42 protein-coding genes (1 of these 42 running past the window's edge) are annotated in these 57,671 nt (G+C 70.9%); 25 read left to right on the top strand and 17 right to left on the bottom strand.

What is annotated here, in order from left to right; genetic code table 11:
• The 8 genes from R3E98_14990 to R3E98_14955 form a co-directional block, all read left to right on the top strand.
• On the top strand, positions 1 to 464 hold the final stretch of the coding sequence (locus R3E98_14990; GenBank protein MEZ4424714.1) for an FAD-binding protein. It extends 832 nt beyond the left edge of the window; the window shows 464 of its 1,296 coding nt (coding positions 833–1,296); the start codon falls outside the window, past its left edge; it ends in the stop codon at positions 462 to 464.
• The gene (locus R3E98_14985) at positions 461 to 1,792 is read left to right on the top strand and encodes a (Fe-S)-binding protein (protein ID MEZ4424713.1); all 1,332 of its coding nucleotides are present in this window, start codon (positions 461 to 463) and stop codon (positions 1,790 to 1,792) included. Before R3E98_14990 ends, R3E98_14985 begins: the two co-directional genes overlap by 4 nt.
• The gene (locus R3E98_14980; GenBank protein MEZ4424712.1) at positions 1,789 to 2,907 is read left to right on the top strand and encodes a M20/M25/M40 family metallo-hydrolase; all 1,119 of its coding nucleotides are present in this window, start codon (positions 1,789 to 1,791) and stop codon (positions 2,905 to 2,907) included. The genes R3E98_14985 and R3E98_14980 overlap by 4 nt, the downstream gene beginning before the upstream one ends.
• On the top strand, positions 2,904 to 3,749 hold the full coding sequence (locus tag R3E98_14975; GenBank protein ID MEZ4424711.1) for a hypothetical protein: 846 nt from the start codon (positions 2,904 to 2,906) through the stop codon (positions 3,747 to 3,749). The genes R3E98_14980 and R3E98_14975 overlap by 4 nt, the downstream gene beginning before the upstream one ends.
• Positions 3,746 to 4,939, top strand: coding sequence for an FAD-dependent oxidoreductase (locus tag R3E98_14970; protein ID MEZ4424710.1), 1,194 nt, complete (start codon positions 3,746 to 3,748; stop codon positions 4,937 to 4,939). The genes R3E98_14975 and R3E98_14970 overlap by 4 nt, the downstream gene beginning before the upstream one ends.
• A 28-nt stretch (positions 4,940 to 4,967) precedes the next feature.
• Entirely contained in the window at positions 4,968 to 6,074 is a 1,107-nt protein-coding gene (gene menC / locus R3E98_14965) for an o-succinylbenzoate synthase (GenBank protein ID MEZ4424709.1), read from the top strand.
• Between the two features lie 242 nt (positions 6,075 to 6,316).
• The gene (locus R3E98_14960; GenBank protein ID MEZ4424708.1) at positions 6,317 to 7,036 is read left to right on the top strand and encodes a hypothetical protein; all 720 of its coding nucleotides are present in this window, start codon (positions 6,317 to 6,319) and stop codon (positions 7,034 to 7,036) included.
• On the top strand, positions 7,033 to 7,410 hold the full coding sequence (locus R3E98_14955; GenBank protein ID MEZ4424707.1) for a hypothetical protein: 378 nt from the start codon (positions 7,033 to 7,035) through the stop codon (positions 7,408 to 7,410). The genes R3E98_14960 and R3E98_14955 overlap by 4 nt, the downstream gene beginning before the upstream one ends.
• Before the next feature lie 26 nt (positions 7,411 to 7,436).
• Here R3E98_14955 and R3E98_14950 read toward each other — a convergent pair whose 3' ends face one another.
• Genes R3E98_14950 through R3E98_14940 form a run of 3 tightly spaced genes read right to left on the bottom strand, consistent with a single transcriptional unit; the run spans position 7,437 to position 10,713 of the window.
• A complete protein-coding gene (locus R3E98_14950) occupies positions 7,437 to 9,188 on the bottom strand; it encodes an ATPase, T2SS/T4P/T4SS family (GenBank protein ID MEZ4424706.1) in 1,752 nt (583 codons plus the stop codon).
• A gap of 39 nt (positions 9,189 to 9,227) precedes the next feature.
• A complete protein-coding gene (locus R3E98_14945) occupies positions 9,228 to 10,127 on the bottom strand; it encodes an alkaline phosphatase family protein (protein MEZ4424705.1) in 900 nt (299 codons plus the stop codon).
• 28 nt (positions 10,128 to 10,155) lie between these two features.
• Positions 10,156 to 10,713, bottom strand: coding sequence for a hypothetical protein (locus R3E98_14940; protein ID MEZ4424704.1), 558 nt, complete (start codon positions 10,711 to 10,713; stop codon positions 10,156 to 10,158).
• Between the two features lie 236 nt (positions 10,714 to 10,949).
• On the opposite strand from R3E98_14940, the gene R3E98_14935 reads away from it, so the two are divergent.
• The 6 genes from R3E98_14935 (at position 10,950) to R3E98_14910 (ending at position 18,799) form a co-directional block, all read left to right on the top strand.
• The gene (locus R3E98_14935) at positions 10,950 to 11,798 is read left to right on the top strand and encodes a hypothetical protein (protein ID MEZ4424703.1); all 849 of its coding nucleotides are present in this window, start codon (positions 10,950 to 10,952) and stop codon (positions 11,796 to 11,798) included.
• A complete protein-coding gene (locus R3E98_14930) occupies positions 11,795 to 12,502 on the top strand; it encodes a YIP1 family protein (protein ID MEZ4424702.1) in 708 nt (235 codons plus the stop codon). The genes R3E98_14935 and R3E98_14930 overlap by 4 nt, the downstream gene beginning before the upstream one ends.
• A gap of 8 nt (positions 12,503 to 12,510) precedes the next feature.
• Positions 12,511 to 14,343 carry a TRAP transporter fused permease subunit gene (locus tag R3E98_14925; GenBank protein ID MEZ4424701.1) on the top strand — a complete coding sequence of 611 codons (1,833 nt, stop codon included), beginning with the start codon at positions 12,511 to 12,513 and terminating at the stop codon, positions 14,341 to 14,343.
• Positions 14,343 to 15,530 carry an aminotransferase class V-fold PLP-dependent enzyme gene (locus tag R3E98_14920; protein MEZ4424700.1) on the top strand — a complete coding sequence of 396 codons (1,188 nt, stop codon included), beginning with the start codon at positions 14,343 to 14,345 and terminating at the stop codon, positions 15,528 to 15,530. The genes R3E98_14925 and R3E98_14920 overlap by 1 nt, the downstream gene beginning before the upstream one ends.
• Before the next feature lie 138 nt (positions 15,531 to 15,668).
• Entirely contained in the window at positions 15,669 to 17,945 is a 2,277-nt protein-coding gene (locus R3E98_14915; protein ID MEZ4424699.1) for a M1 family aminopeptidase, read from the top strand.
• Positions 17,946 to 18,043: 98 nt separating this feature from the next.
• Entirely contained in the window at positions 18,044 to 18,799 is a 756-nt protein-coding gene (locus tag R3E98_14910) for a MerR family transcriptional regulator (GenBank protein MEZ4424698.1), read from the top strand.
• A 120-nt stretch (positions 18,800 to 18,919) separates the two neighbouring features.
• Here the strand turns inward: R3E98_14910 and R3E98_14905 are convergent, their stop codons facing one another.
• A complete protein-coding gene (locus R3E98_14905; GenBank protein MEZ4424697.1) occupies positions 18,920 to 20,596 on the bottom strand; it encodes a D-aminoacylase in 1,677 nt (558 codons plus the stop codon).
• A 207-nt stretch (positions 20,597 to 20,803) separates the two neighbouring features.
• On the opposite strand from R3E98_14905, the gene R3E98_14900 reads away from it, so the two are divergent.
• Positions 20,804 to 23,290 (top strand): hypothetical protein, encoded by a 2,487-nt coding sequence (locus R3E98_14900; protein ID MEZ4424696.1) that lies wholly within the window; start codon positions 20,804 to 20,806, stop codon positions 23,288 to 23,290.
• A 58-nt stretch (positions 23,291 to 23,348) separates the two neighbouring features.
• On the opposite strand, the gene R3E98_14895 is transcribed toward R3E98_14900, so the two are convergent.
• Both R3E98_14895 and R3E98_14890 read right to left on the bottom strand, forming a co-directional pair.
• Positions 23,349 to 24,434, bottom strand: coding sequence for a hypothetical protein (locus R3E98_14895; protein MEZ4424695.1), 1,086 nt, complete (start codon positions 24,432 to 24,434; stop codon positions 23,349 to 23,351).
• Between the two features lie 92 nt (positions 24,435 to 24,526).
• Positions 24,527 to 25,198 carry a hypothetical protein gene (locus tag R3E98_14890; protein ID MEZ4424694.1) on the bottom strand — a complete coding sequence of 224 codons (672 nt, stop codon included), beginning with the start codon at positions 25,196 to 25,198 and terminating at the stop codon, positions 24,527 to 24,529.
• A 203-nt stretch (positions 25,199 to 25,401) separates the two neighbouring features.
• Here R3E98_14890 and R3E98_14885 point away from each other — a divergent pair, with 203 nt between their 5' ends.
• From R3E98_14885 to R3E98_14855, 7 genes are all read left to right on the top strand, one after another.
• Positions 25,402 to 28,185 carry a carboxypeptidase regulatory-like domain-containing protein gene (locus R3E98_14885; GenBank protein MEZ4424693.1) on the top strand — a complete coding sequence of 928 codons (2,784 nt, stop codon included), beginning with the start codon at positions 25,402 to 25,404 and terminating at the stop codon, positions 28,183 to 28,185.
• A complete protein-coding gene (locus R3E98_14880) occupies positions 28,175 to 33,001 on the top strand; it encodes a PKD domain-containing protein (protein MEZ4424692.1) in 4,827 nt (1,608 codons plus the stop codon). The genes R3E98_14885 and R3E98_14880 overlap by 11 nt, the downstream gene beginning before the upstream one ends.
• Before the next feature lie 639 nt (positions 33,002 to 33,640).
• A complete protein-coding gene (locus tag R3E98_14875; protein ID MEZ4424691.1) occupies positions 33,641 to 35,389 on the top strand; it encodes a PKD domain-containing protein in 1,749 nt (582 codons plus the stop codon).
• 81 nt (positions 35,390 to 35,470) lie between these two features.
• Complete coding sequence (locus R3E98_14870; GenBank protein ID MEZ4424690.1) at positions 35,471 to 37,735, top strand: hypothetical protein; 2,265 nt, start codon at positions 35,471 to 35,473, stop codon at positions 37,733 to 37,735.
• A 175-nt stretch (positions 37,736 to 37,910) separates the two neighbouring features.
• A complete protein-coding gene (locus R3E98_14865) occupies positions 37,911 to 39,296 on the top strand; it encodes a hypothetical protein (protein ID MEZ4424689.1) in 1,386 nt (461 codons plus the stop codon).
• Positions 39,280 to 40,980, top strand: coding sequence for a hypothetical protein (locus R3E98_14860; protein ID MEZ4424688.1), 1,701 nt, complete (start codon positions 39,280 to 39,282; stop codon positions 40,978 to 40,980). Before R3E98_14865 ends, R3E98_14860 begins: the two co-directional genes overlap by 17 nt.
• Complete coding sequence (locus R3E98_14855) at positions 40,980 to 41,645, top strand: hypothetical protein (GenBank protein ID MEZ4424687.1); 666 nt, start codon at positions 40,980 to 40,982, stop codon at positions 41,643 to 41,645. The genes R3E98_14860 and R3E98_14855 overlap by 1 nt, the downstream gene beginning before the upstream one ends.
• A 50-nt stretch (positions 41,646 to 41,695) precedes the next feature.
• Here the strand turns inward: R3E98_14855 and R3E98_14850 are convergent, their stop codons facing one another.
• Together R3E98_14850 and R3E98_14845 are read right to left on the bottom strand one after the other, a co-directional pair.
• Positions 41,696 to 42,094, bottom strand: a complete 399-nt coding sequence (locus R3E98_14850) for a hypothetical protein (protein MEZ4424686.1) — start codon at positions 42,092 to 42,094, stop codon at positions 41,696 to 41,698.
• 365 nt (positions 42,095 to 42,459) lie between these two features.
• On the bottom strand, positions 42,460 to 44,277 hold the full coding sequence (locus tag R3E98_14845) for a hypothetical protein (protein MEZ4424685.1): 1,818 nt from the start codon (positions 44,275 to 44,277) through the stop codon (positions 42,460 to 42,462).
• A 766-nt stretch (positions 44,278 to 45,043) separates the two neighbouring features.
• Here R3E98_14845 and R3E98_14840 point away from each other — a divergent pair.
• Positions 45,044 to 45,724 (top strand): hypothetical protein, encoded by a 681-nt coding sequence (locus R3E98_14840; GenBank protein ID MEZ4424684.1) that lies wholly within the window; start codon positions 45,044 to 45,046, stop codon positions 45,722 to 45,724.
• Between the two features lie 268 nt (positions 45,725 to 45,992).
• Here R3E98_14840 and R3E98_14835 read toward each other — a convergent pair whose 3' ends face one another.
• From R3E98_14835 to R3E98_14815, 5 genes are all read right to left on the bottom strand, one after another.
• Positions 45,993 to 46,673, bottom strand: a complete 681-nt coding sequence (locus R3E98_14835) for a hypothetical protein (GenBank protein MEZ4424683.1) — start codon at positions 46,671 to 46,673, stop codon at positions 45,993 to 45,995.
• 225 nt (positions 46,674 to 46,898) lie between these two features.
• On the bottom strand, positions 46,899 to 47,399 hold the full coding sequence (locus tag R3E98_14830) for a DUF192 domain-containing protein (protein MEZ4424682.1): 501 nt from the start codon (positions 47,397 to 47,399) through the stop codon (positions 46,899 to 46,901).
• Between the two features lie 131 nt (positions 47,400 to 47,530).
• Complete coding sequence (locus R3E98_14825; protein MEZ4424681.1) at positions 47,531 to 48,046, bottom strand: hypothetical protein; 516 nt, start codon at positions 48,044 to 48,046, stop codon at positions 47,531 to 47,533.
• Positions 48,043 to 48,993, bottom strand: a complete 951-nt coding sequence (locus R3E98_14820) for a PHB depolymerase family esterase (GenBank protein ID MEZ4424680.1) — start codon at positions 48,991 to 48,993, stop codon at positions 48,043 to 48,045. The genes R3E98_14825 and R3E98_14820 overlap by 4 nt, the downstream gene beginning before the upstream one ends.
• Before the next feature lie 82 nt (positions 48,994 to 49,075).
• Entirely contained in the window at positions 49,076 to 50,473 is a 1,398-nt protein-coding gene (locus tag R3E98_14815; protein ID MEZ4424679.1) for a Na+/H+ antiporter NhaC family protein, read from the bottom strand.
• Positions 50,474 to 50,613: 140 nt separating this feature from the next.
• Here R3E98_14815 and R3E98_14810 point away from each other — a divergent pair, with 140 nt between their 5' ends.
• Both R3E98_14810 and R3E98_14805 read left to right on the top strand, forming a co-directional pair.
• On the top strand, positions 50,614 to 50,958 hold the full coding sequence (locus tag R3E98_14810; protein MEZ4424678.1) for a TIGR04076 family protein: 345 nt from the start codon (positions 50,614 to 50,616) through the stop codon (positions 50,956 to 50,958).
• 14 nt (positions 50,959 to 50,972) lie between these two features.
• The gene (locus R3E98_14805) at positions 50,973 to 52,076 is read left to right on the top strand and encodes an aldo/keto reductase (GenBank protein MEZ4424677.1); all 1,104 of its coding nucleotides are present in this window, start codon (positions 50,973 to 50,975) and stop codon (positions 52,074 to 52,076) included.
• A 76-nt stretch (positions 52,077 to 52,152) separates the two neighbouring features.
• On the opposite strand, the gene R3E98_14800 is transcribed toward R3E98_14805, so the two are convergent.
• The 4 genes from R3E98_14800 to R3E98_14785 all read right to left on the bottom strand — a co-directional run.
• Entirely contained in the window at positions 52,153 to 52,968 is an 816-nt protein-coding gene (locus R3E98_14800; protein MEZ4424676.1) for a PhzF family phenazine biosynthesis protein, read from the bottom strand.
• The gene (locus tag R3E98_14795; GenBank protein ID MEZ4424675.1) at positions 52,965 to 54,017 is read right to left on the bottom strand and encodes a 2-oxoacid:ferredoxin oxidoreductase subunit beta; all 1,053 of its coding nucleotides are present in this window, start codon (positions 54,015 to 54,017) and stop codon (positions 52,965 to 52,967) included. The genes R3E98_14800 and R3E98_14795 overlap by 4 nt, the downstream gene beginning before the upstream one ends.
• A gap of 22 nt (positions 54,018 to 54,039) precedes the next feature.
• A complete protein-coding gene (locus R3E98_14790; protein MEZ4424674.1) occupies positions 54,040 to 55,911 on the bottom strand; it encodes a 2-oxoacid:acceptor oxidoreductase subunit alpha in 1,872 nt (623 codons plus the stop codon).
• Positions 55,908 to 57,671 (bottom strand): FAD-dependent oxidoreductase (locus tag R3E98_14785; GenBank protein MEZ4424673.1); only part of this gene is annotated, 1,764 nt, incomplete at its 5' end. The genes R3E98_14785 and R3E98_14790, both read right to left, overlap by 4 nt.

Here is a 57,671-nt window from a genome sequence, read left to right as displayed (position 1 = left end):
TGGCCGCACGCGCGGGCGACCCGCAGCCCGTGCGCGCCCTGCACGGCGCGGAGGCGACGGCGTTCGCGGACACCGCCGCCGAGCGCCCCGTCCCCGGCCTGTCCCTGCGGGCCACCCTGCCACCCGCTGCCCTGGACGTCCTCCTGGGCGAGGTGGCCGCCCTGGCCGATCGGACCGGAGCGGCCGCCGGCGTGCGCATCCTCCCCACGGAAGGCCTCGCCACCCTGGATCTGGGGCCGGACGCGGTGGCCCTGGTGGAGCCCGACCTGCCCGGTGTGCTCGCCACGGCCCGCCACCGGCTCGCCCAGCGCGGGGGCTCCCTCACCCTGACCGCCGCGCCCGCGTCCGTGGTGCGGGCCTTCCCGGTCTTCGCGCCGGATGCCGGGCGTGATGCCCTGCTGGCGCGCGTGATCGCGGGCTTCGACCCGGGCGGCGTGCTGGCCGGGAGCGGAGGGCTGCCATGAGCGTGAGCCCGCCCCGGACGGGACCGGTCCCCACGCACCTCGCGGAGCGGCTGGCCCGGCAGTCGGACCGACTCATGCCGTGCGTGCACTGCGGCTTCTGCCTGCCGGCCTGCCCCACGTACACGCGCCTCGGTGACGAAGCCGATTCCCCGCGCGGTCGCCTGCACCTGATGCGGGCCGTGGTGGAGGGACGGCTGGAGACCGACGATCCGGCCTTCGCCACCCACATCGACCGCTGCCTCGGGTGTCGGGCCTGCGAGACGGTCTGTCCGTCCGGGGTCGAGTACGGCCTCCTGCTGGAGGCGGCGCGCGCGGCCGTGCTCGACGTGCGCCCGCCCTCGGCGCTGACGCGTGCGCTGCTCCTCGGCTTCGGGACCGACCGCATGCGCGGGCTCCTGATGGGCGCGGGTCGACTGCTACGGGGCTCCGGTCTGGCGAGCCTCCTGCTGCGCCTGCTGCCGGACACCGCGCTCTTCGCCAACGCGCGGATGGGGCTGGCCATGCTGGTGGCGTCCGGCCCGGCCCGCGGCGTGATCGCCGGGGGTCGGCTGCCGCGCTCGGCGGGCGACGCCGGCACGGTGGCGCTTCTGGACGGCTGCGTGCAGGAGGGTCTCTTCGCGCGCGTCAACGGAGCGACCGCCCGTACGCTCGCCGCCAACGGCTACGCCGTCCGGACCGCGGCCGGACAGGGCTGCTGCGGCGCGCTGCACGCCCATGCGGGGGCGGTGGAGGACGCACGCGCGCTCGCGCGTCGCAACATCGCCGCGTTCGAGACGAGCGGCGCAGACTGGATCGTGACCAACGCGGCGGGCTGCGGGGCCGCCATGCGCGAGTACGGCCACCTGTTGGCGGACGACGCCGCGTGGGCCGAGCGTGCGGCACGGCTGGCGGCGCGCGTGCGCGACGTGACCGAGCTGCTGGTGGCGCAGGGCCCGCGTCCCGGTGCGGAGCTGCGCCGTCGGGTGACCTACGATGCGCCCTGTCACCTGCATCACGCCCAGAAGGTGACCACCGCTCCGCTCGTGGTGCTCGACGCCATTCCCGGCCTGGAGCGGGTGCCGTTGCGCGGCGCCGAGGAATGCTGCGGCGGGGCCGGCATCTACGCGCTGACCCATCCCGACCTCGGCGGTCGCATCGGCGGAGACAAGGTGCGGGCCGTGCGCGAGACCGGCGCCGAGCTGGTGGCCACGGGCAATCCCGGGTGCATGATGCAGATCGGAGCCGGGCTGGTGCTGGATGGCGCCGGCACGGAGGCCGTGCACCCGGTGGAGCTGCTCGACGCCAGCTACCGGGCCGCGGGCTACTACGACCAGGGAGAGGCGGTGTGACGGGCTTGTTCGAACAGTGGTTGGCCGCGGTGGAGCCGATGGTGCGGGCGGAGAGCCCGAGCGGCGATATCGCGCGTCTCGAGGCGCTCGCCGCACAGATCGCGGAGTCCTTCCGCGCCCGTGGAGCCGAGGTCGCGCTGGAGCCCGCGGGCGGCGCCGGCACCCACCTGCTGGCGCGTCTGGGAGCGCCCCGGTCCACGGGACGCGGGCCGCTCCTGATCCTCGGTCACTTCGACACGGTCCATCCGGTCGGGACCCTCGACCGCCTGCCCTTCCAGGTGGAGGACGACCGGGTGACGGGGCCGGGCGTCTACGACATGAAGGGCGGGATCGCCGCACTCCTGGTGGCGCTGGACCGGCTGACCGAGCGCGGCGAACGGCTGCGCGACCAGGTGCTCGTCTACCTCACCTGCGACGAGGAGAGCGGGTCGGCCACGTCGCGCGCCCGGATCGAGGAGTTGGGCCGGTCCGCGCGCGGGGCCCTGGTGCTGGAGCCCAGCCTGCCGGGCGGGGGCGTCAAGCTCGCCCGCAAAGGCGTGGCCCTCTACCACGTGGCGGTGGAGGGCGTGCCCGCGCATGCGGGCATCGAGCCCGAGGCCGGAGCGAGCGCCATCCACGAGCTCCTGCGGGTGCTGGGGACCGTCCTGGGCCTGGCGGACGCGCGTGTGGAGACCACGTTGAACGCGGGCACCATCCAGGGCGGGACGGCGTCCAACGTGGTGGCCGAGCGCGCGGCGGCGGACGTGGATGTCCGCTTCTGGACACGGGGAGAGGCCGAGCGCGTCCACGCCGCCATGCAGGGGCTCAAGCCGCGCGATCCGCGCTGTACGCTGACGGTGGCGGGCGGCGTGAACCGCTACGCGCTGGAGGAGACCCCGGGCAGTCGGGCGCTCTTCGACGTGGCGGTGGAGCAGGCCCGCGCCCTGGGCTTCCCGCTGTCGGGCGGGGGGACGGGTGGGGCGTCGGACGGCAATCTGCTGGCCGGCGTGGGCTGCCCCACGCTCGACGGCCTGGGGCCGGACGGAGGGGGTGCGCATTCGCTGCACGAGTTCGTGTACCGTGAGCCGCTGCCCGCGCGCATCGAGCTGCTGGCGCGCCTCTTGAGCCGGCTGTGAGCGACCCCGCGTACGAGATCCGCCCCTTCGCGAGCATCGCGGAATACCACGCCTGCATCGCGCTGCAGGAGGAGGTCTGGGGCAGGGGCTTCTCGGAGCGGGTCCCGCTGGCGATCCTCAAGGTCGCGCAACGCCTGGGCGGCCTGGCCGCTGGCGCGTTCGCTGCGGACGGTGGGCTCGTGGGGTTCGTGTTCGGCATGACGGGGGTGGAGCGCGGCCGGCTGGTGCACTGGTCGGACATGCTGGCCGTGCGTCCGGGGCTGCGCGACACCGGTCTGGGCACCCGCTTGAAGGCGTATCAGCGTGACCGCATGCGGGCGTTGGATGTCGGACGTGTCTACTGGACGTTCGATCCGCTCCAATCGCGCAACGCCTACCTCAACTTCAACAAGCTCGGGATCGTCGTGCGCGAATACGCGCGCGACATGTACGGCGACACCGACTCTCCCCTGCACGCGGGCATCGGGACGGACCGCTTCGTGGCGCTCTGGCCCATCGCGACCCGCCGCGTGGCGGATCGCCTGGAAGGACGCGGCGTGCCCCGACCCGACGAGGTGGCGGACGTCCCGCTGGCGCTGGACGCGGCGATGGAGGACGGGCTGCCGGTGCCGGTCGCGCCGCGCACCGACCTCGAGGCCCCGCAGGTGCTGGTGACGATCCCGGGGAACCTCGACGCCCTCAAGAGCCTTTCGCTGGCGAAGGCCGTACGCTGGCGCGAAGCCACGCGCGCGGTCCTGACCCACTATCTGGACCGGGGGTGGGAGGTGCGCGAGTTCTTCCGGGCGGGAGAGGTCTCGCGCTACCTGCTCGCGCCGGTCTCCGTCGACGAGCGCGACCCATGAAGCCTGCTCCCCACATCGCCATCCTGGGTGCCGGCCCGATCGGTCTGGACGCGGCGCTGGCCGCGCGCGAGTCCGGCTGGACCTGCACGGTCTTCGAGGCCGGCCCGGGCGTCGGCAGCCACGTCCGGGCGTGGGGTCACGTGCGCATGTTCTCGCCCTGGGCGCTGGATCTGTCCGAACGGATGCGGCGCGCCCTGGCTGCACCCGCCCCGGCGGACGACCCGGAGGACTGCCCCACCGGCGCCGAGTACGTCGAGCGCGTGCTGGAGCCGCTGGCGGGCGTGCTGGCCGGATGCATCCACACCGGTGCCCGGGTCGTGGCCGTGTCGCGGGACGCGACCCTCAAGGACGACGGGATCGGAAGCGGGGTGCGCGCCCTCCGTCCGTTCCGGATCCTCGTGGCCCACGCGGACGGGCGCGAGTCCGTGCACCGGGCCGACGTGGTCCTGGACTGCACGGGGACGTACGGACAGCCCAACCCGCTCGGGGACGGGGGGATCCCCGCTCCGGGCGAGCGCGCCGCGGAGGCCGACATCGTGCGGTCCATCCCGGACGTCCGGTCCGATGCGTCGGGGTGGAAGGGGCGTCGCGTGCTGCTGGTGGGTGCCGGCCACTCCGCACAGACCGCCGCGCGGGACCTGGCGGGACTCGCGGAGCGGACCGGGACGCAGGTGTTGTGGGCCGTCCGGGAAGACCCGGCCTGCTTCGAGCCGATCCCGGACGATCCGCTTCCCGAGCGGGCGGCCCTGGCACGCTCCGCCGCTGCGCTGGCGGCCGGCCGGCTCCCTGCGGTGCAGGTGAGGGCGGGCCGCGTGGTGGATGCCGTGGCGCGGGAGGGGGACGCGCTCCAGGTGGACCTCCGCAGGAGCGACGGCGCCATCGAGCGCGAGCGCGTGGACCGGATCGTGTCGCTCACGGGCTCCATCGGAGACGCGGGGCTGTACCGGCAGCTCCAGGTCCACGAGTGCTGGGCCACCGCCGGTCTGATGAAGCTCTCCGCCGCCCTGCTCGGTGCGGGCAGCTCCGCGGACTGCCTGGACCAGGGCGGCCACGGCATCGATGCGCTCCGGAGCCCGGAGCCGGATTTCTTCGTGTTGGGATCGAAGTCCTACGGACGCAACAACACCTTCCTGCTCAAGGTCGGCTTCGAACAGGTGGACGACGTCTTCGCCCACCTGCGGGCGCGCTGAGCGGATCAACCCGAAAGGAACGGACGGTATGCGGATCGATCGGCTCGAGCTGCGCGAGATCGGACTCAACCTCAAGGAGCGTTTCGAGATCAGCAGCGGAGGCCGACAGGACCGCCGCGTCCTGCTGCTGCGTGTCGAGGCGGGAGGGCAGACCGTCTGGTCCGAATGCGTTGCGGCCGAGGACCCGTCCTATTCGTACGAGACCACGGACACGGCGTGGCACCTCCTGACGGACTTCGTGCTGCCCGTGGTGGCCGGCACGGACGTGGACGATCCGCGCGAGATGCTCGCACCGGTGGCGTGGATCCGCGGTCACCCGATGGCGCTCGCCGCCGTGGAGATGGCCGGATGGGCGCTCGAGTCCGCCCGGCGCGGCGCCGCGCTCCGCGATGTCGTGGGAGGCACGGCGGAGTCGGTGCCCGTGGGGGTCAGCGTAGGGATCCAGGGAACGGACGATGCGCTGATCGAGCGGGTGCGGGCGTTCGTGGAGCAGGGCTACCGGAAGGTCAAGATCAAGATCAAGCCGGGTCGCGACGTCGCCATGCTGCGCGTGCTGAGGGAGCACTTCCCCGACGTCCCCTTCATGGCGGACGCCAACTCCGCGTACACGCTCGCCGACGTGGATCACCTGAAGCAGTTGGACGAGCTGGACCTGATGATGATCGAGCAGCCGCTCGCCTGGCACGACCTGCGTGATCATGCCCGTCTGCAGGCGGAGCTGGCGACCCCCATCTGCCTGGACGAGTCGATCCGTTCGGTGGAGGACGCCCGCCTGGCGCACGAGCTCGGCAGCGGGCGCATCATCAACATCAAGCCGGGTCGCGTGGGAGGCTTCGCGTCCTCGGTGGCCATCCACGACTTCTGTCGGGCGCACGACATGCCGGTATGGTGCGGAGGCATGCTGGAGTCGGGTGTGGGCCGCGCGTACAACCTGGCGCTCGCGTCCCTGCCGGGCTTCTCCCTGCCCGGGGACATCTCCGCCAGCAGCCGCTACTGGGCCCGCGACGTGGTCACACCCGAGTTCGTGGTGGACGGAGGTCACATGCGCGTGCCCTCCGGGGTGGGGATCGGGGTCGACCTGGATCTCGACTTCATCGACGCGCTCACGGTGCGGCGTCAGGCCTTCGAGGGCTGAGCGGCGCGAGCGGACAGGCAGCCCCTCGCGGCGTCGAGCGGGCGCCTGGCAGCCGCACCTGGCGAGTGCTGCCGCTGCTTCGGGCCGCGCACGGGTGTCCACCGTGAACGACCTCCGACGCGGACACGCGGTGTGAAGCGTCCCGTATCCCCGGCCGAAACTCCGGTGTAGGACCGAGGGACCCCCTGGCCTGTGGTTTGCGGATGCCGGGGGTGGGTCGGACGCTCAGCGGGAGGTGGACCGTGATCCTTCCCACGATTCGCGCGTCGTTCGGACGCCAGGATGCCATGCACCTCGTCGGCCTGCTGGCAGGCGACGACGACATGCTGCGGGCGGCCGCCGAGCAGCGATTGGACGCCGGCGGGATCGACGCCTTGCTCGACGATCCCCGGGTGCGCAACGCGTTGCTGACCGACCGGCGTGCGGCCTCTCCGCCGGAGCTGATCTTCTACGTCCTGGTCCGTCATGCCCTTCTGGAGGGCGGGATCGACGACCGCGTGATGGCCGACTACGTGGCCACGCTGGTGGTGTCGTTCGGGCGGGAGCGGCGGGCCTACCGGCCGAGCGAGCACTCCGACGACGAATACCGCTATCTCGTCGACATCGTGCTGCATCGCACGCGCGTCGGTGCCGATGAGGCCTTCCTGCTCAACCTGCATCTCGGGAACCTGTCGCTGTGGCTGTCGGGCCTGTTCCCGCAGTACCTGCAGCGGCGGGAGCGGCTGCGTGGTGCGCCGTCCGTGCGCTACTACGAGGAGATGGGCACCACGGGCTACCGTCTGGCGGCGGACAGCGGACAGGCGGTACGATTCGGTCTGGGCGACGTCTTCAACGATGTGGCGGACCGCTTCTCCCGGGTCCGCGTGGCCCTGAACCGTCTTTCCGATGGCGTCCTGTGGCCGTCGGGTGGAGATCCCGTCGAACGACTCCTCCGGGAGATGGAGCAGCGCGTCAGGGGATGACCGACATCGGCACTTCCCAGGAGCGGAGCCGGAGCCGCCTGCCGGATCTCCGCGTGCATCCGGCCTCGGCGCCGTCCTCCGAGGGCGAGCACAGCATCTGCCCGCATTGCTGGGGCGTGAACCCCGGCATGTTCCGGTTGTGCGCGCGCTGCGGGGCGGACATGCGCACCATCCTGCAGGAGTCCGGCGGCCTGCGCCGCACCGCCGCCGTGCAGAGCCCGGTCCCTGTGGGCACGGCCCGTCGCCTGGGTCTGGGTCAGCGCGCCGTCCTCTGCCTGTTCGTGGTCATGATGGCGCTGAGCTACCTCGTGCACCTGCTGCCGCAGGGGAACCGGGCGCCGCAGGGCCTGCCCGCACCGGCGACCACGCCGTAGCCTGGCTGGGGGAGCCTCTTCCTCCGCTAGGCTTTCCGGCGACAGGCCGGGCAGAACCGCCACTCCGCCAGCAGGGCGCTCCCACACGCGCAGCGCCGCTCCACCTCCGCACCGCAGTGCGGGCACCCCAGCGATTCGTCCGGGACGTCCCCACCGCAGGCCCGACAGGGTAGCAGGCTACCCGCATCGGCCTGGAGCACCCGGGCCACCTCGTGGGGCGTGGTCACGCCCTCGGCCACCTTGCGTTGCGCGTCCTCGACCAGGCTCCGCGTCCCGGCGCGCCGGGCCAGACGGCGCAGCTCAGCGGTGGACGCCCCCCGCAGCAGGCGATCGCGCAGCGCATCATTGACGGTCAGGACCTGGAAGATCCCGGTTCGACCACGATAGCCGTCCGGGCAGGCGTCACACCCGGACGGACGGCCCCGACAGCGGGGACACACCGTCCGCACCAACCGTTGCGCCACCACGGCCGTGACGCCCGCCGCCACCAGGTAGGCCGGCACGCCCATGTTCATCAGCCGGGTGAGAGCGCCTGCGGCGTCCACCGTGTGGACGGTGGACAGGACCAGGTGGCCGGTCACGGCGGCGCTGATGGCGATCTCCGCCGTCTCTCCGTCGCGGACCTCGCCCACCATGATGACGTCCGGGTCCTGACGCAGCACGGCCCGCAACACGGACGGGAACGTGAGTCCCGCCGCGCGCCGCACCTGGACCTGGTGGGCGCCGTCGAGCCGGTACTCGATGGGATCCTCCAGCGTCACGACGTTGCGGCGGGCGCGGTCCAGCTCCATCAGGGCGGCCTGCAACGTGGTGCTCTTCCCGCTGCCGGTGGGACCCGCCACCAGCAGCAGCCCCTGGTTGGCACCGAGCGCGCGGCGCAGGCGGCGCAGGTCGTCATCCGCGAGCCCGAGCACGTCGAGGCCGGCGGGCGCGTGCAGCGGATCGAGCAAGCGCAGCACCACCTTCTCCCCTCCTTCCACCGGCAGCGTGGACGCCCGCACGGTGAGCACGCCTCCGGCCTGTTCGATCTGGAACCCACCGTCCTGCGGCCGGCGGCGCTCGGCGATGTCCAGACCGGCCATGATCTTCAGGCGCGAGACCACGGCGTCGCGCCCGACGAGCGGCAGCTCGATCAGCGTGCGCAGCACACCGTCCACCCTCAGGCGCACCTTCAGCTCGCTGCCCGCGCCCTCCAGGTGGATGTCGCTGGCGCCGTCCTCCACCGCGCGTCGCAGCAACAGGTCCACGAGCCGCACCACCGGGGCGGAGCTGGCCTCGCGCTCCAGCACGCGCGCGGAGCGATCCTCCTCCGGACGGAGGCTCGGGAGGTCCCGCACCAGCTCGGACAGCTCACCCCCGTAGGCGAGCAGATGCGCGCGCTCGATGGCGCGCGTGGAGGCGACGGCGGGAACGACGCGCCGGCCGCAGTGGAAGCCGACCTGCACCACCGCGTCGTGGTCGAGCGGGTCCGCCATGGCCACGCGCAATGCCCGGCCCTCCAGCGCGAGCGGGACCAGCCCGAGCGTGCGGGCCAGCTCCGGCCGCACCAGCCGTGCAGCCGCGGGGTCCGGCGCGAGCGGCGCGGGCGCGTACGGGAGGGCCACCTGCTGCGCCAACGCGCGCGCGACGGCCTCCGCGTCCGCCAGCCGGTGCTGCACCAGGGTCTCCCCGAGCCGGCCCGTACCGGTGCGCTGGCGCTCGAGCGCCTCCTGGAGCGCGACCGGGGAGAGGGCTCCGGCCTGGACGAGCAGCTCGCCGAGGGGTGCGTGACGGACCATGCGCGAAGATCGGCGCGGGTCCGGGGCGCACCCATGGCGTCAGGCGTCGACGCCGCTCCAGCGCAGCAGGTGCTCCGTCACGTCCAGGATCGAGTCGAGGTGGTCGTCGGCGGGCGGGCGCCGCCCCAGGAGCAGGCCCAGCACCGGGTTGGTGGTATGGCCGGCGTCCAGCTCCTCCAGGTTGCCGTGATCGCTGGCGACGACCACCAGCCCGTCGTCCGGGAGGGCCTGCAGCAGCCCGCCCAGGAATCGGTCCACGCGCTCCAGGGCGGCGTGCGCCGCCTCGCGCGTGCCGGCGTGCCCGGCCTCGTCCGTCCGGTAGTGCGCGTACAGCGTCAGGTCGTGCGCGCGCACGATCCCCGCCAGGTTGGCGCCCGCGGCCTGGGGCGAGACCTCGGGGAGGGCGGAGAAGCCCAGGTGCTTCCGCCACCCGTCGTTGACGATCTCGCTGGCGACCGCCTCGCCCCGGGCCAGGTGGTCCTGGTGCCGGTCCAGGACCCCGGCGGCGTGGGCGGCCAGGGGAGGGGCGGCCATGCGCCGGCTGGGCACGCGCTCCAGGTAGCGCTCGGGATAGGCGTTGGCGAAGGCCACCCGCCGACCCGCGTCCCGGGCGCGCACGAGGACGTTGCGCTCGGCCAGGAGCGGCCGGAGCCCCGTGGGCGTCCAGGGGCCGAAGTGCCGCCCGAACCGCTCGGCGGCGTTCTCGCCCGTGAGGAGGGCGGTCTGCCCGGTCCCGCTCTGCGGCCTCCCCTCCACCCCCAGCCCCGCGTCCAGCGGAAGGGAGCGACCGCCCGGCCCTTCGAGCCGGGGCGAGTCCAGGGTGGGTACGCCACCCAGCGCGCCCCGCACCGTGGGCAGGGAGGCGCTCAGGAAGGGGTTGCGCGCGGGGTCGGCGGAGCCGATGCCCACGCCGTCCAGGAAGACGAGGACGACCCGCACCGGCGCTGGCGTCGGGTCGGAGCCGGTGTCAGCTGGCGGGGCGCAGGTCCATCGTCACCTGGGCGGTGACGTGGCCCAGGTCGGCGCGCTCCCGCACGGCCTCGCGGATGCGCGGCTCGATCTTCTTGTAGGCGTTCATGACGCCTTCGCGCAGCTCCGCCCGCAGGATCCGCAGGCCGTTGACATCCGCGCGGCTCGTCTTGGTGACCTTCTTCTCCTCGACGAAGCGATCGGGCCGGATCTCGAACGGGGACATGGCCACCTCGTCGTGCCGCTCGGCGTCCATGTAGTGGATGGACACCGTGACGTCCCCGCGCGCGTGATGGGTGGGGATGTCGCCGATGGCCTGGAAGCGCTGCGCCAGCTGCCGCAGGTCGCGCGAGCCCGCCACCTGCATGTAGGCGCGCTCGACGAGCTTGAACAGACGGCGTTGCCGCTCGGCCGGCGTGGTGTCCCGATCCGGGACCTCGGAGTCGAGCTCCCGTCCCGAGGCCTGCCGCTGGAACTCCTCACGCGCCTCGGCGGCGCGTTCACGGCCGCGATCGATGTTGGCGAGGATACGATCGGGATTGGTCCGGAAGCTCATCAGATGGTCCCTGCGCGTGGCCCGCCGGGAGCCACCGCTCCCGCGGGACGAGCGTTCATGTCGAATTCCCACGATAATGCGCAGGGGCAGGTACGTCCAACCATGGCGAGGGGTTCCGGCGCGGTGGGCGAAGATTCCAGGGGGGGCGCCCGTAGGGTAGACTGGAAGGCGCGGACCCGCCTGAGGGTCGGCGCCCCGTCCGGAACCCGACCTCGCCTCTCCAGGAGCCGATCCTCATGAGAGTTCGCTTCGCCTCTTTCGCTCTGCTCGCCACCCTCGCCGCATGCGGTGGCGCGTCCGGCCCCGGCGCACCGGCTCCCGGGGGCGCGCTCTCCATCCGGATGCCGCCCGCGGCGGAGGCTTCCTTCGTCAAGAACGACACCGTGGTGGTGGAGGTCGATACCGGTGTGATGGGGACCATCGCCATCAACGGCCACTCGGACGCCACGGTGGGGCTCAGCTTCACGGAGGACCCCGCCGGTTTCCGGGCTACCGCTCGGTACGAGGCCCTCCAGGCCGCGATGGACAACCCCATGGGGGGCACGTCGCAGATCGGGACCTCCGACGTGGAGGGCACGCTGGTCTTCACGGTGGGACCGCGGGGTGAGGCCTCCGTCCACGAGCGCTTCCAGGTGGAGGGTCAGGCGGCCCAGATGGTGGGCAACGTCTCCCTGGCCCACGAGTTCTTCCTGCGCCTCCCCGACCGGTCCGTCGGCGTGGGCGACTCCTGGGTGGACACCCTGACCGTGGACGAGACCATGGAGGGGGTCCGCAACACGAACACCACCGTGACCCGCTACGCGATCACCGGCGACACCACGGTGGCCGGCACCCGGCTGCTGCGCATCACCACGGAGTCCGACGTGGAGATGGTGGCCGAGGGGACCATGCAGGGCATGTCCATGTCCCAGACGCTCTCCGGGACGTCCAGCGGCTGGCTGCTCTGGGACCCGCAGGCCGCCCTGCTGCAGGAGTCCTGGAGCAGCGGTGAGCTGTCCGGCGCCATGGTGGTGGACATGCCGGGCGCTCCCGACATGACCATGTCGTTGACCCAACGCTCCCACACGCGGCGCGCCGAGCCGTGAGCACGGACGGGGACACCTGGAGCGCTCCCGCGACCGGGGAGGCGGCGGCGCCGCCTCCCCTCCCGCCCCTCTGGCGACGCGTGGTGGACGTGATCCTGTCCCCGGGCCGTCTGATGGAGGCGGTGGCCCGGGAGCCCCGCTGGCTGGGGGCGTTCCTGCTCGGCGCCGCGCTGGTGGCCCTGGCGGGTTGGTTGATCCCCGTGGAGGTCTACCGCGAGTCCTTCCGGGCCATGTCGCTGGAGACCGGCAACGAGATCCCCCCGTCGGCCGCGGGGGTCGCGCGGACCCTGGGCCTCGTCTTCAGCCCCATCGTGTGGGCCATCTGGACGTTCCTGACCGCCGGGATGGCCACGGTGGCCTTCGCCTTCGTGTTCGGGGACGAGGGCACCTTCAAGCAGTACCTGGCCGCCACGGCGCACGCGCTGCTCATCCCGGCCCTGGGCGGCCTGGTGACCGTGCCGCTCCGCATCGCGGCCGGGGACTTCCGCATGACGCTGTCCGTCGGGTCGGTCCTGAGCGGGGTCCTGTCGCCCGGCTACCTGCTCAACGTCTTGCGGGGTCTGGACCTCTTCGTCCTCCTGGGGATGGCCGTCCTGGCGGTCGGAGCCACCCGCATCGACCCCCGCCGCGGCTGGGGCAGCGCGTTCAGCGCTCTCCTGCTATTCTCGCTGCTCTTTGCTTCGGTCTTCGCGTTCTTCCAGTGAGATAGCGCATGAGGGCATTCCTGGTGGTGGTCGCCGCGGCCGCCACGCTGTTCCATCTCTACTCGGCCGGCATCTCCCCCTTCACCGCCCTCATCCAGCGTCCTTCCCACCTGGCCTTCATGGCCGCGCTGGGCTTCCTGGGCTTCGGGCAGAAGAACGCGGAGACGAGCGCCGTCCGTCGCGCCATCTCGCTGGTGCTCACGGTGGTGGCCGCGGTCACCAGCCTCTACATCGTCTTCGAGCAGGACACGCTGGTCGCCCGGTCCGGCAATCCCACGACCGTGGACCTGGTGATGGGCGCGCTCGCGCTCATCGCCGTGCTGGAGCTGGCCCGCCGCACCACCGGGACCGGCCTGGTGGTCGTGGCGCTGGGCGCGCTGGCCTACGCGTTCCTGGGTCCCTGGCTGCCCGGCGTGCTGGCCCACCGGGGCTACGGCGTGCGTCGTCTCGTCGAGCACCTGTACCTGTCCACCGAGGGCATCTGGGGCATCCCGCTGGGCGTCTCGGCGGACTTCGTCTTCCTCTTCGTGCTGTTCGGCGCGGTCCTCGAGGTCGCCGGCGGCGGCGCGCTGCTGATCGCGTTGGCCGAACGCGTCGCGGGACGCAGCCGCGGTGGGCCCGCCAAGACGGCGGCGGTGGCCAGCGCGTTCATGGGCTCGCTGTCCGGCAGCGCGGTGGCCAACGTGGTCACGACCGGAACGTTCACCATCCCGCTGATGCAGCGCGCCGGGTTCAAGCCCTTCTTCGCCGCCGGGATCGAAGCAGCAGCCAGCACGGGCGGACAGCTCATGCCGCCCATCATGGGCGCGGGCGCGTTCATCCTGGCCACGTGGACCAACATCCCCTACGCCCAGGTCGCGGCGGCCGCCGTCATCCCGGCGTTGCTCTACTACGTGGCGTTGCTCGCCACCATCCATTTCCGCGCCGGCCGCATGGGCATCGAGCCCGGCCGCGAGATCGACACCGAGCCGGTCCTGAACCGCCTGCACCTGCTGCTCCCGCTCGGGCTGGTGGTGACGCTGCTGGCCATGGGGCGCTCGCCCATGCGGGCGGCCTTCTGGGGGGTCGCCTCGGCCGCGCTGTTCACGTTGCTGAAGAAGGAGACGCGCCTCGACAAGGCGAAGCTCACCTCCGTGCTCGAGCGCGCCGCCCGCGGGGGCGTGCAGGTGGCGGCCGCCTGCGCCGCGGCCGGGGTCGTGGTGGGTGTGGCGTCGCTGACCGGGATCGGGCTGCGCATGTCGGAGCTGATCATCCAGGTCTCGCAGGGCAACCTGTTGGTCGCCCTCCTGCTCACCGCGGCGGGCTCCATCGTGCTGGGCATGGGCCTGCCCACGACGGCCGCCTACGTGGTGCTGGCCGCGTTGGGCGCGCCCGCGCTCACCGACCTGGGCGTGCCCCTGCTCGCCGCGCACATGTTCATCTTCTACTTCGGCTGCATCTCCAACGTCACCCCGCCCGTCTCGCTGGCCGCCTTCGCGGCCGCGGGCATCGCGGAAGCCAGTCCCACCAAGGCGGCGTTCGCGGCCGTGCTGCTGGCCGTGGCCGGCTTCATCGTGCCGTTCATGTTCGTGTATGCGCCTTCCCTGCTGTTGTTGGGGAGCTGGGTGGAGATCCTGCACACCTCCGTGACGGCCACCGCGGGTGTGCTGGCGCTGGCGGCGGCCACCATGGGCTTCGGCCGCCGGCCGCTGCTGGTGTGGGAGCGCCTGGTGCTCGGGGCGGCCGCCTTCGCGCTCATCTTCCCCGGTCTCCTCACGGACCTGTTCGGTGGGACCGTCCTGCTGGCGATGATGCTGTCGGGCAAGCGCAGCCCGGTGCCGGCGCAAGCCGCGCAGGGTTGATGACTTCGCCTCCCATGACCACCGAGACCGCTTCCGCCGCCCTGTCCTGCCAGCGCGCCCAGTTCCGTCTGCCCCGAGACGTGCACTGGCTCAACTGCGCCTATCTCTCTCCGCTCGCCCGCTCCGTGGAAGAGACCGGCGTGCATGCCATCGGGCGCAAGGCCGTCCCCACGGAGATCGGGCCCGAGGACTTCTTCCGCGACTCCACCCGGCTCCGGCAGCGGTTCGCGCGCCTGATCCACGCGCCGGACGCCGAGCGGGTGGCCATCCTGCCCTCGGTCTCGTATGGCGTCGCCACCTGCGCGCGCAACGTGGACCTGGGGTCGGGCCGCAACGTGGTGGTCATGCATGAGCAGTTCCCGGGCAACGTCTACAGCTGGCGGTCCCTCTGCCAGCGGCACGGCGCGGAGCTCCGGGTCGTCCGGCCCGCGGCCACGGGACCGCGCGGGCCGGAGTGGACGGCCCGCTCGCTGGACGCCATCGATGCGAACACCGCCGTGGTGGCCATGGGCACCGTGCACTGGACCGACGGCACCCGCTTCGACCTCGACGCCATCGGTGCCCGCGCCCGCGACGTCGGCGCCGCGTTCATCCTCGATGGCACGCAGTCCATCGGTGCGCTGCCCTTCGATGTGGAGCGCATCCGCCCCGACGCGGTGATCGCGGCCGGGTACAAGTGGCTCATGGGGCCCTACTCCACCGGGCTGGCGTGGTACGGGCCTCGCTTCGACGGCGGACAGCCGCTCGAGGAGACGTGGATCGCGCGCAAAGGCAGCGAGAACTTCTCCGGCCTCGTGGACTACGTGGACGACTACGCGCCCGGGGCCGTCCGCTACGATGTGGGCGAGCGCAGCAACTTCATCCTGGTGCCGATGCTGTCGGCGGCGCTCGACCTGGTCCTGGAGTGGACGCCCGAGCGCATCCAGGACTACTGCGCCTCGCTCACGCGCGAGCTGCTCGCGGTGGCGGAGGAGCGTGGCTGGGCGGTGGAGGACAGGGCCTGGCGGGGCGAGCACCTCTTCGGGCTGCGTGCTCCCGCCGGGGTGGACCTGGACGGAGTGACGTCCACCCTGTCCCGCGCCGGCGTGTACGTCTCGCGTCGGGGCAGCGCGCTGCGCATCTCACCCCACGTCTACAACGACGCCGAGGACGTGGCGGCGCTGACACAGGTGCTGCGGGAAAGCTGAGCGATCTGTGGCGCTGCGGCAGCGGCTCCGTACCGGAGCCGTGACCGTAGCGGGGTTTCCACAGCACCGCAGCCGGGGCATGTTCCCTGCTTGCGGATGGGCTGCGCCCACCTCGCTCCCCTCGCACGAGATCCCCCCGTGTCTCCACCGCACCCACGCCGGGCCGCCGCTGCGTTGGCTCTGGCTGGCCTCCTGGTCGCCCTTCCCGCCGGTCTCGTGGGTCAGGCTCCCGCCAACGAGTACCTGGCCCTCCGGTCCGCCATCGGCTCGTTGAAGCCCGACCCCGGCGCCGTGGCCGACGTGCGGTCCCTGGTGCTGGAGCGCCCGGCGGCGCGGCTGGCGCTCGGTCCGGGGCGTCTGGCCCTCCTGCGGCTGGAGGGTCGCATCATAGGCGCCGTGTACACGGGGCGCGCGCGTTTCGGGTTCCGCGCCAGCCACCCGGTGGAGCGGGATCAGCTGCGCCGCGCCTTCCGCTCCGACTCGCTGGATCTGGCCGTCAAGTCCGTGGTCCTCCTGTTCGGAGACGGAACCGCCGCCGAGCTGGAGGGGCAGCTGACCTTCGCCGCGAGCGCCGTGCCCAACGGCGCCGAGAACGCCGTGCGCGACGCCGTCCGCTACCTGGAGGCGGAGGACGACGATCTGGGCTTCGACATCGGGGTGATGCGCACCTTCCTGAACGGAGACTCCACCGCGCTCTTCCACGCGCACATGGAGCTGGAGGACGGCGACCCCGTCTACTATCGCTACGACGCCTCGCTGGGCGAGAGCGTCTCGCTCGGTCGCAAGGCACGCCGCGGTCGGGTGTACGACGTCGTGGCCAGCTTCGACATCGAGCGGGAGCGTGACCCGACCTGGGTGGACCGCGACCGGCCGGCCGCGGAGGTCCTGCACTACGATGTGGACGTGGTCATCCAGGACAACCTGGACTTCCAGGCCGTCGCGCGCCCGTTCGTGATCGTGAACGGAGCAGGTGAGCAGTGGATCCCCTTCCGACTGTTCCGTGAGCTGAAGGTGGATTCGGTCCGGTGGGCCGGTGTGCGCACGCCGCACGTGCGCGACGACGACGCGTACCAGCTCTGGGTCCGCACCCCGGGCGCGGTGGAGGGCGGGTCGGGCCACGAGGTGGAGTTCTTCTACGGGGGGGACCTCATCCGGCGGGTCGAGGGGTGGGTGTTCATCCGCTCCATGACGGGTTGGTATCCGGTGGCGGGTGACGTGGACGCCACGTTCGATCTCGAGTTCACCTATCCGGCCCGCTATACGTTCGCGGGGACCGGGGTCGAGACCGAACGCCGGCAGGAAGGGGACGTCGTCTACGCGCACTGGGAGGTCACGAAGCCTTCCCCCCACGCCTCGTTCAACCTGGGCGAGTTCACGGAGACGCCGTTCGACAACGGGCGCGTTCCCGCGGTGCGCCTCCAGGTGGCGGAGCGGGCGCACAAGCGCCTCGAAGGGCTGCTCCTGCAGCAGGATATCGCCCAGCAGGTGGGCTCCGATATCGTCAACAGCCTCGCGTTCTTCACGGAGGCTTACGGTCCCGCGCCCGTGGACGCGCTCCTGGTCACCGAGATCCCCTACAGCCACGGACAGGCCTTCCCGGAGATGCTGCAGCTCTCCTGGGTGACGTTCCAGTGGACGGGCTCGAAGGGCCACGACGAGATCTTCCGCGCGCACGAGGTGGCCCACCTGTGGTGGGGCCTCTCCGCGCGGCCCCGCACGTATCGGGACACCTGGCTGTCGGAGGGTCTCGCCGAGTTCAGCGGCCTGTGGTACATGCAGCGCGTGCTGATGAACAACGAGCTGTACTTCGACCGGCTTGACGATGCCAAGCGCCGCATCCTGGAGCGACGCGGCAAGTCCGGACCCATCGGGCTCGGCCCGCGCGTGTTCTCCAGCCGCACGGAGGAGGACTACCAGATCGTCGTGTACGAGAAGGGCGCCTGGGTCATCCAGATGCTGCGCAACCTGATGCTCGACCTGGACACCATGGACGAGAGCATCTTCAAGGGTGTGATGCAGGATCTGTATCAGCTCGGCCAGCGGGGTCCGATCGGCACGGAGGACCTGAAGCGGCTGTCTGAGCAGCACCTGGGCGTGGACATGACCTGGTTCTTCGACCAGTGGGTCTACGGCAATGAGATCCCCACCTGGCGCTTCTCCTGGACGGGGGAGGAGACGGCCGAGGGCTATCAGATCCGCGCCCGCATCCTGCAGGAGGACGTCCCCGACGACTTCCAGATGATCGTGCCGGTGCGGGTCGGGTTCGGCGACGAGGGCTGGGCCCGCTTCCGCGTCCTCGTGAAGGGGCCGGTGACGGAGGTCGACTTCCCGCTGCTCCCCCGTCGACCCGACGAGGTGGTCTTCAACGAGCTGTCGTCGGTGCTCGCCGAGGTCAAGGAGGAGCGCTGGCGGTAGCCGGCGTCACGGGACTCCTGCCGCGGTCACGCCCGGGCCTGACGCCCCCTTGACCCTCACGTATCGTGAGGGTGTAGCGTCCTGCCCGGAGGTGGACCATGAGCTACACCGTGGGGGCCGTGGCGGAGATGGCGGGCATCACCGTCCGCACGCTCCATCACTACGACGAGATCGGCCTGCTGGAGCCGAGCGGCCGCAGCGCGGCCGGGTACCGGCTCTACAGTGACGACGACGTCTCCCGCCTGCAGGAGCTCCTGTTCTACCGGGAGCTGGGCATGGCCCTGGACGAGATCGCCGCGGTGCTGGGCGATCCGACCTATGAGCGCCGGAGCGCCCTGCTGGACCACCGCCGTCTGTTGAACGAGAAGCGTGCGCGGCTGGACCGGCTCATCGGAGCCGTCGACGCCGCGTTGCACGCGGAGACCAGGGGGATCCAGATGGACGCCAAGGACAAGCTGGAGGTGTTCGGGGACTTCGATCCCGCCCAGTACGAGGCGGAGGTGGAGGAGCGCTGGGGCGAGACGGACGCCTACAAGGAGTCGACCCGGCGCGCGAAGCGGTACGGCAAGCAGGAGTGGCTGCGCATCAAGGAGGAAGGCGACCAGACCATGGCGCGCTTCGTGGAGTTGAAGCGAGCGGGCGCGGCGCCCACGGACGAGGCGGCGCTCGCCACCGCCGAGGAGGCACGGCAGCACATCTGCCGCTGGTTCTACGACTGTTCGCCGAAGATGCACGCCAGCCTGGGTGCCATGTACACGGAGGACCCGCGCTTCACGGCCACGTACGATCAGCACGAGCCGGGATTGGCGCAGTTCGTCCGCGAGGCCATCGAAGCCAACGCGGCGCGGCAGTAGGAAGGGAGCCGGGGGACGGAGACGTCCCCCGGCCGCCGCGACGGCGGCGCGCACGCTCGGGGCCTTCTCCCGGTGGGAGCGGGCGGCTCGTCCTGCACCGGCCCGATCGGGATCCCGCGGCTACCGCTCCGCCCGCCGCAGCAACCGACCCGGCCGGGCCTCCGTCAGGCGGCCGTCGTCGATCACCGGCACGCCGTTCACGATCAGGAAGTCCACCCCTTCGGCGTAGCGCATGGGATCCGTGAAGTCCGCGCGGTCGGTGATGCGCTCCGGGTCGAACAGCACCAGGTCGGCCGCCATGCCGGGCGCGATCAGCCCGCGGTCGTAGAGCTGCAGCCGGCGGGCGGCCAGGGACGTCATGCGCCGCACGGCGTCCTCCAGGGTGATCACACCGTCCTCGCGCACGTACTTGGCGATCACGCGCGGGAAGGTCCCGAACGCGCGGGGATGGGCACTCCGCTCGCTGGCCGGGTTCACGGGGGAGGCGTCCGTGTCGATCATCATGTACGGGGCGCGCAGCGCATCCCACTTCTGCTGCTCGTCCATGCTGAGCGGGTTGACGCTCACGCCGCCCGTCTTCACCAGCTCGAAGAACGCGCTCCACGCGTCGGGTGTGCCCAGCACCCGGGCCGCGTCGGCCACGGAACCGCCGATCACCGCGGGGTCGATGCCGTCCGGCGCCTCCACGATCAGCACGTTGTTCCAGTCCGATCCCACGTGGCGGTACCAGTTCTCCCAGTCCGCCGTGCGCTCCACCTCGCGGCGGAGCTCGGCCCGCACGGTCGGGTCGTCCAGGGTGGCCAGGAAGACGTCGCTGCCGCGTGCGTAGTGTCGGGGATGCAGGAAGGACGTCAGCCCGATGCCGTTGCGCACGTAGGGGTACACGTCGGCCGTGACGTCCTGACCGGCGGCACGAGCCGAATCGATGAGCGCCAGCGCCTGCCGCATGAGCGGCCAGTTGGCCCGCCCCGCCGCCTTCAGGTGGTAGATGTGGACGGGAACACCGCCGCGGGATCCGATGGTCAGCGCTTCGCGGATCGCCTCCAGCACCGCGAAGCTCTCGTTGCGCATGTGCGTGAAGTAGACGCCACCGTACTGCCCGGCCACCTCGGCCAAGGCGGCGAGCTCCTCGGTGGAGGCGTAGATGGCCGGCGGATAGATCAGCGACGTGGAGACGCCCACCGCGCCGTCCTCCATGGCCTGCCGGACCAGCGCCTTCATCTGGTCCAGCTGTTCGGCGGTGGGCGCTACGTCTTCATCGCCGAGCACCACACGCCGGACCTGCGTCAGCCCTACGTTGTGCACCACGTTGAGGGGGATGCCTTCGGCCTCGAGCGCCGTGAAGTACTCGGCGAACGTGGTCCAACCCACCATCCCGCTCGGTAGATCGGCGGTGCCGGGGTCGTCCGAGCGCTGGGGTGCCGGCGAGCCGCCCTCGCCGGACAGGTAGGTGGTGATCCCCTGCCGCAGCTTGCTCTCCGCGCTCGGCGGATCCGTCACGAGCACCAGGCTCGACTGGCCCATCATGTCGATGAAGCCGGGCGCCAGCACGCGGTCACGCGCGTCGATGACGCGCTCGGCCTCGACGTCGCCGAGGGCGCCGACCGCGACGATTCGGTCGCCGCGGATCCCGACGTCCCCGCGGAACCAGGGCGTTCCGGCGCCGTCGACGATGCGGGCGTCCGTGATGAGCACGTCCAGCTCACCGCCGTCGATCACCTCCGGCGGCGAGGAGCAGGCACCGAGCAGCGACGCCAGCGCCAGCAAGGCGCGGACGCGGTGGGGCGGGTGGACCACGGGACTCCTCCGGTCGAGGGACCCGCGGAACATGCGGGGAGGCGCGGCCGCGCGCATCCCGCGCCCCGGTCCGCCCGACACCAGTTCTCTACCCGTTCGATACCTGATCGGCCTACCGGCTCCCCGGCGCCGACGGACAGACTCCACCGCGGACCCCGCGCTCTCGCGGGGCGCCGACCAGGAGGACACCGAGAAGGAGGAAGGTGCATGGAGCGGGTCGGGGAACGAGCGCGGCCGCAACGGCCGCGTTGGGGGCTCCTGCTCGCGGGTCTGACGATGGCGGGCTGCGTGGATCGCGGCCCCGTGGCGCTTCCGGCCGGAGCCGAGAGCGACCGGGGGGACGTTGCGGGATACGCCGTCGTGGATCGTGCGAGCAGCGGGCCGGGAGAGCGTTTCACGCTCGCCCTGAACGTGGAGGACGGGCTGGGAGCCGTGCAGGGTTGGCTGCGGTGGGACGTGCGTGAGGCCCGCTACCGGGGACAGATCCCCGAGGCGGGCGTGCTGGCGATGGTGAACGAGGACGGTGCCGACGCGGGTCGCCTGCGGATCGCGGCCGTGGCGCCGAACGGCTTTCCGGGCCGCATGGCGCTGCTGGTGTTCGAGTCGGCGCGTCCGGGCGTTCCGGCCTCGCTGCGCTTCGAGGCCGAGGTTGCGGGATCCCTGGACGCGGAGCCGATGCGGTTGCGGTGGTCCGAACGGGTCGCCGTGGACGCCGCCGTGGCGAGTGCGGCCGAGCCGCGCCGGCTCGATTGGTTGGAGTGGGCCGAATGGCTGGATCCGGACATCGCCGCCGTGGTGGCGTCGGGGCCCGGCCGGGTCCCGGGTGCCGGGCAGATCTGGGGCGATGCGTTCGTCAGCGGGACCATCAACGTGCTCGACGTCTCGCACATCGTGAACATGGTGGTGGGCAACCAGGAGATGGTGCTGGCCTCGGATGCGCCGAACCGGGACGCTGTGGTGGCAGGCAACGTGCGCCCGGCCAACCTGCCGGGGCTGGGCGAGCCGGGTGACGCCTGCCCCCCCGGGCTCGAGGTCTGCGGAGGTCTGCGTCGCGTGCTCAACGTGCTGGACGCGCTCGCGATCGCGCAGGAGTCGCTGGGCCAGAACCAGGTGGTGGTGGGAGATCCCATCCCCCGACCCGCACCGGTCGGCGCCGCGGCGCTGTCCGGCACCCTGACGGGCGTGCGCACGCTCTCCCCGGATACCGTGTACACGCTGCAGGGCGTGGTGCAGGTGGGAGACGAAGCGGGCGCGGCCGGCGAGCTGGTGGTGACCGCCGGCACCCGGATCGAGGCGGGTGCGGGAGCGGCCCTGGTGGTGACGCGGAACGGACGCCTCCACGCGGAGGGGACGCCGGTACAGCCCATCACCTTCACCTGTACGGGCGCGCTCAACGCCGGGTGCTGGGAGGGACTGGTGCTGAACGGAAACGCCCCGGTGAACTCGGGGGCGGGCTCCAGCCCGGCACTGGCCGGTCGCAGTGTCGGCGGCTGTCCGGAGATGTCGGCATCCTCCGGCGCGTTCGGAGGGTGCGAGCCCGCGGACTCGAGCGGGGTGCTGCGCTGGGTGCGTGTGGAAGGTGCGGGCGGAGGCACCCTGGAGGCGCTCGCTCTCCGGGGCGTCGGCACGGGAACGGTGCTGAGCGAGCTGTTCGTGGCGCGCAGCGGTGCCGGTGGGATCGGCTTCGACGGCGGCACGGCCCGCGCGAAACGGATCCGCACCACGGCCTCGGCGGGTCCCGGTCTGGACTGGTCGTACGGCTGGACGGGCGCCGTCCAGTTCCTGGTGGTGCAGGCGGACGGGGGGGCGGCCGTGGCGGTGCAGGGGGCCAACTCGCCCTCCGACCCAGACGCCGCGCCGCGGTCGTGGCCGACGTTGCGCAACGTGAGCCTGGTCGGTGCACCGGCGCCGGTGGGAGCGCAGCCCGGTTCGGCCGCCATCCGCCTCACGGATGGGACGGCGATGACCGTCGTGGGCGCGCTCGTCCACGCGCAGCCGGATTCGGGGACCTTCGTGCTGGACATCGATGGGGTGGAGACGTGGGCGCAGCTCGAGGCGGGCACGATCCGATTCGATACGTCGCTGGTGTCCGGCTTCGGCCGGCTCGGAGACCTGGATGCCGATCCCGCCACCACGTTGCCCTACCTCTCGCCGGACGCCGAGGGCCAGTTCCTGCGTGACCTGGCGCGCGGCAATCGCATCCTGATCAACTACGACTCGGTGGAGGTGGTGCTGCGGGGACCCTGGGCGTCGGTGCCCGACCTGCGCCCCATCGCCACGGCGCCCATGTGGCAGGTGGCGTGCCCGTCCCTGGCGGGCGACCCCTTCTTCGAGCCGGCGGCGTATTGTGGCGCCGTGCAGCCTCCCTCCAGCAGTCTGGGCGAGGTGGCGTGGGTGGAGCCGGCCCCGGTGGTGCCGCTGCCGCAGGTGCCGCTCAGCCCGGAGCGCGCCTACCTGCGGTACCTGGTGGAGTCACCACAACTGGGACCGATGCCCGGTGTCACGCTGTCGGGGCCGGCCTTCGGTGTGACGGGCCTGGACGGGGTGTACCGCAGCTACACCGCCGCGCAGGGTGCCTTCGTGACGTTGGGCAACCTTCCGGCGGAATGCACGGACCCCGGTCTGCTCATCCTGTTGCCACTGGCACCGCGTGAGATCCGCACGACGGGCGTGACGCTCGACTGTTCGAACTGACGTCGGCGAGGGTGTGGCCGGCCTCGTGTGCGCGTGGGCCGTGGCCGGTCACACCGTCTCAGGGCCAGCGGATCTCGAAGCGTCCGACGCCGGTCCACCCGGTGGAGTCCGCCGTGAACGCCCAGACGGTGTCGCCACGCAGGAACGGCTCGGGCAACTCTCCGAAGGGCGAGAACGGGACGTTGGACGGCAGCCGCACGTGTCCGAGAAGCACGCCGTCCTCGTCCCATACGTCGAACGCGCCCGTCCGCGGCTCCGTCCAGAGGATGGCGGGTAGCCCCGCCAGGTGCCATGTGGGTGGGCTCTCCAGCGGGACGCTCGGCTGCGACGGCCACACCCACGTGCGGCCCGTGGCATCCCCGAGCAGGCGCTGGAAGGCAGGCTTCAGGAGGGGCAGCTCCGCTCCCTCCCACACCCACGGCAGGTCGGCGCGTCCCGAGTTGTTCATCTGCGCCGTCCACGTCTTCACGAACGAGTCGCGCTCGTCCGGGGCCGTGGCGACGGGTCGGAAGCGCCGCTCGATTTCCACATCCGGCCCGGAGGGCAGCCGACGGTGGATGGAGTACGACGCCGTACATCCCGTAAGCACGCTGCCGTCGTCGCCCACGGAGAGGTGCACCATCGGCACGTAGCGCACGCGCAGGTCGACGAAGCGACCCGAGCCGAAGCGGGAGGGTCGGGGCTCCATGCACGCGACGCCGGACGTTTCCACGGCGATGGTATCAACGACGTCACCGTTGTCGATCCGTACGGCGGCGCGTGAGAACGGCGGGTGGTCGAGCTGCACCGTGGCCACGAGCGCGCCGCCCGGTGTGGCCACGAGCGCGTCGCGACCATAGACGGAGGGCGCGGCCGGCACGGCCGCCCGCCAGAGCGCGCGACCCGACGGATCCAGCGCCACCACCGCTGCGGTGTCGCGCACGAAGAGCTGCTCCCCCTGCGTGGCGAGGCCTACGATACGGGATGCAGGTGTATCGCCCTGCCACGCCACGACCGCTGGTGCTTCGGAAGACTCCAGGCGCAGCACGCGGCCATCGTGGGTGCCGACCCAGACGATCCCGCGCCCGTCTACGTGGAGGGCGCTCGGAGATCCCAGATCGGTGTCGTAGTGCTCGGTGGAGGAGAGGGACGCCGTATCCGCCAACTCGCCGGCTCCGGGCCCGCCTCCGCCGCTGGAAGCCGAGCACCCTGTCAGAGCGGCGAGAACCAGGGTAACGAGGCACGCGCACAGTCGCATCACTGCGTCGGCCGCGCCGCCTCCAGGAGCGTCACCAGCGTGTCCGCCTGCGCGGCATGAGCGAGAAGCGCAGCGCGGTACCGCTCCAGATCGCGGATGGCCACGCGCAGACTGCGCTCGAGACCGGCTTCGTCCAGGACCTGCAACGACTTGCGGAAGTCGGACGGCACCGTGCGGTGCGGTTCCAGACGAAAGATCTGGTACCAGAAGCCGGTGGGCGCGACGGCGTCCAGGCGCTCCACCAGGTGATGCGTGGTCTGGGGGCCTGCCTCGGCCAGCCGACTCGCCTCTGCGTAGAAGCCGGCCAGGCGGCCGCGCAGCTCGCCGTCGGGGATCTGCCCGACGTCACCGGAGAGGACGAGCGCGTCGTAGCCGATCCGGTACGGTGGATAGGAAGACCCCCGGCCGAGGAACACCAGCTCCTCGAGCATGCGGGTGCTGCTGGCGAGCGTCTCTTCTTCGAACCAGTCGATCAGGTGCGCGGCCACCGCCTGTTGCGCGGAAACCGTATCCGCTGCCGCGCGGGCACGATCGCGGTTTGTGCGCACGTCCTCGTGCAACCGGGCCAGCACGCCGCGTAGCCGCTCGGGATCCGGGCGCGGCCCGCCCGCGGCGGAGCACGCAGACGTTGCGATCAGGGACGCGAGAGCGAGCGGAAACAGTCTTCGCATGCTCGAAGCGGGAAGAGGAACACGGGCGAGCACGCAACTCTCGTGGTGCATCCGCGACTCGGCAATCGCAGTCCCTGAACGTTTACGCAGACGTTACTGCACCCTGCCTTGTTCCGGTCGGGACCGCACGGGAGGTTCATGCCCCCGCACCGGGTCACCGGCTGCGACCGGCCGTCAGCCCGGTCTTCGTCCGAAGGAGTCCTATGAACGACGCGTGCCCGCACATGATCGCCGGTGGGCTGCTCCGCACGATCCTTCTGCTCCTGACTGTCACCGCCGCCTGGGGTGGCGCCCTCACTGCACAGCAGAGTGGCCGCATCGCTGGCCAGGTCGTCGACCAGGACTCCGGACGTCCGCTGCCCACCGCGACCGTGCGCGTGGTGGAGGCGGGCACGGGAACGCTCACGGACGTGAACGGGCGGTTCCGGACCCCGGAGATCCCGGCGGGCTCCTACACGGTGGAGATCGAGTTGCTCGGGTACGCCACGGCGCGGCGTGAGGGAGTGGTTGTGGAAGCGGGGGGGACGGCGATCACCAACTTCGCCATGACCACTCAAGCCATCGCGGTGGAGGGCCTCACCGTCGAAGTGGAGCGCACAACCCGCAGGTCCTCGGAGGCATCGCTGCTGGCCATGCAGCAGGCTGCGCCGGCGGTCAGTGACGGAGTGAGCGCGGAGCAGATCAGCCGTTCACCTGACTCGGACGCCGGCGACGCCGTGGCGCGCGTCACGGGCGTGTCCGTCGTGGATGACAAGTTCGTCGTGGTTCGCGGTCTCGGCGAGCGCTACTCGACCACGCTGCTCAACGGTGCGGAGTTGGCGAGCCCGGAGCCTGCGAAGAAGATCGTGCCGATGGATCTTTTCGCGGCCTCCCTGCTCGAGTCCGTGGTGACCTCCAAGACCGCCACACCGGACAAGCCGGGGGACTTCGCGGGCGGTGCGGTGGAGATCAAGACCAAGGAGTTCCCCGAGGAAAGGGTCCTCGAGCTGGAGACGTCGTTCGGGTACAACAGTCTAGCCACCTTCAAGACCCTTCCCGTGTTGGGACGGAGCGGCACGGACTTCCTGGGCCTGGACGGGGTCGGACGTCAGCGTCCGGACGTCACCGACGGTGAACTGTTCCTGGAAGGCATCCGGAACCGGTGGATCCCGAGCAACACCCGAGTCCTCCCCAACATGGGCTTCGGTGTCAACTATGGGAATCAGCTCGGCGAGTTCGAGCGGGCGCTGGGTTACGTCTTCTCGCTGGACTACGGCTACTCCACGTCCTACACCCCCGACGACCTGTTCCTGTTCGTGATCGATCCCGACCAAGGGACGGCCGCCACGGGGAACGTGAGCCGGCCCGCCACGACGACGGTGAATTGGGGGGCCGTGGGCAACCTGGCGCTGCGACTGGGGGCCACCAACACCTTCACGCTCAAGAACCTCGTCACCCGCGAGGCGGAGGAGTTCAGCACCTTTGCCGAGGCCTTCGACCCGGAGTTCCAGGCCCAGCTCGACCCCGAGGTGCGCCGCTACCAGGTGCGCTACGTAGAGCGCACGTTCGCACAGAGCCAGCTGGGTGGGCAGCACTTCCTGAGCTGGCTCGGGGACTCGTCCATCGACTGGAAGCTGTCCTACTCCCGCGCGGATCGGGATGAGCCCGAGAACCGGTCGCTCAACTACGTCCGCGAAGGCACCGAGTATGCGATCCAACGCTCGGTTGCGAACGCGTTCTGGTTCCGGTTCCTGGACGATCGGGCATACAGCGCCCAGCTGGACTGGTCGATCCCGGTGTCGCTGCGACGGGAGTCCGATGCGCTGATCAAGTTCGGCGGCCTGGGTCGCCTCAAGAGCCGCGAGTTCGACGCGGAGAAGTACGACCTGCGGCCGGCTCTCGTGCCCCAGGACGGCCTCAACGCATTGAAGCTCCCACCCGAGGCCCTGCTGGCGCCGGAGAATGCGGGTCGGAACGTAGTGCTCGGCAACATCAACGATCAGGGACTCCCCTACGACGCCGACGACGATCTATACGCGGCGTATCTGATGCTCGACCTCCGGCCTTTCGAACGCCTGCGCATCGTCGGCGGACTGCGGACCGAGATCTGGAAGCTGAACGTCTTCGCGGGGGGCAGGGAATCGCCCGCCTTCGAGCCGACCGTTCGCGACCAGGCCGACCTCCTGTGGTCGACCAACCTGACGTTCGAGCTGACGGACCGGATGAATCTGCGAGCCGCTGGCTACCGGACCGTATCACGCCCCGATCCGCGCGAGGTGTCGGATTCCCAGTACTCGCCCGTGGTGGGGGAGTGCGTGATCACGGGCGATCCCAGTCTCGGCCGGGCCGTGATCAACAACGCCGATCTCCGCTGGGAGTGGTATCCGTCGCCGGGCGAACTCGTGTCCGTGAGCGGGTTCGGTAAGTGGTTCAGCGACCCGATCATCCAGCTCGTGATCAACGAGAGCTTCACCTGCGTGGGCCGTCCGCTGAATGCGGAATCGGCCACGAACCTGGGCGTCGAGCTCGAGGTGAGGAAGAACCTCGGTATCCTGGCCGAGTCCCTGGAGCCGTTCACCGCCACGGTGAACTTCACGTTCGTGGATGGAGACGTGAAGGGTGACGGAGTCCTGATCCCCTTTGCGAGCCTGCCGCTGCAGGATCAGTCGCGGTTCCTGGTCAACGCGTCCCTCGGGTACGACAACGCGGACACCGGCACCAACGCCTCGCTCCTCTACAACTACTTCGATGACCGCGTGCGCCGCTACGGCGTGGCCGCGGGAAACACGGGGATCCGCGTGCCCGACGTCATCGAGCAGGGCCGCTCGACCCTGGATGCCAAGGTCTCGCAGCGTTTCGGCGAGAGCGTGAAGATCTCGCTCTCGGCCAAGAACCTCACGAACGCGGTGGTGCGCGAGTACCAGGACACGGCCCAGTTGGGGCCCGTCACGGTCGGGTACGCGCCGCTCGGTGTCTCATTCTCCCTGGGTGTCTCGTATGCGTATTGAAGCCCGGCTCGCTCGTGTGCTCGCGTTCGGCGCCATTCTCGGTTGGGGAGGAGTGGCCTGCGACCAGGCCAGCCCCCTGGAGGAGGAAGGGGCCGAGCCCCCGACAGGCGTGAGCGCCGAGCCGGTCGGCCCCACGGCCATGCGGGTCCGCTGGGAGCCATTGAGCCGTGGCGACGTGGTTGCGTATCAGATCGAGCGTCGGGCCAACCTGCAGGGCGAATTCATCAAGGTCGCCGACGTAGCCGTCAGTCGCACCAGCCAAACCAAGCCCTCCGATTACCTCGACACCGATCTGGACCCGGAGACCTTCTACGGCTACCGGATCCGCACGGAGTTGCAGCTAGGACGCGTGTCGGCGCCGTCGGCAGTGGCGGGTGCGCAGACCGCGCCCGCGCCCGGGATCGAAGTGACCACGGAGACCCTGGCGCCGGCCGGGGGCGACGCGAACGGCTACGTCATCCGTGTGCAGGGAGCCGCCGACCGGTCCGAGGTCTTCGCGGTCAACGCGACCCGGCGCTTCAGCCCGCTGCCGGCGGGGAGCTACACGGTGTCGATCGAGGACGTCGCCACCGGGTGCGATGTCCGCGGCGGTCCTACGCAGTCGGTCACGGTCACGGACGTCGGTACCGAGACGCTGAGCAAGATCACGTTCCACGTCGATTGCCAGGACCCGACCCGCGGGCAGATCCTCGTTCGGGTCGTGACCGAAGGGGATACGCTGCCCAGCCCCTACCGCGTGCGCCTCACGGGAATCCCTACCGGAGACACTGTGGTGGTGCAGGACTCCTCCACCGTCTCGGCGCTGCGCGCTCCAGGCGGCGAAGTGTCCTTCAAGAACCTGATGCCGGGGGACTACGACATCGACCTCCTGAACGTACCGACCGGCGTGTGTACGGCCACGCCGAGCTCGGTGGCGGGCATCTCAGTCACGGCATTGGCAACGGATACGGCGAGCTTCCTGGTCAACTGTCGCCGGCTGGGATCCGGATCGGGCAAGCCGCTCGTGGGCCGCTGGACCAACGCCGCCGGGGCCACCATCACCTCCGCGGCACCCGGCGCGACCGTGTTCCTCGAGCTGACCGCCAGGATGGGCGCCGACAGCTTGCGCGCGTTCGAGGGCACGCTCTTCTACAACCCGGACTTCCTGACGGCCACTGCGGTCGCGGACTTCAGCAGCGGCTCCACGGATCAGATGAGCGAGTTGACGGGGAACGCGACCGGGGTCGTGGGCCAGGTCACGTTCACCAACCTGTCGATCAGCTCGCAGCTGTCGACGGGTGACCTGGGCCTGGCGCGGATCACGTTCACCACCGGTCAGGTGGGCACCACGACCCCCTCCTTCACGGTGGCCGTGGCCACGGACAAGGACGGCGGTGCGGCGATCGACTTCTCGCCCAGCATCCCCGCGCTCGAGGTTGCGGTCGGCGGCGGCAACCAGCCTCCCGTGCCCGACGCGGGCGGCCCCTACACGGGCGCGCCGGGGGACACGCTCGCGATCAGCGGGACCGGCACCACGGACGACGGAACGATCGTCACGTACCTCTGGGACTTCGGGGACGGGTCGCCGGTCGATTCGACGGGGGCCGAGGTCCACCATGTGTACGACTCCGTCGGCGTCTACACGCTCACGCTCGCCGTGACGGACGACGGAGGCCTGACGGCGGTCGATTCGGCCACCGTGAACATCCGCACACCCGGGTCGGGGGGACCGGCTCTCGCGGGGGTGTGGAAGGACGCCGTGAGCGGCACGCCAGTCACCGCCATCCTGCCCGGCAACCGGGTCGCGCTGGAGCTATCGGTCGAGCTTCCCACGGGCAGCCTGCAAGCCTTCCAGGGGATCCTGCGGTATCCCCAGGCGCTCTTGACCGCCGATTCGGCGAAGGACCTCAACCTCGGAACCAGCGACGTGCTGACGGAGTTCACCGGCAACACGACGGTCGCCGGAGAGATTCCCCTCCTCAGCTTCTCCATCGCTTCCGCCGCGGGGAGCGGGCCCCAGGGCATCGCGCGCATCACGTTCCAGACGAACCAGCTTGGCACGGTGACGCCCGCCTTCACCATCGAGGTCGCGACCGACTTCGGCGGGGACAGTGTTCCCCTGGGCGTCGACATCCCGACTCTCACCCTGGGACAGGCCCCGCCTGCCGGGCTGCAGGCCAACGCCGGCGGTCCGTATACCGCCGCGCCCGGGGACACCGTGACGCTCAACGGCTCGGGGTCCACGGGCGGGATCGAGAAGTACATCTGGCTGTTCGGCGACGGATCTCCGGCGGATTCGTCCGGAGCCACCGTCAAGCATGCCTACGCGTCGGCCGGCGCGTACGAGGCCATCCTCACGGTCCGGGATACCACCGGGGCGACCTCCGTGGATACCGCGTCGGTCACCATCGGCTCCGGCGGCGGATCCCCGGTGGCGTGGCGCAGCGTGTGGACACCCGGCTCCGCGGCGAACGGAAGCGTGGTCAAGCTCACGGTCTCGACGGCACCGGGCGATTCGCTGCGCAGCTTCGAGTCCGTGGTCGGATGGGACGCCGCGGTCCTGCAGTACGACTCGGCGGTGAAGCGCACGTTCCTCAGCTCCGTCTTCACGCCCACGCCCCAAGGCGCCGGGCAGGTCAAGCTGGTGGGGAGCACGAAGACCCCCGCCGCGCCTACGGTCGAAACGGCGCTGGCCGACCTGTACTTCACGGTGATCGGTTGCCCGCCCTCCACGGCGCGCACCACCACCACGGGGTTGAAGCTGTTCAACGCAAAGTTCCAGCCCATCGCGCTGACCGGGAAGCCGATCGTCGAAGACACGGTGGCGGTGACCGGCACCACCTGTGGCGGCGGCAGCAACCAGGCGCCGATCGCGGCACCGGGTGGGCCCTACGTCGGCACGCCGAACAACCTCGTGATCTTCGACGGGTCGGGATCCCGTGATCCGGATGGCACCATCGCTTCGTACGACTGGCAGTTCGGGGACGGGACCACCGGGGCGGGTGTGAACCCCGGTCATGCCTACACCGCTCCCGGCACCTACACGGCCACCCTGACCGTGCGCGACGACAAGGGAGCCACTGCGTCGGCCACGGTCGGCGTGACGATCCTCAACACCCAGCCGCCGCTCGCGCGCGCCAACGGCCCCTACACGGGCCGGGTGGGCCAGACGCTGTCCTTCAGCGCCGCCGGTTCCAACGACCCGGATGGGGCGATCGTCCGCTTCGACTGGGACTTCGGAGATGGGCGCACGGGAGCCGGGCCGGCGCCGCAGCACGTCTACGAGCGGGCCGGCACCTACACGGCGAAGCTGACCGTGACCGACAACCTCGGGGCCACGGCTTCGGCGAACGCCCAGGTGACGGTGGACATCCCGGCCGCGTTCGCGTGGAAGAACACCTGGATGCTCCCGCCGACGCCCACGACGACCGCGGCCGCGTATGCGCCGCTGGAGGGCCCGCCCGGCTCGGCGCGGCCCGGGGACCGGGTGGCCCTGAAGGTCACGACCCGACCCGGTGTGCCGATCGTCCAGGCGCAGGGTGAGATCTTCTTCAACCCGTTCGTGGTGCGCTTCGACAGCGTACAGGCGGGCGCGCGCTTCGACGCCTTCCTCAACGTGACACCGGGCCTGCCCAACCGGCTCCAGATCCTGGGCCGGAGCACGGCTCCGCTGCCGGACACGCTCGAAGCGTTGATCGCCACCGCCTGGTTCACGGTGATCGGCCTCGACGGTGATTCCACCACCACACAGACGGCCGGCGTGGTCCTGCAGAACCCGCAGGGACAGCCGCTCAACCTGAATGCCCTGCCCGTCCTAGAAGGCACCCTGGCGGTGGAGGAGGACACCTTCGTCCCCGGCAACCAGCTGCCCGCCGCCGAGGCCAACGGGCCGTACACCGGGACCGTGGGGAACCCGGTCACGTTCAGCTCGGCCGGAAGCGTGGATCCGGACGGCTCGATCGTGAGCTACGCCTGGAATTTCGGCGACGGCGCCGCCGGCACCGGGCCCCAGCCGTCCCACAGCTACACGGCACCCGGGACGTACACGGTGATCCTGGCCGTGACCGACAACGACGGCGCGCGCGCCACCGATCAGGCCACCGTGACCATCACGGCCGGTGGTGGTGGCAACCAGGCGCCGACGGCGTCCTTCACGAACACCTGCACCGCCCTGGCGTGCACCTTTGACGGGTCGGCCTCCTCGGACCCGGATGGCACCATCGCCTCCTGGGCCTGGAACTTCGGCGACGGCGGGTCCGGGACGGGCGCGAACGCCTCCCACACCTACGCGGGTGCCGGAACCTACACGGTGACCCTGACCGTGACCGACAACGGAGGAGCGACCGCTGCGTCCACAAAGTCCGTGACGGTGGCGCCGGCCGGGCCCAGCGGAAACCTGGTCGGCGTCTGGACCAACACGAGCGGCGCCGTCATCACGAGCGCTTCGGTCGGTCAGACCGTGAAGCTGCAGATCTGCTCCACGGATTCGTCGGTGCAGGCGTTCCAGGGCGTCCTCCACTTCGGAGCGACGGTCAGCCAGGGACCCCATGGGGACCTCAACAGCGTGACCGCCGGCAAGGGCGCCTGCGTGGGCACGGCGGACGTCATGGATCAGTACACGGGAGCGCAGAACTCCCCGGCCCCGGGAGACAACTCGTTCCTCAGCTTCTCCATCGCGGCCGCTGCCGGAGCGGGCGCGCAGGGGCTCGGAGCCTTCGACCTCACACTGAACGCCGCGGGGTCGTACACACCCACGCTGACGGTCGACGTCTACACCGCGTTCGGGGGCGCCAACATCACGCCGGTCGTCTCCATTCCGACCCTCACCGTCAACTGACGGTGGGGGTTCGGGGGGCTTCGGCAGAAGTCGTTTCGTGGAAACACCTAGCGCCGCACCCGCCGCGACCAAGCCTATACACAATCGTTTCGCGTTCTGCCTGTTGACGCCGAGGTCGGGCGAGCATCTTTCGCCCACTCGGACAACGAAGCACCCGGGCTCGACCCGGTTCCACAGCCGCCGGCTCCCGAGCGGGAGCGACCCTGAGGGTCCACGACGCGCTGCCGCAAGGCAGCGCGAACCGTGGGCCCTTTTTTCATGCGGAGGACGAACAGCGGGATGGGAGATCTGGACAGCGTGACGCGCAGGGGGGCGAATGGCCTCATGCAGGGGGTCGACGGGACCGTCCTGATCTGCCGTGCGCCCCATCCCCGGGGCCTGGGGGGCGAAAGTCGCTATTCGGGCCGGATCTGTGGAACCCGCCTGCAGGTGGTGCCCTTCCGCGCGGTGCCCACGTATCGGGCGCTGCGCGACTGGTCGGAGGTCCGGCCGGGGTGCCTGGCAGTGCGGTGTTCGAGCTCGGACTGCCGGGCCTTCACCGAATACGCGATCGACGGACCGATCCGCGCGGTCGGGGGAGGCTTGTTCGAGTCAAGTCCGGAAGTACTACCCACCTCACACTCGTAGGAGTGACACCCGATGGAGCGAACGTCCTTCTCCGCTCGTCGTCGCCAGGCCGGCCTGTGGGTCAGCAGCTTCATGCTGATCGCGGCCGCTGCCTGCTCCGACAGCGAGCCCGTCGTGGGGCCCTTGCTGCCCCCGGCGCCGCCGGAAAACCCCGAGATCGTCTCTGCTGCGTGGATCGCGGACATCAACAAGATCGAAGGGACCGTCAAGATCACCCCGCCCGCGCGCGGCTATGATCCGCAGATCATCGCCGACTTCTTCGGGCTGGCCCCCGATCACCCCGAGTTCTCCATCCTTGCCGGTGACGTCGTGGACGTCCTGGCGGATCCTGCTTCGCTGAACTTCTCGCCGGTCGGTCAGTTCTCGCCCGGTCTGATCCGTGTCACGTTCGACGTGGCCATCCGCAACAAGCTGTCGGCCGTGGATCTGATCCAGCCGACCTTCCCCACGCCGCCGCCCTCGACCTCGGGCGCGCTGCTGTTCCCGTTCGAGACCATCGTGACGACCACCACCGGTGGCGTGACCGGCGGTCAGGGTGACGGCACCGGCGTGATCGTGGAGCTGCCCAACCAGGGCAACGTGGCGCCCAGCGTCGACTTCGATGGCGCGCCCTTCAACTTCTTCAATGACTCCGCCTGCGGTCCGACGGACAACGACTGCTATCGCTACGAGGAGTTCGGCGTGCCGGTCGTGGGTGGATCCACCACGGCCTTCCAGACCATCGGCTTCGATGCCGAGGCGACGGTGTCGCAGTTCCGGGCGCGCATGATCGTGGCGGCCGACCTGCTCGACTCCACGCCGAATGCGCTGCCGGTCGCGAGCGCCGGCGGCCCCTACACGGGTGACGCGGGTCAGCCGATCGCCTTCGACGGCACCGGCTCGAACGACCCGGATGGCACGATCGTCCAGTACGACTGGGACTTCGGTGACGGCAGCACCGGCAGCGGCGCGACGCCCAGCCACGTCTATGCGACGGCCGGCAGCTACACGGCCACGCTGACGGTGACCGACAACCGCGGCGGTACTGCCACGGCGTCCTCGGCGGTCACGGTGAACGTCCCGGCGAACATCCCGCCGGTGGCCAGCTACACCTTCTCCTGCACCGGCACCACCTGCGCCTTCGACGGCACGGGCTCCACGGATGCGGACGGCACCATCGCGTCCTACGCGTGGGACTTCGGTGACGGCAACACGGGCTCGGGCGCCACGGTGTCGCACAGCTACGCCGGCCCGGGCACCTACACGGTGACCCTGACCGTGACCGACAACGGCGGGGCGATCGGGACGCAGTCGCAGACGGTGACGGTGGCCGCGGCCGCCAACGCCATCGGCGTCTGGGTGAACGCCAGCGGAAACGTCATCACGTCCGCTTCGGTGGGATCGACGGCCACGCTGCAGCTCTGCACCACCGAGAGCACGCTGCAGGCCTTCCAGGCGTCCGTGAACTACAACGGTGCCCTGGCCGGTGCGGCCGCGGGTGCCGACCTGAACACGGTCTCCGCCGGCGCCGGCGCTTGCGCCAACGTCGGTGGATCGGACGTGGTCGATCAGTACACGGGAGCCGCCGGGAACCCGGTGAACTTCCTGAACTTCTCGATCGCCGCGGCGCCTGGGTCGGGCCCGGTCGGTCTGGCGGCCATCCCGTTCAACCTGACGGCGGCGGGCAGCCTCCAGCCCACGATCACCATCGACGTGGCCACCGACTTCGGCGGCAGCAACCTGTCGCTGACGTTCAACATCCCGGCTCTGACCATCAACTAACGGGCGGGCCGATCCGCGAGGGGCGGGTGGGATTCGGTCCCACCCGCCCGAGCGGAGGGTCCACCAGGAGACCACTAGACCATGCGATTCTTTGCAAAGCGCGGTCGGGTCCGGTCCGGAGCGCTCGCTCTCGCCGCGGTTCTGGCGGTGAGCGCGTGTCAGGACCAGGAGACCTCCGATCCGTTGCTCCCCACCGACTTCAGCTCCGACGAAGCCAAGGTCCGGTTCGAGACCTCGAGCTTCGTGGCCGAGTCGGGCTCACGCGTCACCCTGAGCCTGCGGGTCACCGAGGGTGACATCGCTGCGCTCCAGGGCTACATCCAGTTCGACCCCACGGCGCTGCGCTACGTCGGGCAGCTCCAGGAGGGCACGGCCCTCTCCGTGCTGAACACCACCCAGGCCGAGGCCGGCGTGCTGCGCCTGGCGGCGGTCGATCACACGGGCCTCGACCGGGCGGCCCTGCTCGGCTTCGAGGTGCTCCGCGGCAGCTACGCGCCGTCGCTCCGCTTCCAGGGCGAGTACGCGTACGACCTGCGCGAGCGCTCCATCAAGACGCGCTTCGACGGGGAGGTGGTCGCGGCCGCCGACCTGCCGTCCGCGGCGGATGCGCGCGCCTGGTCCATCGACGAGATGGCCCTGCGCCTCGATCCCACGATCGGTGGAAGCCGTCCGGCGCAGTTGCCGGGCGCGTCCAACCGCTACGGCGACGCGACGCAGGACAACCTCGTGAACGTGCTCGACGCGCTGTACGCGGCGAACACGGTCGTCGGCAACCCGGGCTTCGAGTGCATCATCGGCACGGGCAGCCCGAACCGCGACTGCGTGGCGGTCAACGTACGTCCGGAGAACGCGCCGGGCCTGGGCGGCCCCGGCGATCCCTGCCCTCCGGGCATCGACGTGTGCGGTCGTGGGGACCGCACGGTGAACGTGCTCGACGTGCTGCCGATCCGCCTCGAGGCGGTGGGGCAGAACCAGAACGTCGTGGGCGAGATCATCCCGCAGGAGTCGGTGATCGGCGCGGGCGACACGGTGATCATCGCCGGCCCGCTCACGATCACGGGAACGCGTACGTTCTCGGCCGACAGCCTCTACATCCTGCGGGGCGGCACCATGACGGTCGGCGTGGAAACCGGCTTGGCCGGCGAGATCCAGTTCCAGCCGGGCACGCGCTTCGAGTCCGATTCGCTGTCGGCGATCTTCGTGACGCGCAACGGCCGCATCATCGCGGACGGGACGCAGAGCCAGCCGATCCGCTTCACCTGCGAGCTGCAGGGTCCGGTGCGTGCGCAGTCCTGCTGGGGCGGCATCTTCATCGCCGGCAATGCGGTGGTGAACGAAGCGCAGCCTGGCTTGCCTGCCGCTCCGGCCATCCCCGGCCGCAACCCCTCCGGTGGCGGGGCGCAGCGCGAGGGTGAGGGTGGCGCCGTCAACTTCGGCGGGCTCAATGACGCCGACTCCTCAGGCGTGCTACGCTACGTAGTGGTGGAGTACGGTGGTCGCACGATCTCCACGAACAACGAGCTGAACAACGTCACCATCGGCGCCTGCGGGTCGGGCACCGTGATCGACTACCTGCAGGTGAGCGAGGGCTCCGACGACGGCCTCGAGATCTTCGGCGGCCGCTGCAACGTGAAGCACCTCCTGGCCAGCGGGAACGACGACGACCAGTTCGACTTCTCGTTCGGGTACGACGGGCGGGTGCAGTTCCAGGTCATCCACCACGACAGCCTGGGCTCCGACAAGGGGCACGAGGTGGACAACACCGAGACGGCGGCCACGTACAACAACGCCCCGCGCACGGTGCCGGACCTGGCCAACATCACGTTCATCGGCGGGACGAGCGCGACCTCCGCAGGTCTGCCCAGCGGAGCCGCCAACAAGACCGCGCTGCACTACCGGCGCGGCGCCGGCGGTCACCTCCAGAACATCCTGCTGGTGCGGTATGCCACGCACGTGCTGGGGGACAACGTCGAGACCTGCAACCTGATCGGGAACAACGGCCCGGCCGGTGGCGGCCTGGGCACCGGTGACGGGTGGACGTTCACGACGTCGGTGGCCATCGACCCGGCCATCGTGACGGCCGGGACGTGTGCGGCCCAGTTGAGCGCGCACCTCACGGCCGGACGGATGGTCGCGACGGGTGCCGCGTACGCTGGACAGTTGAAGGCGCCGTTCTTCCGGGCGCTGCCGGACTACCGTCCGGTGGGCTCGGGCGTGACGGTCGCGGGCCAGAGTCCGACGGCTCTGGGCGCTCCGTGGGACCCGGCCACCTACTACGGCGGCGTCGCGCCGGCCGGGTCGGGTGGTTCGATCCCGTGGTACGCGGGCTGGTCGGTGGGCTTCTAATCCATCACCAACCCGGAGGAATCGTTGCCCCGTCGGGTCTCCTCCCCGGCGGGGTGACGAACCGGCCGGTGCGCGAAGGTGCGCGCCGGGGCGTGGATCGCCAAGCGTGGGGTCGCTCTCGCGGCCCCACGCTTTCGGCGCTTCACCGGTCCAGGCATGGGAGGAGAGGCAAGGAATGCGTATGGGCAGGATGCAGGGCGTGCGGTGGCTGGCCGCGTTGCTGGTGAGCATCGGGCTGCTGGCCTGTGATGAACAGCCCATGGCTCCGGAGGGCTTCCTGGCCATCATCACGAGCGCTTCGGGACCCGCGGAGGTATCTCCGGGTGAGCGCTGGACGTTGAGCGTGACGGAGCTGTCCGGGACGCTGGGCATCGACACCATCGCGGTGGTTCAGCCCAACGACACCTTGATCCTCGTGGTCCCGCCTGCCACCTACACGATCCGGGTGGACGGCGTCCCGGTGACCTGCCAGAACCGCTTCGGCGCTGCGCGGCAGGCGGTGATCGGCCAGGCCGGCCAGACGTTCACGGTCCGCTACAACTTCGAGTGCTCGTCCCTCCTGGTGATGGAGACCGCGACGGACGGGTGGGACGCCGACGACGCCTACGCCTGGCGCCTGAAGGACGCGCTGGGCACCGAGAAGGTGGGCTTCGCGGCGGGAAACGACACCGTGCGCTTCGATGGCATCGATCCGGGTGCCTATTCGCTCGAGCTCAGCAACATCGACCCCAGCTGCGTCGTGACCAGTGACGGCGGACGCGCCCGCGAGTTCGTCCTGGAGCCACCGCGCGCGACCATTGTCACGTTCCGGGTGCGCTGCTCCGACGAGCGCTACACCCCCTCCATCCTGCACCTGGGCGGCACGTTCCGCGACGGGACCAGCGTCTTCTTCCTGGAGGCGAGCGATCCGGGCTCCAACCCCCTGCTGGGCGGGAGCGGCTTCCCCGATATCGATCGCTACCAGTGGAACCTCACGGACTGCGCAGGCAACTCCGCGCTGCGCGCCGGGAGCGGGTTCACCGAAGTGGGGTTCCTGGGACGCAACCTGGCCTCGCCCGGCAGTCGTAGCGCCGGCGCCGACACCGTGCGCGTGGTGATGGTCCTCTCCGTGGACATGCCCGACGCCGAAGCCCAGGGCCTGTGCACGTCCGTCCGTATCGAGGACCGGGAGGGCAACACCACCGACTTCGTGGAGGCGCCCATCGCGGGCGCCACCGGGTCCCCGCCCGTCATCACGACCTTCAACGCCTTCTACACGGAGTCGCTGGCGGCGTCCTGGCTGCAGTTCGCCTTGAATGCCAGTGATCCGGACGGTGACTTCGCGGGCGCATTCGTCCGCTTCACGTTCAAGGACGGCACCTTCGGGAGCCCCGACGGGCAACCCGACCTGGGCAGCTACGGCGTGCAGGGCTTCGAGGGGAACACCATCCAGGACCTGCTCATGCGCACGCAGACGTTCGAGCAGGCCTTCACCATCGACGATCTGACGGCGGTGACGGTCTACGCCGTGGATCGCAAAGGGAATTTCAGCATCCGTGTCGACAATGATCCGGTCCGCTAGGCATCTCTGCGTCGGCCTCCTGGTCGCTCTGCTCGGCACGGGGTGTGACGACCAGTCCTCCACCGGGCTGCCGCAGCAGCTCGCCGACTGCGCGTTCGGGGATGCGCTGAGCCTCGGCGTGGGGGAGGCGAGCCGCGCGCCCGGCAACCGCGTGCTCTGTGTCTCCGCGCCCGCGGGTGGCGAGTTCGTCCTCGTGCCGTTCGCGGCACTCGCACGGGATACGCTCTTCAAGGCGAGCATCGGGGTGGAGGGTGGGGGCTTCGTGGACGTCGGAGGCACGGCCCTGACGGACCCCATCACCGCCTTCACGTCCGAGCGGCTGGCGCGCTTCGCTCCGACGGAGGCCTTCCACCGCGAGCTGCGCACCGCGGAGCAGGAGGAGCTGCGCTTCACCCCTGCGGCGGCCGGGGACGTCGTGGACGAGCTGGACGTGATGCGTCGTCAGGCGCGCCGCGCCCCCTCCGCCGCGCCGCCCGTGGTGGGGGATCTCCTCCGCCTCAGCGTCGCCGCCTCCTGCGGTGTGAACGACCCCAGGCAGGGGCGGGTGATGGCGGTCTCCGATCACGCCGTAGTGGTGGCCGACGTGCAGAACCCGCAGCCCACGCTCACGACCTCCGACTTCCAGGCCTTCGCGCAGGAGTTCGACGCGCTGATCGAGCCTACCGTGACCGGTCTCTTCGGTGCACCCACGGACCTGGACGACAACCAGCGGATCGTCCTGTTCTTCACGCGCGGGGTCAACGAGAAGACGCCCTTTGGGGGTGCGGGTGTGGTGGCCGGCTTCTTCTGGGGCGGCGATCTCTTCCCGCGCACCGACACGGGTCGCCTGCAGGGCTGCCCCTCCAGCAATCTGGCCGAAGTGCTCTACCTCGCCGTACCGGAGCCCAACGGGGAGGTCAGCGGCAACCGGTTGAGCGTGGACCTCCTGCGCGAGGTCACACCCTCCACCATGGGCCACGAGCTGCAGCACCTCATCAACGCCAGCCGACGCATCCACATCTCGCAAGCAGACCGCTTCGAGGAGTCGTGGATGAACGAGGGGCTGAGCTTCATCGCGGAGGAGGCGCTTTTCTACGCGGCCAGTGGGCTGGCCCCGGCCATGAACCTGGACACGACCCAGGTGACCGGGAGCAGTCGCGTCCGCGAGGCGTTCAACCGCTACGCGGTCGACAACCTGGGCCGCTACAACCTCTACATGCAGGCGCCGAGCACGTCCTCGCCGGTGGCGACCGACCGTCTGACCACGCGAGGCGCCGCCTGGTCGTTCCTACGCTATGCAGCGGATCGCGATCCGCGCCCGGACGACGCGTTCTTCCGCGACCTCGCCAACGCCACCGGTGCGGGGCTGGACAACCTGGAGGCGCGCATCGGCGAGGATCCCGTGGAGTGGATGGCCGATTGGGCGGTGTCGGTGTACGCGGACGACCTGGTCCCGGATCTGCCACCCGAGCTGCAGCAGCCGAGCTGGAACACGCGTGAGCTGATCGCCTCGCTCCGGTTGGATGCGCGGTTCCCGCTCCGGCTGCTCGCCGTCCCACCGGGGAGCGGGTTCAGCCTGACGCTCCAGCCTTCGGGGGCGGCCGCGTACGTTGTCTTCGGTCTGGAGTCCGGCGGTCGCGCGCTCCTCCGCTTCTCGACCAGTGACGAATCGTCCATCCGCTCCACGCTGCTGAGGGTGCGCTGATGCGGTCTTCGCGGATCGGGGTGCTCGCCCTCGTGGGGACCGCGATCCTCCCCTTCGCTCTTGCGGGCCAGACCTGCCTGGGCATGCGGTCCGATCGTGGTGGCGGTGTGCAGATCCCGCTCGCCTGGGTCGCGCAGGACGGCGGTGAGGGCACGAGCGCCTGGTCGGGTGGGATCGGCGGGTGGGTGGCTCCGACGGCGGCCCTCCGCGTGGGAGCCGACTGGCGCTACCGCGACTTCCGCGCCTCCGAGCGCGGCATGCACGACCTGGGTGCGGCCGTCGAGCTGGTCGCGGATCGGCCCCTCCGTCCCTGTCTCACCGTGGAGGGGCGCGGCGCCTTCGCGTCGGGGCTGGCGACCGACGAGCGGTTCCGCGGCTACGGGTTCTCGGCCGGGCTCGGCATCGCGGCGGAGACCGGCTCCGGCGACGTGCGCTTCATACCGTTTGTCGTGGGTCGCTTCGCAGTGGCTGGTACGGACGCGGCGCTGTTCGGCTTCGACTATACCGAGAGTGGCGTTGGTGGCGGGCTGGATGCGGGCGCCACGCTGTGGCTACGACAGGTGGGTCTGCGGGTGGTGGGACGGCGGTTGTGGCTGGACGATGATCTCGGACCGCACGCGCTGGGCGACCGCACGTTCGGGATCACGCTGCTGGTCGCGTTCTAGGAGGGCGCACCCGAACTCGGAACGGTTCGACCACGTGGCGCGCGTCGAGCTCAGACGCCTGCGCACTGCTTGAAGAAGCGCTGTTCGTGGCTGCCGTCCCGCAGCAGCTCGTGCACCAGCTCGTGCTTGATCACGTAGTCAAGGTCCGCCACGTCCGTGCGAACGGTGATCTTGTGCGGTTCCACCCACAGACCGAGCGCATACTTCCCTTCCGAAGGGTTGCGGATCTCCACGCCCTCGTACCAGCGGATCACGCGGAAGCGCTCTGGCGTCGCGTCCCGCTCCCGCCCCATGCACTCGGCCACCTCGCCGAACCAGCGCAGGTACTCCTCGGGGATCTCGCGCATCGGCTGCTCGAGGTCGACCACCCAGAGCGGCTCGCAGGCACTCGCTCCGACGAGTGAGAACAGGAGCAGCGCGGCTCCCCACGGTGTGCGTCGTCCGTACATGGCGACGGACCGACGGGGGCAAACGAAGGGCCATCCGGTGCAGCGAGGTGAGTCAACAGCTGGAGCGATACGCTGCCGCGAATGCGCCTGCCGCGCCCAAGTGACGTTCGGAGCGCAATTTCGCGCGAAGGTAACAAGCGCCGGATTGGAGCGAAGGGAGCCAGGAGGGCCAAGGGGAGGACCCCCACTTGACAGCCGGAGGTGGCAGACGGCTTCAGCGTGCGGGAGGAATCCCTTGCCGTGGCGCGCCGGCCACGCTGAATGGCCGCGACACCTGGCGGATGTTCGTTACGTGAGGGGACCGGCTCTGACCCTCGGGTCTTCCTGGGGAAGCGCGGTGTCGCGGACCCCCTGACGCAAGGGCCTCAGCGCACCGCCGCCTCCCACGACGCCCAGACGACTCCGGCCGAATCGAAGTCGAGCGGGGAGAGCGTGAATCCATGCGGAGAGGCGCCCGAGGGACGGGCGACCAGGAAGCGTCGATCAGGATGGTCGGCGATCAGGACGCGGTCGCGCTCGTGGAGGTCGCGGACGAAGAGCGGACCGTCCGGCTCCCAAGAGGCCAGGAACGGCAGCAGCGAGAGGGTGCCGCTGCGTTCGAAGCGCGCGCGGGCCACACACGCGGGTGGATAGGTGGCTCCCCTCAGCATGCGCTGGGTCGTGTCGGCCGAGAGGGTGGAGGGTCCCAGCCGCAGGGAGTCGTCCGCCAGCGGAAGCAGGACCGCGAAGGGATCGGCCGGCCCTCCGCCGGGCGCGTGTTCGAGCTGCGTGATCCCGTGGTCCAGCCGGCAGAGATCGGCTCGCTCGAACAGCCACTGGGCATCCTTGTGGGAGACGCCGAGTCCCCACAGCCGGGCCAGGACCTGGCTTCCCCACGACGCGGGCACGAGCACGACGGCGTCGCGGGCATCGGCGGCGGTCACGGCGGCCGGGACGTCGAGGCGCCGGAGCGCATAGGCAGCGCGATACTCGCGCGCGCGGGCCGGCACCCCCACCACCCAGCCCTGAACCAGGACTGCCACGATCGCCGCGGCACCGGCCCATTCGAGGCGGCGTGAGCGGCCGCGCAGTATTCCCAGGATGCGCGGGAGTCGCACGATCCAGAGCGCGAGGACGGGGGCGAGAGGAAGCAGGAAGCGAGGACCGAGGTAGCTGCCGTCGTGCCAGTAGGCGAAGTAGCCCAACAGGAGCAGCAGCGCGCCACAGCCCACCGCGCGATCGGCCGGGGCGAGCGGTGGCGCGAGCAGGATCGCGAGCAGCGCGAACAGGAGCGCAGGCGCTCCGGTCTCGAGCAGCACGGTCTGCAGGTCCAGCAAGTAGTGGTTCAAGTACAGGAGGCCGCGGCCCACCGTGTGCGGCGGTCCCCACGGCGCTTCGTGGAACCCCAGCCCGTGGCTGGGGCCCCACTGGACGGTGTAGCCGAAGGTGAAGGGTCCGCCGTGTTGCATGGTGTTGTATAGCAACAACGGGGCGCCGCCCAGCAGGAGCCCGGCGGCGAACGCCACCGCGGCGCCGCGCTCGTCGGATCCTCGCGCGAAGCGCAGCGCGTGCCACACGGCGAATGGGGCCGCGAACGCGGCTGCATCGAGCGGCCGGATGGCAGCGGCCAGCCCGAACGCTACGCCGGCCAGGCACGCGAGCAGACGGCTGCGGCCCGCGGGCACCGGCGTGCGCAGGCCCGCCAGCGCGAGCGACACCGCGACCACGAGCAGGGCCGCGGTGGGGACGTGGTTCATGCGCGTCGCGGCGTTGAAGGCGAACCACGGGAACGTCGCCAGCAGCGCGGCTGCGGCCAGGGAGCGTCCGCGCGACTCCCCGAGCACGCGCGCGAGCACGCCGGTCCCCACCGCCGTCACCGCTCCGAACAGCGGCCCGATGAGCCAGGCGGCTCCCAGCAGCTCGCCGAGCGCGAGGAGCGCGGCTCCCCCGGGCGGGAACTGCGCGTAGCGTCGCCCCTCGGCGTCCACCACGAGGAGCGAGGACGAGAACTCCGGGTGCGCCGGGGTCGGCAGCGCGAGTCGGCCGGACGCGAAGATGTGGGCCTGGAACGTCTGGACCATCTCGTCCACGTGAAGCGCGGCCGCTCCGAAGACGACGCCTGCGAGAACGGCGTAGAGCGTGAAGGCGATGAGTCCGATGAGCGCGAGCCCGTGGGTCCATCCGCGCAGTGTCTCCGACGACACCGGCGCGACCCGCGGGTCCGCGGCTGCACGCTTCGATCCGGGCCGTGCGACGCTGCCTGTGGAGCGGAGGCCGCGCGGGCCCCCTCGGGGTCCGGCCAGGGTCCCCGCCACCAGCGCCGCGGCCAACGGGAGGAGCAGTCCCAGGCCCCACCGGCCCGCCCAACCGCCCGGGGTCAACGCCCCGCCGCCGCCTCCCTCCGATAGGGGCAGGAACGCCAGCGCGGCAAGACCGACGACGAGGAGAGTGCGAGGTGCCGACACGATAGGAGGTCGGATGGACGACGGAGCGGACGGTTGCGCAATCTCCGGAGCGCGACCCGACGCGCAATATCCCTGGGCCACCCGTGGCCGGATCGGTACCGTGGAGTTACCGTCGCCCGCGTGGCGTCGATGCTCCGCCGGGACCCCCGCGGCACGACCCCTGTATGACGATGCTGCCCTCGCGCGTTTCCAGAGCGTGGGTGAGATAGCCCAGAGCAAGGCCCGGGGCGGCGACTGTGATTCAACCAGCGCCGGGAGATAGCGGTGGTCGCGATCCACGCCCGTCCCGTGAGCAGCCGCTAGCGTAATCGGGTGCGTCCCGGGCCGATCTGGGCCGAACGTGGCAGGGCACGTTCGTGCTTCGCCTGCAACGGACGTGGGTCCGTACCTGGTCGTTACCGGTTGGTTGCAGCCTCGCAGCCGAAGGCGTCTGGAACGTCTACCAGCCCCGCGTCATGCTTCGCCCCCTTCTCCTCACCTCTCCCGGGGGCTTGCCACCATGCGCATGCGACTCGTCGCACTGGTCCTCTTCGCGGTGGTCGTGGCCTGTGGCGATGACTTGAGCGGCCCGCCGGTTCCCACCGCGCTGGAGGCGGTAGGGGACACCGTGCTCGTCGGTGCGGTTGCGCGCCCGATCGGCGACAGCATCCGCGTGCGGCTCGTGGATCAGCGCGGTCAACCGTTCGCGTTCGCCCGCATCTTCTTCGATGTGCAGCAGGGCGGAGGGAGCGTGAGCCCCGAGTCCGTGCTGACCGACAGCACGGGGATCGCGGCCGCGCTGTGGACGCTAGGTCCGGGGCTGGGCACCGGACACCGGCTTCGCGCCAGCGCGGGGATCTTCGAGCGCGAGTTCCGCGCGACGGCGCGCCACGAGCTCACTGGTGCCTTCACGGGTCCCTACACGACACCCACCGTCGTCAACGTCTCGGCCCGGATCGACGTGATCTCCCAGGTCGATTCCGTCCTTACGGGAACGTTCAGCACCGGTCAGGGGCGTCGCGCCACCCTCACCGGCACCGTACGGGGCGCCGAGCTCGAGGCCACGCTGGGGTTCACCGACCCCTGCGGCGGGATCGGCACGTTGACGGCGGACATCCAGGACGTGGGACGAACGCTGCTCGGTACGATCGCGGTCGACGATTGCGCAGGTCCCTACACGGGCGAATTCCGCCTCGTCCGTCGGTGATCAGATGTTTCCATCGACTCGCCGGCGATAGGCCGCAGCGCGTTACCGGATCGTGCCGCATCCGCGTCTGGCGTCGTTGGAAGCGATCCCATAGACTCCCGGTCCGCGTCCGGGATCGCCGGGAAAGCGAATACGAACACAGCCTCGCGGGACCGGTGTCGTCAGCGGTGACGCGAGGCCCCCCCAGGACGCGGCGAGGGGGTGGGTTGCAGAGTACGCAACCCACCCCCTCGTGCTTTCCGGCGACGACCTGCCGAAGTACCGCGCGCTACTCCTGCCCGCCCAGCGCGAAGCTCAGCCCAGCGGCGGCGCGGATCTCGTTCTCGAAGTCCTCGCCGAACAGGAAGATGTCGTAGCCCAGCTCTCCATAGGGCCGGAAACGGCGCTCCCCGTTCGACGAGAGGATGCCGCCCACGCCCAGGCGGACGCCGTAGGCGTTGCCGCTGAAGCCGCCGAACTGCTGGAACGCGGCTGCGCCACCACCGAGCCCGGCGAACTCCTCGTCGGGGATCTCGTAGTCGTCCACATCGTAGCTGAAGCGGCTCCAGATGGCGGAGGCGGACCCGAAGACGTCCACCGGCCCATCGAGGTCGCGGCCATAGCGGACCCCGGCGTGCGCACCATAGGCATTGCCCGCTTCCGGGAAGTAGACCGTGGCGCCACCCGCGAGGCTGAGCGGCTCGCCCGTGAGCTCACAGATCGCGTTCCCGCCGAGGCCGAGGTCGGAGCCGCCGTCGTAGCTGACCAGCGCGGCCTCGGGGCCGAGCTCCCACTGGGCGTTGCCGGCGGCCTGGGGGATGGGGAGCAGCCCCTGACGCCCGCCGTCGATGGCGACCGGGACAGGACGGTAGGCCGTGCCGCCCAGCCCGAAGCATGCCTTGCACACGTTGCAGGCGGCCAACTGCGACCAGGCGATCAGGATCGGTGCGAAGAGCAGGAGCTTGCGCATGGGGTTCTCAGGTCGGGGGTTGCCGGCGTCGGCCCCGGGGCAGACGCGTCTCCGATCCGAGTGGCGGGAAACCGGCGGCGCGCGGGTCAGGCGGTGCCGGGTGGGGCGCGGACCGGGCTCAGATGCTGAGACGCGAGCCCCCGGCTTTGGGGCCTCCCCGGTTGGGGAACCCGGCCGACCCCCCGGCTCGATCCGCCCCGGGACGACGGCCCCTCCCGATCGTCCCTACCGGTCCCAGACGATCCGCGCCACGGCTCCCGGCCCGATCCCGCGCTCGGCGAACCAGCCCTTGTCCATCTCCAGCGCGGCCAGGGCCGGCTCGCGGGCGGTGTGCAGGTTCTCGGTCTCCGGCTCCATCGTCTGGATCTCGGTGATCCGGAAGCTCGGGTCCAGGAAGGCCACATCGAGCGGGATGAGCGTGTTGCGCATCCAGAAGCTCAGCACCTCGGGCTCGTCGTAGACGAAGATCATCCCGTGGTTCGGGTCGAGCGCCGTACGGCCCATGAGGCCCTGCTCGCGCTCGTCCGCTGTGCGGGCCACCTCCGCGAACGCGGTATCCGTGCCGAAGATCACCCACGCCATCCCGGCCTGGGGTCGAGGGCCCGACGGTCCCGCCGGGGCCGCCCCCGTGTCGGGCGCCGATCCGCCGTTGGCACCCGCCTCCCCGTTCGCTGCGGAGCATCCCAGGGCGACGAGCGCGGCGAGCACGAGGGATCGTCTGATCATCGTGGCATCCAGGTTCGCGGGGGTCCGGCGCGGCGCGCCCCGGTCGGGCGGCCGTGGCCCCTCACTACTGGAAAGCCGCAGACGGGGTTCCACCGGGCGGACGGGGCGGGTCGCGCGGTAGCGGTCGCGGGTCAGCGCACCTGGAACGCGACTCCGCCTCCGTAGACCCACTGTCCGCCTTCGTTCAGGACACGGCGGAACTCCGCGTACGGGGTGAAGGAGCGCCGGGGCACGCGCAGGCCGAAGAAGAGATGGCCCAACCACCCGGTGCGATCCACCGCGGCCCGATCTCCGTCCAGCTCGAGCGCCAGCGCGCTGTAGAAAAAGCCGCCGCCGGCGCCCGCATACGGCTGCAGCATCCGCCGATCACCCAGCACCATCAGTCCCAGATCCAGCTCACGATAGCTCGCGTCCACCTGGACGCCCGGGTCGGCCGCTCCGTCCGTGTCCTGCAGGAACTCCAGCGCCTCCGCGTACAGCCAGGTCGCCGATGTGAGGCCCCAGGTCACACGCGCGCCCAGGCCCACGTTCCGCCGGCTGGAGTGGACGATCTCGGGGGCCACGTGCAGTTGGGCAGTGAGGGCTGGGGCGACCACCGCGGCCAGGCCGACCGCGATGAAGGCACCGGTGAGCGCGTGGCGTCTCATGCGCCGCTCCCCAACCGTTGCTGCAGGAGGAAGTCGAGCATGATCCGGCTCGCATCGATATCGCGCGATTTGGCTCCGAGCTCGGCACCGAGGTTGAGGGGAGAGCCGGGCCACGTATGGCCGCCTCCGACGATGTGGTGGAAGACCACCTGGCCGTCCGCAGGGCAACCCGGCCAGCTCCACCGCTCCACGGTGGTGGCGTCATCCACGAGGTCCGGGAGCGTGGTCACGTCGTGCGCGAGACCGCAGTCGTTCAGGTCGGCCCAGAACTGAGCGCTCTGCTCACCCCCCAGGGCCGCGATGGTCGAAGCACCGATCTCGCCCCACGGGAACGACGGATCGCGGTCTCCCTGGAAGGCGATGACAGGGATGTGCCGACTCGGAGCACAGCCCTGCACGACCGGCAGGATGATGGTGGCCCCGACCACACCGATGCCCGCGATGCGGTCCGCGAACTGGCAGGCGAGGCGTTGGGTGAACAGCCCGCCGTTCGAGAAGCCCGCGGCATACACGCGCGAACGATCGATGTCGACGTCCGCGTCGATACGGTCGATCACCGCGGCGACGTATCCCAGCTCCCCGGTGGGCTCCGCGCCGGGCGGTGCGCCCACGCTCACCCAGCCGTCCCCGTCCGCCTGCATGTAGGCGACCACGGTGCCCGTGCGCTCCGCGTGCGCGTTGAACCACGTGAGCAGCACCATGTTCTCGGCTTCCATGGGCACGCCGTGGAAGACCAGGAGCAGGGGGGCCGGCTGTCCCGGTGTGAGGCCCTGCGGCACGTACGCGATGAACTCGCGCGTGCGGCCGCCCACATCCACGGTCTGGTCGGATTGACCCCCGCCGTAGTCGAGCCCCACCGCATCCCCGCAGCCCCCCACGGTGGCCATCGAGACCAGGAGCGCGAGGAAGCCCGCGACGAGACGGGCGTGGATGTGCGAGACCGTCATGGGATGCGAGACACCGTTCAAGGCCCGGCCGTGCGGAGGAGCGAGCGGAACGGCGATTCTCTACGACGAGGAGCGCAGCGGGTTACGAGAGGCCGGATCGGGGAGCGCGCTCCTCCGACCGCCCCCAGCCCGTGGCGAGCGCGAGGAGCAACACACCGAGCAGGGCCCACGAGTGCACGTTGTGCAGGCCCGCGGCCAGAGGGCCGACCCGGAGGGACGGATCGCCGCCCGCGGTCAGGGAGGAGGCCAGGATGGTGGGGATGAAGAAGGGCAGGAGGAACGGATACGTGCAGACGGTCACGTCCAGCAGGTTGGCCCGCCGGGTGGCGGGAAGCCCGAGCGCGCTGCCCGTCTCGCGCGCGAGACGGCCCGTCGCGAGGATCGCCACCACCGAATGGGTGGTCAGCAGCACCGCGCCCGAGACGGCGGCGAAGATCGCCCATTCCGCACGCGCCGGCGTGGTGGCCCGCCGGCGGGTCCAGGAGACCAGGTCCTCCAGCAGCCCGCTGCGCTCCACGCCGCCGATCAGGCCCATGAGCAACACCGTGAAGATGACGATGCCCACCGCGCGCTCCATGCCGGCGAGCACGAGCCCGCGCGCGACGAACGCGTCCGCGTCGATGTACATGAGGTCGGAGGGCGCGATGCGCCCGCCGACGAGTCCGAGCGCGGCCGTGAGGAAGGCGCCGGCGAGCAGTCCCTCCAGCAGCGTGCGCCGCGCCAGGAGCAGCGCGAGCACCAGCAACGGACCCAGGCCTACCAGCAGGCCGCTCCAGGGGAAGGGCTCTCCCGCGGGCGGAGCAGCCGCCGTCACGCTCGCGGCCGCGCCGTTCCCCAGCGCGAGGTAGAGCCCGCCCGCCACCGCCGCGGCCGGCAACGCGTACCGCAGCCGCGAGCGCACCACCGCCCCCATCTCCGCGTCCTGCGTGGTGGCCGACGCGATGGTCGTGTCGGAGATGGGCGAGACGTTGTCGCCGAACGTGGCGCCGCCCAGCAGCGCGCCGATCAACATCGCCGGATCGGCGCCCAGGCCCACACCGGCCGGGTGCAGCACGGGGACGCAGACCAGCAGCGTGCCGAGGCTGGTGCCGGTGGCGGTGGAGACGAGCGCCGCCACCAGGAAGGACGCCAGCGCGAAGCCTCCGCCCTCCAGGCCCGTGGTGCGCGCCAGGGCCACCAGCGCGTCCACGAAGCCGCCGGCGGAGACCAGCGAGCCCAGCACGCCGGCGAGCAGCCAGGCCATCACCATCACCATGACCAGCGGCCGGCTCATGCCGTCCAGCACGGCCTGACCGTAGGCCGCGCGATCCCGCGCCAGGGCCGTGCCCACCCCCAGGGCGAGCAGCAGGATGGGCCAGAAGCCGCGCTCGTCCGGGGCGCCCGACAGGCCGAGCCAGCCCACGCCCGCCAGGAACACGGCGAGCGGAAGCAGGGCGCCCGCGCGTCCGAAGCGGAAGGAGACGGGGGCGTCGGGCTGCATTTGCTCCGGGGCGTCAGGGGACGGATCCTGCAGCGGCTCGCCGGGGGATCACGTCCCGGGCTCGGGGGTCGTGACGGACCGCCGCGGGGCGAGCGCGCCCGAACGTAGATGGCCCCCTCGGGCCCGGAAAGGAGAGCGCAGTGAGGCGCGAGCAAGGTGAGTTCGAGCTGTGGGATCTGCGCGTGGAGGTCGTGGGCCGACCCGAGGGCATGGTCTGCAACCACCGCCCGGGGGACTGGTTCGAGCTCTCCGGTGAGAATCTGCGGTTTCCGCCGGGTCAGACCTTCCCGCTGTACCCGCTCGCCGCGCTGCTGCCGCTGCTGCCGGCCAAGCAGCGTGACACCGATCCCGCGGACTGGATGACCACCGACACCGAGGTGGCCTGTCCCGACCCGCACTGCGGCGCGCGCTTCCGGATCGTGCGCACCGGGCGGCGCACTTTCCGCCATGGAGACGTCACCCGGGTGCCGCTGGGGCCCGCGTGAGCAGCGAGCCAGGGATGGACCAGAGCCCACGCGTGCCGGCCTCGGAGGCCTTCCGCACGGTCCCCCTGATCGTCGGGGCCTGGCAGTACTCGGAGGGCCACCACCGCAACGGGCCGGGTCGGGCGGACGCGCTCGAGGAGCTGCTGGAGGTGATCGCGTACGGCGCGACCACCTTCGACTGCGCCGACATCTACACCGGCGTCGAAGCGTTGCTGGGGGAGACGCTCCGGCAGGCGCGGGCCCGCATGGGCGACGAGGTGGCCGACGCGCTGCGGGTGCACACGAAGCTCGTGCCGGATCGCTCTTCGCTCGCGACCGTGGATCGCCGCTACGTGGAGCGCGTGGTGGACCGCTCGCTCGCGCGTCTCGGCGTGGAGCGCCTCGACCTGGTGCAGTTCTCGTGGTGGGACTACGGCGTCGAGCGCTGGGTGGAGGTGGCCGGGTGGCTGGACGAGCAGCGGCGCGCCGGCAAGGTCGCCGCCGTCGGCGCCACCAACTTCGACACGCCCGCCCTTCGGGCGCTGGTGGACGCGGGCATCCCGATCGCCGCGCACCAGGTGCAGTACTCGCTGCTCGATCGGCGGCCTGCGGGCGCGATGGCCCCCTGGGCCCGGGCGGCGGGCGTGCCCCTGCTCTGCTACGGCGCGCTCGCGGGTGGCTTCCTGACCGACGTCTGGCGTGGCCGATCCGACCCCGCGCCCGGTGGGCTGACGGACGCGCTCGGGCTGCCCAATCGCTCGCTCACCAAGTACCGCCTCGTCCTCGAGGACTTCGGTGGCTGGGGCGCCTACCAGGCGCTCCTGGAGGCGCTCGCTGGCGTCGCGTCCGACCTGGGTGCCACCACGGCCCAGGTGGCGCTGCGCTGGGTGCTGGACCGTCCCGCCGTGGGCGCGGTGATCGTGGGGATGAGCCGACCGGCGCGCGTGCGGGAGTGTCTGGCCGCCCTGCGCCTGCAGGTCGACGCCGCGCGCTGGGAGCCGGTGGAACGGATCCTGGAGGGCGCACAGGGCCCCGCGGGCGACTGCTTCGGATTGGAGCGCGATCCGGAAAGCCCGCACGCGCGCATCATGCGCTACGATCTGAACCGGGTGGAGACGGCGGACGGCGCCGGGGGGTGAAGCGCGCGCCGTGCTCGCGCGCGAAGGACGGCGGGCGCGGGCGATCGAAGAGGAGCGCGAACGCCCGCGCCGGGCCCTACGGCAGCAGCAGCGTCCCCTCCGCCACGGTGACGGCCCGGCCCACCAGGTGGACGCGGTCGCCGACCACGCGTGTCTCCACGTCCCCGCCGCGCGCGGAGATCTGTCGCGCCTGGAGCGTGGCCCGGCCCAGCCGGTCGGACCACCACGGCGCCAACATGCAGTGCGCCGAGCCCGTCACCGGGTCCTCGTCGATCCCGGCCCACGGCGCGAAGAACCGCGACACGAAGTCCACGTCGTTCCCGGCGGCCGTCACCGACACGCCGATGCGCCCGTCGAGATCCACCCGGCCGAGCGTGCCGTAGTCCGGCGTGAGGGCGCGCACGGTGTCCGCGCGGTCCACCACGACCATCCAGTACTGACCGGCAGGTCCGCGCGCGGCCTCGAGCGCACTTCCGATCCCGAGCGCCTCCAGCAGGCCGGGAGGCACCGGGGCGTCCTCCACCGGCACGGCGGGGAAGTCCATGCGCAGGCGGCCGTCCGGCTCCTGCTCCACGACCAGCTCGCCGCTGCGCGTGCTGAAGCGGAGCGGTCCACGCGTGCCGCGCTCGAACAGCAGGTGCGCCGTGGCCAGCGTGGCGTGACCGCACAGGTCCACCTCCAGCCCCGGCGTGAACCAGCGCAGACGCCGCAGCCCCTCCGCGTCTGGCGGCTCCACGAACGCCGTCTCCGACAGGTTCATCTCGATGGCGACGTTCTGCATGAGCTGCGCATCCAGCGCGTGCTCCAGCAGGCACACGGCGGCGGGATTGCCGGCGAAGGGCGTGTCCGTGAACGCGTCCGCCTGGGCGAACGGGAGCGGGGTGGGGCTCAACGCCAGGTCTCCATCAAACGGTCGAGCGCCGCGCTGCCCGGGCACAGCTCCTCGTAGGGCACCTCGGTGAGCGGGCGCGCGACGGTGCGGTTCTGATCGTGGTAATCCTCGCCGCTGGGATCCACGAACAGAAGCCCGGTCACCACCTCGCCCGCCGACGTGAGCTCGGTGTAGTGGGACAGCGCCCGGGCCCGATCGGTGGGGTTGTAGCCCGAATCCACCCGGCGGAACCGCACCACCGAGCCGTCGTGCATGGCCACCTCGGTGACGCCCTTCTCCAGCGTGGTCTCGATGCTGGTGCGCAACGGCACGAAGTCCACCGGGGCCAGGTCGTGCAGGTGGTCGCGGGTGTGCCGGTAGGACTTGGTGGAGCCGGTGTGGTCGTTGAAGGTCACACACGGCGAGATGATGTCGATGAACGCGAAGCCCTTGTGGGAGAGCCCGGCCTTGAGCAGCGGCACCAGTTGGGCCTTGTCGCCCGAGAAGCTGCGGGCCACGTAGGTGGCGCCGAGCTGGATGGCCAGCACCACCGGATCGATCGGAGGCTGTGCGTTGGGCTCGCCGCGCTTGGACTTCGAGCCCAGGTCGGCGGAGGCGGAGAACTGCCCCTTGGTGAGGCCGTAGACGCCGTTGTTCTCCAGCACGTACAGCATGTCGATGCCGCGGCGGATGGCGTGGCAGAACTGGCCCAGGCCGATGGACAACGAGTCCCCGTCCCCCGAGATGCCGATGTAGACCAGGTCGCGGTTGGCGGCGATGGCGCCCGTGGACACGGACGGCATGCGGCCGTGCACGCTGTTGAAGCCGTGCGCCTCCTTGAGGAAATAGGCGGGCGTCTTGGCCGAGCAGCCGATGCCGGACAGCTTGGCCACGCGGTGGGGCGGGACGCTCAGCTCGAAGAAGGCCTGCACGATCGCGGCGGTGATGGAGTCATGGCCGCACCCGGCGCACAGCGTGGACAGCGAGCCCTCGTAGTCGCGACGGGTGAGCCCGAGCTCGTTGCGCTCGAGCGCGGGGTGATGGACCCGGGGCTTGGCGATGTAGGTCATGGCGTGTCTCCGAATGGCCGCGTCAGGCGACGCCGCGCGCCGGGCTCGAGTCCGCTTCCGTCCTGGCTCCCGCGCTGCCGCGGTGCCGGTGCACCCCGTCCAGCACGTGCTGGCTGCTCATGGGCAGGCCGCCGTAGTAGAGGACGGAGACCAGCTTCTCGCGCGGGACCTGCGTCTCCAGCAGGAGCAGGGAGCGGAGCTGCCCGTCCCGGTTCTGCTCGACGATGTAGTTGACGTCGTGCTCCATCAGGAACGCCTCCACCGACGCCGGGAAGGGGAAGCCCCGTACGCGCAGGAAGTCGGTGGCGATGCCCTCGGCACGGAGCACGTCCAGCGCTTCACGACAGGCGCCGTCGCAGCCACCCACCGTGACCAGACCCACGCGGGCGCCGTCCTGCCGGTCGAGCACCGGAGCGGGCAGCGCGTCCGCCGCCTTCTCGACCTTTCGTCGCAGCCGGTCCACCACCTCGGTGTAGGCGTCGGCGTCTTCGGTGTAGCGGCCGTACTTGTCGTGACCGGAGCCGCGCGTGAAGTAGGCGCCCTTGGTCGGGTGCGTCCCCGGCAGGGTGCGGTAGGGCACGCCGTCCCCGTCCACGTCCAGGTAGCGATAGAAGGTCTGCGCGGCGTCCAGCTCCTCGGCGTTCAGCACCTTGCCGCGGTCCGGACGGTAGGCGTCGTCCCAGCGGAAGCGCTCGACCATCCAGTCGTTCATGCCGATGTCCAGGTCCTGCACCACGAACACCGGCGTCTGGAAGCGCTCGGCCAGGTCGAACGCGGCCACCGCCATCTCGAAGCTCTCGCCCGGATGGGCCGGGAAGAGCACGAGATGCTTGGTGTCCCCGTGGGAGGCGTACGCGCAGAGCATCAGGTCTCCCTGCTGCGTGCGGGTGGGCATGCCGGTGGACGGCCCGGTGCGCTGCACGTCGAAGAAGACGGCGGGCACCTCGGCGTAGTAGGCGAGCCCGATGAACTCGCCCATGAGCGAGATGCCGGGCCCGCTGGTGGGCGTGAACGCCCGCGCGCCGGCCCACCCGGCCCCGATGACGATCCCGGCCGCGGAGAGCTCGTCCTCGGCCTGGACGATCGCGTAGCGGCGCTCCCCCGTCTCGGGGTCCGTCCGGTAGTCCTTGCAGAAGCGGGCGAACCCGTCCATGAGCGACGTGGAGGGCGTGATGGGATACCAGGCGCCCACGGTCGCACCCGCGTAGACGCACCCGAGCGCCGCGGCGGTGTTGCCGTCGATGATGACGTGGTTGCCCGTCCGGTCGAGCCGTTGCAGACGGATGGGCAAGGGGCAGTCGAAGTGCTCCTTCGCGTAGTCGTAGCCCATGCGCACGGCCTGGAAGTTGGAGTCCAGGAGCGCCTTCTTGCGCGCGAACGTCTCCTCCAGCAGGCCCTGGATGACCGTCATGTCCATGTCGAACAGGGCGGCCAGCACGCCGGTGTAGACGATGTTCTTCATCAGGATGCGCTCCCGCGCCCCGTCGAAGGCTTCGACACACATGCGGCCGATGGGTACGCCCAGGAAGGTCACGTCCTCGCGCTTCAGCGCCTCGTCCATGGGCCAGGACGAGTCGTGCAGGATCCATCCACCCGAGCGCACCTCGGCCACGTCCCGCTGGTACGTGGCCGGGTTCATGGCCACGAGCAGATCGAACACCGGCGTGCGGGCCGTGCGGCCTTCGCCGTTGACCCGGATCTCGTACCAGGTGGGCAGGCCCTGGATGTTGGACGGGAAGACGTTCTTGCCGGAGATCGGGATGCCCATGCGGAAGATGGTCTGCATGAGCAATCCGTTGGCGCTCGCGGAGCCCGTGCCGTTGACCGTGCCGATCTTGAACGCGAAGTCGTTGATGCGGAGCCCGGAGGAGGGGCCCGAAGCCGGGAAGGTCATGACGCGATCGCCGCCGTTTGGCTGCTGGACGCAGCGTGCGGGTGGAAGAGCTCGAACTTCATCATGTCCCAGGCGGCCGTGGGGCAGCGCTCGGCGCACAGCCCGCAGTGGAGACAGACGTCTTCGTCCTTGACCATCACGCGCGCCGTGTGGGGCAGACCCTCCGACACGTAGAGCGCCTGGTCGGGGTGGACCGTGGGCGCGGAGAGGCGGGTGCGAAGATCGTCCTCCTCCCCGTTCCACGTGATGGTGAGGCAATTCGTGGGACAGATGTCGATGCAGGCGTCGCACTCAATGCAGAGCGGCGCCGCGAAGTGCGTCTGGATGTCGCAGTTGAGGCAGCGCTCGACCTCGCGCGCGGTCTGCTCCGGGGTGAAGCCCAGCTCCACCTCCAACTCCATCGCGCGGAAGCGCGCCTCGAGCTCCGCGTGCGTCATCTTGGCCCGCGCGGCGGGGTCGTAGTCGTTGGAGTATGCCCACTCGTGCATGCCCATCTTGGTGCTGTAGAGGTTCATGCCCTGCGGCGGGCGCTCCTCCACGGGCAACTCCTGGCACCACCGGTGGATGGAGATCGCGGCCTGATGCCCATGCTCCACCGCCCAGATGATGTTCTCCGGCCCCCACGCGGCGTCGCCGCCGAAGAACACGCCCGGCCGCGTGCACATGAAGGTGCGGCGGTCCACGACCGGCATCTCCCATTCATCGAAGTCGATGCCGATGTCGCGCTCGATCCAGGGGAAGGCGGCGTCCTGGCCGATGGCCAGGATGACGTCGTCGGCCGGGATGAAGACGGTGTCCAGCACGTTCATGCGGGTGCGGCCGTCCTCGCCCTTCACCCACTCGACCACCTCGAACTCCATCCCCGTCAGCCGTCCGTCCTCCACCACGAACCGCTTGGGCGAGTGGTTCTCGATGATCTCGACCTGCTCCTCCTCGGCGTCCTCCAGCTCCCAGGGCGAGGCCTTGAAGTGCCCCCGGCCGCGGCGGGCCATGACCTTCACGTCCGTGCCGCCCAGGCGCTTGGCGGAGCGGCAGCAATCCATGGCGGTGTTGCCCACGCCGATCACCAGCACGCGGGAGCCGATCTTCTCCACGTGCCCGAAGTGGACGTTGGCCAGCCATTCGATGCCGATGTGGATGTTGTCCCCGCCTTCCTGGCGGCCGGGCAGCTCCAGCTCCTTGCCCTTGGGGGCGCCCGATCCGACGAAGACGGCGTCGTAGCCCTGCTCCAGCAGGGCCGCCATGCTGTCGATGGGGGTGGAGTAGCGGACGTCCACGCCCATGTCGAGGATCAGGTCGATCTCGCCGTCCAGCACGGCCGCCGGGAGGCGGAATGCCGGGATGTTGATGCGCATGAGCCCGCCCGGCCGGTCCAGCTTCTCGAAGATGGTGCACGCGTAGCCGAGCGGCATGAGGTCGTTGCAGACCGTGAGCGACGCCGGCCCGGCCCCCACCAGCGCGATGCGCTTGCCGTTCTTCACGGCGGGGATGGGCGGCCGGCGGTCCACGAGCGGGTCGCGGTGGTCGGCGGCCACCCGCTTCAGACGACAGATGGCCACCGGCTTCCCGTCCACCCGGGTGCGCCGGCAGGCGGGCTCGCAGGGCCGGTCGCAGGTCCGGCCGAGGATGCCCGGGAAGACGTTGGAGGAGCGGTTCAGCCAGTAGGCGTCGGTGAAGCGCCCCTGCGCGATGAGCCGGATGTACTCCGGCACGTTGGTGTGGGCCGGGCAGGCCCACTGGCAGTCCACGACCTTGTGGTA

This window comes from Gemmatimonadota bacterium (genome assembly GCA_041390125.1).
In the GTDB taxonomy this organism is placed as follows: Bacteria; Gemmatimonadota; Gemmatimonadetes; order Longimicrobiales; family Gaopeijiaceae; genus JAGQIF01.
This window is presented reverse-complemented; position numbering and strand designations above follow the sequence as displayed.

Bases quoted from the DNA above. Each gene is read 5' to 3' on its own strand.
- R3E98_14985 (MEZ4424713.1), top strand. From the start codon at position 461: ATGAGCGTGAGCCCGCCCCGGACGGGACCGGTCCCCACGCACCTCGCG.
- R3E98_14970 (MEZ4424710.1), top strand. From the start codon at position 3,746: ATGAAGCCTGCTCCCCACATCGCCATCCTGGGTGCCGGCCCGATCGGT.
- menC (MEZ4424709.1), top strand. From the start codon at position 4,968: ATGCGGATCGATCGGCTCGAGCTGCGCGAGATCGGACTCAACCTCAAG.
- R3E98_14955 (MEZ4424707.1), top strand. From the start codon at position 7,033: ATGACCGACATCGGCACTTCCCAGGAGCGGAGCCGGAGCCGCCTGCCG.
- R3E98_14950 (MEZ4424706.1), bottom strand. From the start codon at position 9,188: ATGGTCCGTCACGCACCCCTCGGCGAGCTGCTCGTCCAGGCCGGAGCC.
- R3E98_14940 (MEZ4424704.1), bottom strand. From the start codon at position 10,713: ATGAGCTTCCGGACCAATCCCGATCGTATCCTCGCCAACATCGATCGC.
- R3E98_14935 (MEZ4424703.1), top strand. From the start codon at position 10,950: ATGAGAGTTCGCTTCGCCTCTTTCGCTCTGCTCGCCACCCTCGCCGCA.
- R3E98_14925 (MEZ4424701.1), top strand. From the start codon at position 12,511: ATGAGGGCATTCCTGGTGGTGGTCGCCGCGGCCGCCACGCTGTTCCAT.
- R3E98_14920 (MEZ4424700.1), top strand. From the start codon at position 14,343: ATGACTTCGCCTCCCATGACCACCGAGACCGCTTCCGCCGCCCTGTCC.
- R3E98_14910 (MEZ4424698.1), top strand. From the start codon at position 18,044: ATGAGCTACACCGTGGGGGCCGTGGCGGAGATGGCGGGCATCACCGTC.
- R3E98_14900 (MEZ4424696.1), top strand. From the start codon at position 20,804: ATGGAGCGGGTCGGGGAACGAGCGCGGCCGCAACGGCCGCGTTGGGGG.
- R3E98_14890 (MEZ4424694.1), bottom strand. From the start codon at position 25,198: ATGCGAAGACTGTTTCCGCTCGCTCTCGCGTCCCTGATCGCAACGTCT.
- R3E98_14885 (MEZ4424693.1), top strand. From the start codon at position 25,402: ATGAACGACGCGTGCCCGCACATGATCGCCGGTGGGCTGCTCCGCACG.
- R3E98_14880 (MEZ4424692.1), top strand. From the start codon at position 28,175: ATGCGTATTGAAGCCCGGCTCGCTCGTGTGCTCGCGTTCGGCGCCATT.
- R3E98_14875 (MEZ4424691.1), top strand. From the start codon at position 33,641: ATGGAGCGAACGTCCTTCTCCGCTCGTCGTCGCCAGGCCGGCCTGTGG.
- R3E98_14870 (MEZ4424690.1), top strand. From the start codon at position 35,471: ATGCGATTCTTTGCAAAGCGCGGTCGGGTCCGGTCCGGAGCGCTCGCT.
- R3E98_14865 (MEZ4424689.1), top strand. From the start codon at position 37,911: ATGCGTATGGGCAGGATGCAGGGCGTGCGGTGGCTGGCCGCGTTGCTG.
- R3E98_14860 (MEZ4424688.1), top strand. From the start codon at position 39,280: ATGATCCGGTCCGCTAGGCATCTCTGCGTCGGCCTCCTGGTCGCTCTG.
- R3E98_14855 (MEZ4424687.1), top strand. From the start codon at position 40,980: ATGCGGTCTTCGCGGATCGGGGTGCTCGCCCTCGTGGGGACCGCGATC.
- R3E98_14850 (MEZ4424686.1), bottom strand. From the start codon at position 42,094: ATGTACGGACGACGCACACCGTGGGGAGCCGCGCTGCTCCTGTTCTCA.
- R3E98_14840 (MEZ4424684.1), top strand. From the start codon at position 45,044: ATGCGACTCGTCGCACTGGTCCTCTTCGCGGTGGTCGTGGCCTGTGGC.
- R3E98_14835 (MEZ4424683.1), bottom strand. From the start codon at position 46,673: ATGCGCAAGCTCCTGCTCTTCGCACCGATCCTGATCGCCTGGTCGCAG.
- R3E98_14830 (MEZ4424682.1), bottom strand. From the start codon at position 47,399: ATGATCAGACGATCCCTCGTGCTCGCCGCGCTCGTCGCCCTGGGATGC.
- R3E98_14825 (MEZ4424681.1), bottom strand. From the start codon at position 48,046: ATGAGACGCCACGCGCTCACCGGTGCCTTCATCGCGGTCGGCCTGGCC.
- R3E98_14820 (MEZ4424680.1), bottom strand. From the start codon at position 48,993: ATGACGGTCTCGCACATCCACGCCCGTCTCGTCGCGGGCTTCCTCGCG.
- R3E98_14815 (MEZ4424679.1), bottom strand. From the start codon at position 50,473: ATGCAGCCCGACGCCCCCGTCTCCTTCCGCTTCGGACGCGCGGGCGCC.
- R3E98_14805 (MEZ4424677.1), top strand. From the start codon at position 50,973: ATGGACCAGAGCCCACGCGTGCCGGCCTCGGAGGCCTTCCGCACGGTC.
- R3E98_14795 (MEZ4424675.1), bottom strand. From the start codon at position 54,017: ATGACCTACATCGCCAAGCCCCGGGTCCATCACCCCGCGCTCGAGCGC.
- R3E98_14790 (MEZ4424674.1), bottom strand. From the start codon at position 55,911: ATGACCTTCCCGGCTTCGGGCCCCTCCTCCGGGCTCCGCATCAACGAC.